Origin of the sequence: Massilia cavernae (assembly GCF_003590855.1) — a bacterium.
GTDB lineage: Bacteria > Pseudomonadota > Gammaproteobacteria > Burkholderiales > Burkholderiaceae_D > Telluria_A > Telluria_A cavernae.
The window spans coordinates 1-57,029 of record NZ_QYUP01000113.1 but is presented as its reverse complement, the minus strand read 5'-3'; the positions used below and the strand labels follow the sequence as shown (position 1 = coordinate 57,029).

Genomic DNA, 57,029 nt, shown 5'->3' with positions numbered 1-57,029 from the left:
TGCAACGACCTTTGGTACGGCGTGGAATCGGCTCGCGCGCGCGCATCGGCCACGTGCAGCAGCAGGGTCGCCAGCGGCAAGGGCATCAGGATGACCAGTGCCAGGAGGTGGCCCTTCAGGCTCACCATCGCGGCAGGCAGGATGCGGAGCAGCGCGTCGAAACTCGTTGTACTGTTGGTGGCGTGGGTCCCGTAGAAGTTACCGAGGAAGTTCAGGCCCGCCGTGCCTGCGAACAGGTAGCCGAGCGCCATTTTCACGCCCACCATCGCCGCGCAGGCCGCCGCTGCCATCAGCAGGGCCCTGCGAAGCCATCCATCGTGGCGGTACCGGGTCACGCACAGGTACCCGATGAAGGCAATATGCGCAGGCAGCAGGAACAGCGCATGCACCTTGACCGCGCTCATCACGCCAAGCAGCGCGCCGGTCGCCAGCCCGTACTGCAGCGGCTTCGCGTGCGGGAAGTTAAGCGCAGTCCAGGCGAACACGAAGAACGACAGGAAGTACATCGTCTCGGGCATGAAGTAGGCGACGTAGGAGCTGATCGGCGCCAGGATGCTCGCCAGCGCCAGCACGATGGACACAGGCTTGCTGCACACCTTGCGCGCGACCATGTAGATGAAGGGCGCGGCTGCCGCCATCATCAGCACGTTCAGCCCGCGCGCGCAGTCCAGGAAGCCTGCCCCGCATGCGTTCGTGGTGCGGAACAACCCGAGGAAGAGCCAGGAAGGCAGGATCGATTTCTCGAACGGCTGCAGGCGCGCGGCGCTGCTGTACAGCCATTCGTCGGCGAACACCATCGGGTACAGGCCCGTCATGCGTCCCGACAGGTAGACCGCAAACAGGATCAGCGCCACCGGCAGCACCAGCTGCCGGGCAAACGTCGTGGATTTTGTCAGCCCTGGGTGCGGCCTGCTATTTGTCATGCGTGCTCCTTCAATCGAGCGTGGATTCTATACCAACGGGCAATATATGCGCTCGAAATACCCACCCTGTATGGCTATGCACAAATGCTATGAAGTACACTTTCATATTTGAAACTTTGTTAAGAACTTAATGAATTTATTTTCCCGCGCCTGGCACTTTCCCCTGACGCTGGCGCTGCTGCTGGCCGCGCTGTTCGTGACGGCGCCGCCGGAGATGCAAGGCGACCTGGCCGAATATGCGGTGACGACCGTCGCGATTGCGACGCACGGCAGCGCGGATATCCGGCTGGAGGACATCGCGCGGGCGCGCGAGCTGGTTCCGGTACTGAAGGAGCCTTACGCCCTGCTGGAGGCGGGCATGCGCCAGGGCAGCGATCAGTTGTATGCGGCGTTCACGCGCGGCCGCGAAGCCAAGGTATATGCGATCCACTTCTGGGGCTACCCCGCGCTCGCCGCCGGCCCGTTCAAGCTGCTCGATGCGCTGGGACAGGACCCGTTCAAGGCCTTCCAGGCAGTGAACCTGGCGGCCGTTTTCATTCTCGGCCTGGCGCTGAACCGCCTGTTCCGCTCCGCGCCCAAGGCCCTGCTGGGCGTCGGCCTGTTCATGCTGTGCGGCGGCGCGCTGTACATGAACTGGAGCAGCCCGGAATGCCTGAGCGCCGCCGCGCTGCTGGCCGGCCTCGCCTTCTACGCCAGCGGCGCCCCGCTCGCAGGGGCCATGCTGGCCGGCCTGGCGGGACAGCAGAATCCGACCATCCTGTTCTTCTTCGGCTTCGCCCCGCTGCTGCACCTGATCCTCGACTACGACGCGCGCCGCAGCTTCGGCGCCAACCTGGCACACGTGCTGCAGCGGCGCTACGTGCTCGGGCTTGCGGCCGGCATGGCGGTGTTCGCGCTGCCGCCGCTGTTCAACCTGTACCAGTTCGGCGTGCCGAACATCATCGCCAAGCTGTTCTCCGATCCGTCCATGATTGGCCGGGCGCGCCTGCATTCCTTCTTCTTCGACCTGAGCCAGGGAATGATCCTTGGAATTCCCGGTCTGGTGCTGGCGCTTGCGTTGTGGGGCTGGCGCAAGCATCCGGCCGGCGCGGCGCGCGAGTTGCTGGTGCTGGGGTGGGCCGTGGCGTTCATGCTGGCGCTGGCGGTGCCCGCGCTGGCCGTCCTGAACTGGAACTCTGGCGCCGCCGGCGTGATGCGCTACGCGTTCTGGGCTGCGATGCCGCTGCTGTTCGTGCTGTTCCTGCGACTGTCGCGCAGCGCGCAATGGCCGGCGTGGCTGATGCTGGCAGTGGTGATGATCCAATCCAGCGCGATGCTGAGCGCGGCCAGCTACCTGTATGTCGAATTCAGCCCGCTCGCGAAGTGGGTGATGACGAATGCACCGCGCCTGTACCATCCCGAGCCGGAGATTTTTGCCGAGCGCCTGGGCCGCAACGACGACTACATCCAGAACGACAAGATCTACGTGCGTGCAGTTAACGGCGTCGTGGTTCAAACGCTGTACAACTCGGCGCGCCCCGATGCGGAACGGCGCCTGTGCGGCGCCGAAGGGACGCTCACCGCAGCCAACCACGTTACCGCAAGCGCGCGCCTGTGGCGCTATATCGACGGCCCGGTAACGTGCACCGCGAACGGGACGCAGCAGCAGCAGACCTGGCAGTACGAACAGTTTGCGGCCAGGGCCGGCGTGACGCTCGCTTCCGGCTGGGGGAACCCTGAGAACGGCGGCGGCGCGTGGAACGGCGTGTGGTCGCACGGCGCACGCTCGCGCGTGACCGTCAAGTTGGCGGGTGGCGCAAGGCCGTCGACGCTGCTGATCGTCGGCCACTACTTCGACGGCAACGCACGCACGCGGATACGTATCGATGGCGCAGATTTCGGCTGGCACGTACTGACGCAGGACTTGCGGCTCCCGCTTCCCGCAGGGACGAAGGGCAAGGTCGAGATCGCGCTCGAACACGAGGCGCCACGCAAGCCCGATCCCGCAGATCCGCGCGAAATGGCATTCTTCCTTCGCGAAATAACACTGCGCTGATCTCATGAAAAGCCTCACTCGCACATTGAACGACCGTCGCTGGGAAGCCGTCTTCGCCTTTGTCCTCGCCCTCGTATTCGCTTATGTCTGGCAGCGCCACGCGGGATCCAATCCATCGGTGTTCGCGGACGAACAGATCTACAGCCACTTCGCACGGCTGGTGCCGCTCAACGAAGTCACCATTCCGTCATACCTGTACCTGTCGGCGTTTGGACTGACGACCGCATGCGGCGACGGCTTCCTCGGCTGCGCGCGTTTCCTCAACCTGTTGTTCTTTGTCGGCTCCGCGCCGTTCATTTACCTTGCCACGCGCCTCGTTGCACCGAAGCCCGCCGCGATGCTCGCGGCAGTGCTGTGCGTCGCCGCACCTACCAGTACGTTCACGGCCTACTTCATGCCGGAGTCGATGTACTTCTTCGGCTTTGCGGTACTGACCTGGCTGTGCCTGGCGCGCCCGTTCGGCAAGTGGTCCGCGAATGCGATGGCGCCCGGCGTCGTCCTGGGCCTGATGACGCTCGTGAAAGTGCACGCACTGTTCCTGGTGCCGGCGCTGGCGCTGTTCGCCATGTACATGGAATGGGCCCAGCGGCGCGGCACGGCCGGCCTGGTATACGGGGTGGCCGCTGCAATCATTGCGGTAACGGCAGTCCTCGGTACCAGGCTCTCGGTCGGCTACCTTTTGGTCGGCCACGAAGCCCTGCAGATACTCGGCAGCTTCTACGGCAACCAGGCAAAGGATGGCATGAGTGCCGGCTTGTCCCTCCTCACGCTGTGGCCCGCGGCCTGGTTCAGCCTGAAGGGCCACCTGATGATGCTGGCGATGATCTACGCCCTGCCGATCGCCATGTTCGTCCACGATGCCCTGAGCCGCAAGGCGCGCCAGGAAATGACGCCGCAGGCCAGCGGGTTGATGCTCTACACCTTCCTGATGCTTGGCGCCGCGCTCGGGCTGACCGTGTTCTACACCGCGTCGACCGCCGGCTTCGGCCCGCTCGATGGCAAGCGCCTGCATGCGCGCTACTACACGTTTGCGTTGATCCTGCCGGTGATGATCGTCGCCGCACGCGCGGGCTACGGCTGGCGTTCCGCCAGGTCGGTGCTGGCATGGCTGCTGGCGGCCCTGCTGGCAATGGTCATCGCCTATGCGAGCGTGGCGCTGCCGGCCGATTACCTGTTCCTGTTGGCCGACGGCCCCGAAATCGTCGCGCTGGGGCTGGACAAACCGTATAGCTGGGTCACCATCGTGCTCGCGGTGCAGGCCGCGGTACTGGCTGTCTGGGCACTGAACCGCAAGGCGGGCGCAATCGCCTGGCTGCTGGTATTCGTGCCGCTGTACCTGCTGAACGGCGAGCGCATGTTCGTCGAATCCATGGAGCGGGCAAGGAATCCGACGGTATGGGACAGCGCAGGACGCTACGCGCACGACAATCTGACGCCGGCGCAGCGCAACCAGGTGCGCATCGTCGGCGACAACCACGGTGAACTGCTGCGCGCGCGCTTCCATGTCGATGCCCGCGAAGTCGACACGATGGTGCTGCCGGCTGGCTGGGAGATCGGGAAGTACTCGCTGCCGGGCCGCAAAAACTGGCTGCTGGTGATCGGCGACTACAAGCTGCCCGAGGGCGTGACGCCGTCGTACAAGAGCGCGCACTTCTCGCTGGTGCCGCTGGCGACGGACAACCGTTATGTGGGCGAGGCGAAGTTCAACGCGCCGCTGGATAACGGCGTGCTGGCCGATGCCGAGGGGCTGGCAGGACCGGAAGGATGGGGGCGCTGGTCGAAGGCCGACCGGGTGAAGCTGCATTTCAAGGAGGCGCTGCCCGAGCGCTTCAACCTGTTCCTGACGATGCAGGCGTTCGGGCCGAATGCGGGCAAGGAGTTTGTCGTGCGCGTTGGTGGTTCCGAGCAGCGCGTGAAGCTGGCGCCGCTGCCGCATGAGGTGTTCCTGATGTTCGAGACGGACGGGATGCAGAAGACCGTGGAGATCGACGTGCCGCAGGCGGTGTCGCCGAAGGAGCTGGGATGGTCGGGGATATTCGCCGGCTGGGGCTGGGGATTATGCGGGTGGAGATTGGAGTACCTGGGAAATGAGCCCCCGTTAGCTCATTTGCTTGCTCAGGATGGGTGCCCGCTTTCGCGGGCACGACGAATCATGAGCCGGCGATTACTTCGGCACGCCGCCCAGCAGGAATGCGAGCTTTTGCTTGGCCGGCTTGATCGACGACGCAGGCGTTTCGCGGCGGACCGGTGGCGCCGACGCGTTTGGCTCGTACGGCTTGAGGAACCATGGATCGACTTTCTCGCGGCGCGGCGACGGGCCGCTTGGACGGCTGTAACGCTCGGCCGAACGGGACGACGAGTCGGAATCGCCACGGCTGCGCGATGGGCGCTCCGAGTCGCTGCGGCGCGAGCCGCGTTCCGGTGCGCCTTCGCGCGAGCCACGCGACGACGACGGCACGAAGCCCTGCAGTTCGCCACGGGTGATGGTCTGCTTGATCAGCTTTTCGATATCGGCCAGCAGGCGCTCGTCCTTGTCCGAGTACACCGACAGCGCATCGCCCGATGCGCCGGCGCGGCCGGTGCGGCCGATGCGGTGCACGTAGTCTTCGGCGTTGTACGGCAGGTCGAAGTTGATCACGCACGGCAGGTCGGTGATGTCGAGGCCGCGCGCGGCGACGTCGGTTGCGACCAGCACTTCGATCTCGCCCTTCTTGAACGATTCGAGCGCCGCCATGCGTTCCTGCTGCGTCTTGTCGCCGTGGATCGCAACGGCGTTGATGCCGCTCTGCTCGAGGTGGCGCGACAGGCGCGACGCGCCGATCTTGGTGTTCGAGAAGACGATGACCTGCTTCAGTTCGCGCTGGCGGATCAGGTGCTGCACCACGTCGCGCTTGGCGTCTTCGTCGACCTTGTACACCACCTGGGTCACCTTGTCGGCGGTGGCATTGCTGCGCGCGACTTCGATGGTGACCGGGTCGGTCAGGAAGCTGTTGGCCAGCTTCTTGATCTCCTGCGAGAACGTGGCCGAGAACATCAGGTTCTGGCGCTGCTTCGGCAGCATGTTGATGATGCGCTGCAGGTCGGGCAGGAAGCCCATGTCGAGCATGCGGTCGGCTTCGTCCATGACCAGTATCTGCACCTGGCCGAGGCTGACGTTCTTCTGTTCGACGTGGTCGAGCAGGCGGCCCGGCGTGGCGATGACAATTTCGACGCCGCCGCGCAGGATGACGGTTTGCGGCTTCATGTCCATGCCGCCGAAGACGACGGTCGAACGCAGCGGCGTGTGGCGCGCGTAGGCCTTGACGTTTTCGGCCACCTGCACCGCCAGTTCGCGGGTCGGGGTCAGGATCAGCGCGCGTACCGGATGACGCGCGGGCGACATGCTCGGATTGGCGTGCTGCAGCAGCAGCTGGATGATGGGCAGCGAGAAGCCGGCGGTCTTGCCGGTGCCGGTTTGCGCGGCGCCCATGACGTCACGGCCTTGCAGCACGATCGGGATGGCTTGCGCCTGGATCGGCGTCGGGTGTACGTAGCCCTGGTCGGACAGCGCGCGCAGGATTTCCGGCGCCAGGCCGAAGTCGGCGAAGCGCACGCTAGGCGCGCTATCAGGTTCAATGATGATCGGTGTTTCTGACATAGTTTTCGTGTGCGATTGATCGATGTGCCCTGCGTCCATACAGCAGGCACTGCCCAGGATGAAGGCCAACGCGGGGAACTCCAGGGTGGACGGGATCTGGCCGCCGTCATGGCTGGCCGTTGCCGGATTGCGTAGTGCCACGATCGCGCCAACTGGGCCGGCGCATGGACGTAGATACAATAGCAGTGCCCTAAACGATACCCTAAATCCCTTCAACTGTATATGGAATCATGTATCTTGAAAGATCTATTGCTTTGGAGATAACTTGGTTTACACTGCCACTTTGCTGTCCAGGCCGCCTCTAAAAACATGTCTTTCAAGCTCAAGGTTCCGCGTACGCTCGGCACCGCCATCGATTCTCACGACAACGGTTTCAACCTGGTCCGGCTGGCGTGCGCGCTGCTGGTGGTGGTCTACCACGCCTTCCAGCTGAACCGGGTGGCGCCGCGGCCCGACCCGCTGACCGCGCTGGTGGGGCCAAGCGCCGACCTGGGCAGTATCGCGGTCGGTATCTTTTTCATCATCAGCGGCATGTTCATCACCCAGAGCTGGATGCGCGACCCGCACGTGCTGCGCTTTGCCTTGCGCCGCGTGGCCCGCATCGTGCCGGGCCTGTTCGTGTGCATGCTGGCGACGGTGATCCCGGCCGTCGTCTTCTTTTCCGAGCCAGGCGTGGCCGGGCTGCTGACGTCGGCGCCGTGGCGCTACATCTTCGGCAATACCGTGCTGCACGGGCTGGTCTATAACATTCCGGCGTCGGAACTGAGCATCCCGGGCGTGCTGGGCGGGCAGTATCCGAACGGGCCGCTGTGGACGCTGTATTGGGAAGGCCGCATGTACGTGATGGTGGCGCTGATCGGCCTGTCGGCGGCGCTGCCGATGCGGACCTGGGTGCGGAGCGTGGCGATTTTCCTGCTGCTGGCGGCGAACCTGTGGCCGGAAGTGTTGTCGGGATATATCTGGGAAGTGCGAATGTGGTCGCTGTTCCTGGTCGGGATGCTGTTGCAGACCCTGGCGCCCAGCTTGCGGATCGGGTTGCGCCACGTCGCTTGCGCGTTCATCCTGATCGGGTTGAACTGGACCCGCTCGCAGGCGATGACGCCGAGTGCGCTGACCTGGTTCGGGATCGCGCTGGCCATGGGTGCGGTGGCGCTGTGGCTGGGGACGGCGCGGGTGGAGCGGCTGGCACACCTGCGCAGGAATGATTATTCGTATGGGGTTTATATCTATCACTGGCCGGTGCTGCTGATGCTGCGCGAGGTACTGCCGCCGGTGGATGCGCCGGTGCTGCTGACGGTGTCGCTGCTCGTCATAGTGCCGGTGGCGATGGCGAGCTGGCATTTGGTGGAGGAGCCGGCAATGGCGGCGGTGAGGCGCAGGCTGAGGCGCTGAGCGTCGAGCTTGTTGGCGGATCATGGTGGATGCGCTCCGCTTATCCGCCCTACCCGGTCGAACGCGAAAAGTTCAGCGCTTCCAGCCGCGCGAACGTGCGGCTTCCTCCGCCTTTGCGTCCAAGGTCCGGCCACTGATGCGCGCGTCGATGGCGTCGAGTACCGTCGCCGGCATCTCGACGCCGGCCTGGCGGTACTCGCCGCCGGCAACCGCAGTACTCTCGGTCACCAGCGACACTTTCCATTCGCCGCCGTTGCGGCAGGCCAGGCCAGCCGCGCTGCCCATGATGAAGCTGCGGCAGTAGCCGCCGTCCTTCGACTCGAAGCTCACCCCAATGCGCACCCCCGACGGCGACACCGGCGCACCGGCAAGCTGGTGCGTCAGCGCATCGGCAAGTTTGGCTTGCGCCAGCATCGCGCCGCCGGCATAGCCGCGCACCGCCACCTGGTCGTCCTGCTGCAATCCAATGATCCCGGCGCCGCCCGCCAATATGCCGACCATCAGCGTGGCCGCGATGGCGCCCCATTCCGGCCACGACCAGCGGCGCTTTTCATGCGCGACCGCATCGGCCCGTGCGGCGCGCGCGGTGTTCAGCTGGATGACCTTGCCGGGCCTGGCGGCCTTCACCAGGCGCTGCGGCACCGGCTCGTCCATGACGGATGAGAATGCGGCGAACACGTTGGAACGCAAGGCGGCATGCTGCCGCACCTTGGCCGCGAGCGCAGGGTCGCTGCGGATGGCACGCTCGACAGCGCTGCGGGTCAACTCGTCGAGCTCGCCGTCGGCATAAGCCATCAGGGTTTCATCGGAAAACTTCAAGATACGTTCCTCGCTTGATCGGATAACAGGCCCTGCAAGACTTCGCGGGCACGCGCCAGCCGGCTGGTCAGGGTTCCCATCGGTATTTCCAGTACTTCCACCGCTTCCTTGTACGGCAGGCCGTCGACCAGCACCAGGCCGATGACGATACGGTGGTCGTCGGTCAGCATGCTGATCGCCTTCTGGATCGCGATGCGCTGCTGGTGCGCTTCGGCAAAATCGTCGCCGACGTGCTCGCCCGCCTCTTCCGGGGCGAACAGCGCGTCGCGCCGCATGCGCGAGCGCACTTCGTCGATCCAGGCATTCTTGATGATGCGAAAGATCCAGCTGTCCAGGCGGGTACCCGCCTCCCATTGTTCGCTTCGGTTGAGGGCGCGCTCGACGGCGATCTGCACCAGGTCGTCCGCATCCTCGCGGTTGAAGGCGACCGTACGGGCAAAGCGGCGCAGGCGCGGCAGCAGTGCGGCGATCTGGGTATGGAGCGGTACGGCTGTAGCAGTCATGGATAGGAGGTAAACGTTTGACGGTGGGACTTTATTCCCTGCTCCAAACGTTTACTCGTAAGGATTTCCGATTTTCTCTATATTATCATCCGACCATGAAGCTGATTCGCCCCTTCCGTGCGGCCCCTGTAGCGTTAGCACTTACTATCGCGGCAAGCACCTCCACCGCTCACGCGCAGTTGCGCTTGCCCTCCCTTAACCTGCCCTTGCCGGATCGACTCGGGCCGTTCGACGCCGGCCGGCTGCGCGACCGCGGCGAACGCCTGCTCGACACAAGCGACGCGCTGAAGCTGCGCGAGTTGCGCCTCGCCCAGGTCGACCAGCTGTTGCGCCGCCACCGCGACGTGCTGGAGCCCGATCCGCGCGGCGAGCCGGTGGTGCGGCGCGAGATACTGGCCTGGTCGCCCAGTGCGGCGATGATGGCGGCGGCCCTTGCGGCAGGCTTTGCGGTGGTACGCGAGCAGGCGCTGGAGGGCATTGGCGAGACGATGGTGGTGCTGCGCGTGCCCGATGGCATGGGCACCGCGGCGGCGCTGGAACAATTGCGGACGCTCGATCCGGCAGGGACTTACGACTTCAATCATCTGTATACGGGCAGCGGCTCGGAGCCGGCAGCGTCCGCTCACGGTGCGCCCGGCGCCGCCGCCGATCCCCCCGCGCGCGGCCAGGCGGTGAAGATCGGCCTGGTCGACAGCGGCATCGACGCCGCCCATGCGGTATTTCGCGACGCCCAAGTGCGCCGCTGGGGCTGCAACAATGCCGCGCACCCCAGCGCGCACGGCACCGCCGTGGCCGCGCTGATGGTCGGGCAGGCGCCGCCGTTCCGTGGCGTGGCCCCTGGCGCGCAGCTGTATGCCGCCGACGTCTACTGCGCCGCCCCTACCGGCGGTTCGGCCGACAAGATCGCGGGCGCGCTGTCGTGGCTGGCCAGGGAGCAGGTGGGCGTGATCAACCTGAGCCTGGTCGGGCCGCCCAACGCCACCCTGGAACGCGTAGTGGGCGCGATGGTGAAGCGCGGCCACCTTGTGGTGGCCGCGGTCGGCAACGACGGGCCGGCGGCGCCGCCGCTTTATCCGGCCAGTTATCAAGGCGTGGTGGGCGTTACCGGCGTCGACAAACGCGGACGTCCGCTTCCGGAAGCGGCGCGCGGGCCGCAGGTGATGTTTGCCGCGCCGGGCAAGGACATGGTCAGCGCGTCGCCTGGCGCCCCACCCTATCGCATCGTGCGCGGCACCTCGTTTGCCGCGCCGGTCGTGGCGGCGATGCTGGCGCCGTCGCTGCGGCGGCCGGAACCCGCGGCGGCAAAGGCCGCCTTGTCGGCGCTTGCGAAAGCGGCGGCGCGCGAGGACGCCAACACGGTCAGCAACGAGACCGGGCACGGCGTGGTCGGCGCCACCTACCGCAACGACCCGGCGCGCTTCCGCTGAACTTTTTCAAAAATATTTTCAAATGGATGGAATAAACGGCTGAGCTGGTTCGTTTTCCTTACAACAGCTGCAGATTGTCTGCGGCGCACTCAAGGAGAAACAAACATGAAAACCGTCACCATCATCAAGCACGCAGTCATCGCCCTTTCCATCAGCGCCGCGTTCTCGGCACACGCACAGCTTCTCGGCGGCGGCGGCGGGTTGGGTGGCTCCATCGGCGGCTCGCTCGGCGGCTCCGGCAGCATCGGCGGACAGTTGTCCGGCATGGGCTCGATGGGCAGCCGCGCTTCGATGATCGGCTCCGCGCGCGGCGTGGCCGAACCGGTACGTTCCGGCGCCCAGGAACAGGCAGCCAATACACGCAACTATGCTGGGGCGAGCGCGGCGACGGCACGCGGCACCGCGCAAGGCAGCACGCAAGCTGCAGCGAGTGCAGCGAAGTCGGTTGAAGTCCAGCCGGCGCTGAACGTCAGCGGTTCATTGAGCGGCAGCGGCTCGGCCGGTGGAAACGGATCGGCCACCGGCAGCCGTGCCGACGGCGCGGGCGAATCGAACTAAGCGGATTGCGAAGCGGAGGGTCCGGGCTGCCGGGCCCTCGCGGCTGCAAGCGCCGTCGATCAGGACGTGATCAGGCCATGCTCGTCGAGCATGTCATGCAGGAGTTCGAGCCGGATCACGGGATTGTCTAGCATCAGCAGCATCTGCTTCTGCGGCGGTGGCAACGGCAACAGGTCGCACCACCGGTTTGCCACCCAGCCGCAGTCGTCAAGCTGGAACGGCGGCAGCAGCGGCCAGCGTTCTTCGGGAATGTCGCCGAGCGATTCGAGTACGCGGTCGAGTGCATCGGACGCGCCCTGCAGCTCGGACGGTATCGGAACTGCGTGATCGTTCTCACACAGTTCGACTTCGGCGGTCCACAAGCCGTTCGGCTGGCGCGCGCTGGAAATGATGCGGAAGCGCGAGGCGCCGCGGCACATCACCTTGAGCAGGCCGGGAGAAGCTTCGATGGTTTCCTGCACCGTGGCGAGCGTACCTGCCTGCTCGAACTGCTCGTCGCCTTGCGGCGTGCGCACTTCGCTGCCATGGGTGAGGAGGACGACGCCGAAGGGACTGCCGTCAGCAATGCACTTGCCGATCATATCGAGGTAGCGTACCTCGAAGATCTGGAGCGGCAGGACGCCATCGGGAAACAGCACCGTGGCGAGGGGGAACAAGGGTATGGAAAGTGTAGCCATGCCCCATCATGACAGAATCGCGCCGCCGGTCAGCGCACGATTCCGGAGCAGGCTTCAGGGATCGATGACTGCAGCGCAGGCGTCGGTAGGCAGTGCCGCGGCGTGGCCGACGACCGGGACCATCTTGATGACGGCGGAACCTATGCGGCATGGCGCGGCAAGCACGCCGCAACCGCCGAGTACGGCGGGCAGCAGGAGCACTGCCGCCAATTTCAACACTGACCTTGATTTCATGACGCCCTCGAGCCTTACTGTAAAGCTCGATTGTATGAGGGCGCTATCTCTGCCGACAAGTATTTCGAGGTAACAATACGTTAATCTGCAACACGCGCATGGCTTGGGACGGCAGGCCGGATCGGATGGCGCCAGCACGTCGCACGATATTGCATGCGCCCGGTCCGCGGGCCTGCGCTCGGCACAGTTGTCCAAGGATCAATATCCGGTCGCCCTGATTCTGGATCAAAGCGCGAATCGATGAGAACGCGGATGACCGACAATGATACGATTCGCGCTGAGAAAGGGCCTGTGGGCAATTTCGAGCCAAGAAGCGATCGAAAAGAGCAGATGAAGACCGTATTGAATATCATTGGCGCCATTGCGGTGGTGCTGGGCATCCTGGGCATTTTCTTGCCGCTGCTGCCGACGACGCCATTCCTCCTGCTGGCGTCGGCCTGCTTTGCCCGCGGATCGACGCGGCTGCACGGGTGGCTGCTGGGGAACCGGGTCTGCGGGGAATATCTGAGGAACTACGAAGCGGGCCGCGGCATTCCCGCGCGCGCAAAAGTGACGGTGTTGGTTCTGCTTTGGGCGTCGATCGGCTACTCGGCCACGGCTGTCGGCCATGTCGCGCTAAAGGCGATGCTGGTGTGCGTCGCGCTTTGGGTGACGATCTACCTGGTGCGCTTCGTCCCCACGTGCCAGCGCAGCAATGACAACGCCGGCTGACGGGGGCGCTTTTACCTCTACCATCCAAATGATCTCAAAGCATCCGAACTTGACGTTTGCTTGAGCCAGCATGGGGTGCCATGTCCATCCGTTGCGTATCTGGCCTTGTAAATACGTCCGGTGACTTCTACGCTTATGCGAGTGCCCATCAGATCGTGCTTCACGCATGATTCACCCGCGACTCCTGCGCGCTCTCCAACTAACACCAAAAAACCAAGGAGTCCGTCATGTCCACGCCACGTACGCGCACGACGCTCTGTGCGGCATTTTCCTTGTATCCCTCATACCGGGCTGCGGCGGCGGCGGAGACTCCACGCCGCACCCGGTCCTGCTTGCCCCGGCGAGTACGAATGTGGTGGCCTACTGGACCGACGTGGGCGCCGCCACCGTCAATGCCACGGTCGCCACGGCAACGACTCCTGAAGAGCGGCGCCCGACCTTCCACGCTGACCTGGCCACTATGCACCTGGCGATCTACGATGCGGTCAGCGCCATCGACGGGCGCTACAAACCCTATCTCGTCACACCGGTCACTGTCGCCGCCGGCGCATCGACGGAAGCAGCTGCCAGTGCCGCAGCCTACAGCGTGCTGCGCGCGCTGTTCCCGAACCGCGGCGCCCACTACCAGGCGGCATACGACAGCTACCTTGCAGGAATTCCGGCGGGCGATGCCAAGACCCGCGGCCTGGCGCTTGGAGCGGAGGTCGGCGCCGCCATCGTTGCCAACCGCGCCAATGACGGCCGAGCGATTGTGCTCCAGCCCTATGTTCCCGGAACGGCTCCCGGAAAGTTCCGCGGAATGAATCCTGTCAGCCGGTTTTCCCCGGCGATCCGTCCATTCATAATGACGAGCGCGTCACAGTTCCGCCCGGGGCCGCCACCCGCCCTCGACAGCGCCGTCTATGCCGCCGATTTCAACGAAGTAAAGGAACTGGGCGGGACCGTGAGCACACGGCGCACAGCCGAGCAACTGGACACTGCCCGCTTTCATACCGAAATGCCGCCAATTTTTCTCACGCGGAATTTCGGACGATTCGCACGGACAACGAGCGACGTCGCCGACGCTGCGCGGCTGATGGCGGCTATCTACACCGGCTTTGCGGATGCGAACAATGCCTGTTTCGAGGCCAAATATTTTTATGAAACGTGGCGCCCGCTAAGCGCGATTCCATTGGCCGATACGGACAATAATCCCGCGACGGTACCAGACCCGGGCTGGACTCCGGTCGTTCCAACGCCGAACCATCCCGAATATCCGGCCGCGCACTCATGCACCGCAGGGTTCCTTGGCGAGCTGCTGCGCATTTATTACGGAACGGAGAATGTCACCTATACCCTCAACAGCAATGTGACGGGGACTACGCGCACTTACACGAACACCGGCGCGTTTACCGAGGAATGCACGGCGGCACGGATCCACGGCGGCATGCATTTCCGGTATTCGACGGCTGCTGGCGCCGAACTCGGCAAGCAGGTGGCGCATGGACGATGCAGCGCGCGTTTGGCGTGCGTTAAGAATTCACTGGCGGAACCGCGTTGCGGCGCAGGCGGCGGCGCTCATCCGACTTTCAATTGATCGAACGAGAACCCGATCTGCTCGATGGCCTCCACAGCGCGGTCGAGGGAATTGAAGACATGCGGCCCCAGCGTTTTTACCTCAAGCAGCATGCCTGCATCGCCTTTGGCGCCGCTAAGGCGAACCGTCCATGCATTCCTGCTCATGGGAACTCGGATGATCGCCGCTCCACTCAGGCGCCCGGATGAGAAATCGCGCCTGGCCTGGTCCAAGGTTCGATTGCATTCGATCATGCGTGCCACCTTCCCTTCCGAAAGAAAAAAGCCCCGACGATCTTCCGTAAGGAATTGATTTCGCTGTGAGTTGCTTGGCACTTCCGGCGTCACCGTTCCGGACACCCCCGCAAGCTAAGTAGCGAGAGGATATTACTTTTAGCGCCGGCTAGACAAGGCTTCCATGCAGTGCGTTACGGCGGCGCCGTTTCAACAATTGCGCCGTCGGACATGGATGGCAAGACCGAAAAAGCCAGACCTTACTCGATATCCACAGGCTTGTGCGACGCCCCGGTTTTCTTCGTGGTCGTGCCAGGCGAGGATTTGCGTGTGGCGATTTTCTTTGCAGGAGGTGCCTTTGCCGCGACATTACGGGCTGCTTTGGCAAGGGGTGGTGTCGTTATCGAGGCGAATGCTTCCGGCTCACTCGCGGCCACCTCGGCATCATTCCAAGGGAGGAAATTCGGCAGGTCGATCCGGACTCCGTTTTTGGCGACGACCGAAAGTTCAAGAGTCATTCCAAGCGATTTCAAGAATCGGCGCAGCGTGGAGACATAGGTGTCCGAGCGCTTTTCGAGTTGGGAAACGGCGTTCTGATTGATGCCTAGCACTTTCGCCACCTCAGCCTGGGTCTTACCTACGGCCTTGCGGAAATCGGTAAGCGTAGCAGCGTGCGCGATCATCTCCTCAACTTTTTTCTGAGAAAGAGCTGCAATTTTCGCCTGGCGATCAGCGGGCAGGCTTTTGATCACTTCGTCCAAATTTCTTCCCATGTCGATCTCCTATCTCTTATCCCGGGTGCTTGTAGTCTCCGGTTTCATAGGCCTCGCTGCCTCGGCGTCCTTTGTTCGCTTAGCAGCCTTTATGCCTTCCAAGTGCTGATCGAACCGCTTGTTAGCCTTCTTTAAGATATCTTTGTAGAACTTACCTTCATCGATACCTTGCTTATCTGCAGCAACCAAAATGATCGCTTTCCGCTCAGGGTCGAAGGCGAAGGCCGCCCTCCAAATCTCCGCACCGTTATTTGCCTTGAAAATGAGTTCTTTCATATTCGGATGCATTGGATTTTTCAACGTTCCGACGTGCGGACGATCGGCAGCGGGTCCCAAGGTCCTCACGGCATCGGCAGCAGCAAGTAATTCATCTTGAACCTCGGGAGAAAAGGAGTCGAATTCGGCCTCGAAGTCGTCGTGGAAGGACACATCCCATACCTTTGGTCGATTCAATTATCATCTCCTTGTGATATCACGTCAAGCTGATTGATTTGATGCCGCCCTGTTGATTCGTATGTTGATGGTCTACCAGAAACCGAAAAAGGACTTAGGCTTTCACCTAAGTCCTTGCTTTTTTTGGTGGGCCTCCCGTGAGTCGAACATGACACCAACCATCGCTCGACGCCGCCAGTCAGGCCATACTTGCGACTTCCTCCAGATAGGCCCTGACGATACTTTCGAAATCGGCGTCCGCGGCGAGGCCAAGCGCCTTCGCACGCGTCATATCCCAGGCCGCCGGCCAGCCGTTGACGATACGTTCGACCGCAGGGTCAGGTGCGAAAATGATGCGGGAGACGGCTTCCGGACCAGCCACCTTCCCGAGTACAGCCACCATCTCGCCCACGCTGACCGATAGGCCCGGAAGGTTGACGGTGCGGCTGTTGCCGAGCGATTCAGCAGCAAGCTCGTGTCCTGCGATCAGCGACTCGATGGCACGCTGCGGCGACAACAGCCACAGCCCTGCTTCCGGCAACACCGGACATATCAATGATTCGCCATTCAAGGGCTTGCGGATAATCCCGCTGGCGAACGAGGATGCCGCCTTGTTCGGCTTGCCGGGACGCACGCTGATGGTCGGCAGGCGCAGCACGCGGCCGTCGACAAAGCCGCGGCGGCTGAAGTCGTTCAGCAGCAATTCGCCGATCGCTTTCTGGGTGCCGTACGATGACTGCGGGTTCAGCGCCGTCGCGTCCTGCACGATGTCCGCAACTTGCCGCCATACACAGCCACCGAGCTGGTGAACACGACCTTGGGCTTGTGCCCAAGCTCGCGGCAGATGTCCAGCAACAGGCGCGAGGCGCTGCCCGAGGAATCCGGCGCCGCCGGTAATCAGAACTTTCATTTTTGAACTCCTTGTGTCGTTGCCGCGGCCAACCAGCCGAGGCCATCCAGCGTGGCGCCGCGCGGGCGGTATTCGCAACCGATCCAGCCTTCGTAGCCGAACTCGTCGAGCAGGCGGAACAGGTAGGGATAATTGACTTCGCCGTCATCCGGCTCGTTGCGGGCGGGAACGCTGGCGATCTGCACATGCCCGATTCCATCCAGGTTCTTCCTGAATGTCTGCGCCAGGTCGCCCTCGACGATCTGGGCGTGATAGAAATCCATTTGCACCTTGACGTTCGGCGCGCCGGACTCTTCGCGCAGCGCATGCGCCTGGGCTTGCGTATGGAGGAAATAGCCGGGCATGTCGCGGCCGTTGATCGGTTCGATCAGCAGGCTGATGCCATGCGTGGCCAGCTCGCGCGCCGCGTGGCGCAGGTTGCCGAGGTACACCTCGCGGTGAATCCGCAGGTCCGCGCCGGCGGGAATCAGTCCGGCCATCACGTGCAGCCGTTTGGTGCCCAGCGCCAGCGCGTATTCGATACCGCGCGCGACGCCGGCACGGAACTCCTCTTCGCGTCCGGGCAGCGCTGCGATGCCGCGCTCGCCTGCTGCCCAGTCGCCCGGCGGCAGGTTGAACAGGACGTTTTCCAGCTTGTTCTCCTGAAGCCATGACGCCACTTCGTGTGCCGTGTAGTCGTAAGGGAACAGGAACTCGACAGCCTTGAAGCCGGCGGCCGCAGCGGCGGCGAAGCGTTGGGGGAAGGCGACCTCGTTGAACATCATGGTCAGGTTGGCGGCAAATTTTGGCAAGGCAGGGCTCCGGATTAAAGGTCGAGCCCGAAGGCCGACTTGAGTTCATCGATCTGCGCGGCGTCGAGCGGCCGGGTCGGCACGTCGCGCAACAGCAGGAATAATTTGGCGGTTTCTTCGAGTTCCTCGGCCGCATAGACTGCCGCCTCGAGCGTGGTGCCGGACACGACCGGGCCATGGTTGGCCAGCAGCACCGCCGAGTGCTTGCGCGCGAGCGCGCCGATGGCGCCGGCCAGTGCCGGATCGCCAGGGCGGTGGTAGGGCACCAGCGGCAGCCTGCCTGTTTTCATCACGAAATACGGCGTCAGCGGAGGAATGCAATCCTCATGATTCAAGCCGCACATGCACGACACTGCCGCCGAATGGGTCGAATGAAGATGCACGATCGCGCCGGCGGCGCCGCGTTGCTGGTACATGGCGCGGTGCAGGAAAGCTTCCTTCGAAGGCGCCTCGCCGCTGACCAGCCGGCCTTCCCAGTCGAGCTTGGACAGGCGCGCCGGGTCGAGCCGGCCCAGGCTGGCGTTGGTCGGCGTGAGCAGCCAGCCATCGTCGAGCCGCACGCTGAGGTTGCCGCTGCTGCCGGCCGTCAGGCCCCGTTCGAACAGCGAGCGGCCGAACTCGACGATCTGTTCGCGCTGGCGCGTTTCTTCCGGCTTACTGTGAACGGCGGCGCTCATGACAGGCTGCTCCAGGCTTTCAGGAAGAAATCCTCGCTGCCAAAATTGCCGGACTTGAGCGCCAGCGCCAGCGGCTGGCCTTCCCGCTCGCCCTGCAGCGCGGTGGTCCACGGCACGCCGGGATCGATTTCCGGGCCGATCCGCAGGCCCGACACGCCCAGCGCCTTGACCACTGCGCCCGAGGTCTCGCCGCCTGCCACAATCAGTTACCCCACGCCCAGTGCGACCAGGCCCTGCGCGATCGCGGCAAGCGCATCTTCCACCAGGCTGCCGGCGTGTTCCACCCCCAATTCGGCCTGCACCGCCTTCACCGTTTCCGGTGTTGCGGTTGCAAAAACCAGCAGCGGGGTTTGGCCGACATGGCCCGCCGCCCACGCCAGCGCGGCAGACACCACGTCGGCGCCGCGCGCCAGCGCCAGGGGATCGACGTGAAACGCCGGCGCCTGTTCGCGCATCAGCGCTACCTGGCGCTGGGTGGCTTGGGAGCAGCTGCCCGCGATCACCGCGCGCGCACCGCCGGTGGCCGGCAGCGTGTCGGCCGCGACATGCTGTGACAGCAGCCCGCGGCGGCGGAAGTTCTCGGGCAAGCCCAGCGCAATGCCGGATCCGCCCGTCACCAGCGGCAGGTCGGCGCAGGCCGCGCCGATCGACTCCAGGTCGCGGTTCGACACCGCGTCGACGACGGCGAACCGGCACTGGCGCGCGCCGCTGCCACCGAGCATATGGTGCGTGCGGCCGAGCGGGTGCGCCAGGCCGATCGCGAATTCTGGCGCGCCGACGGAGGCGAACTGGCTCGCAATCTGGCGCGTGATCCGATCTTGAATAAAGTGGCAGTTGAAAATGTGAGCTAGCCCTGGCGCCAGGCTCGCATGCGTAAATGGCGGAGGTCCCCCGCCACGTTCGGCCGGAATGGCCGATCACGTTGCGCAGGAATACCCATTCATCGTTCCAGGAGACCACTGGTCTGCCCGATTTGCCCGCTCGTCGCACCACTCTGGCATGGCAATTTGGCCAGGCCGAAAATGCGCTCTTGCGCATCAAGCGCTGGCCAACTTCCCTCGACATGGAATCCTATGAAAAACCGACTGCTTCTCACAATGCTGCTGCTGGGCTTCCTTCCCCAACTGCACGCGCAAGGCGCAAAACCCGGCGACAATGCGGCCGCCCCCTTGTTCAAGGAAATCGCGGCAATGGACAAAACCTTGTTCGATGCCTTCAATCGCCAGGATGTGGACGGCGTGATGGCCGTGTTCGCGCCTGACCTAGAGTTCTTTCATGACATGGGCGGTGTCAAAAATTACGAACAAAACCTGGACGCCACGCGCAAGCTGTTTGCACAGAACATGAACCTGCAGCGTCAACTGGTCCCTGACAGCATGCAGGTTTACCCAGTGCACGATTACGGTGCGATCCAGACTGGCGAGCACACGTTCTGCCACCTCGTCAATGGCAAGAATGACTGTGGCACATTCAAGTTCCTGCACATCTGGAAGCGAAATGGAACTGGCTGGAACCTGGCCCGGGTTGTGAGCTTCGGCCACTGAGGCGAGCCGTGTCGTGCCGCAGGGCCACAATGGACCCGCGAATAGGACGAACGGCTAAATTCATCCCACTGGCGGACGCACGTGGATACGGCATGCGCCGCTTACCATCTCGGGCGTCGGCCACAAACGTGCGCGTTTGGGCGTCCCTAGAGAAAGGACCACTTCGACCGGTCCGAATTAACCGGCGGCTGGCAGATTGGCCCGTTGATGGAATACGACGCTTACTCCGTAGCGACTGAACGGCCAACAATTCAGAGCAACAAAAAAGCCCGCACTCGGCGGGCCCGATGTTCAGCGGTGAATGGCTAAGCTAGGGCGAGCTCTTGGTCTTCGACTTTAGAAGTCCACTTATGGTGAGCCTCGGAAATAATAATCCGGGAATGGCTGATTCGATCAATGGTGTTCAGCATTTCAACGGTCGCGCCCACGCCTTCTTTACCATCGTGTGATTGCTTGTAGATCATACGCACAACGAGATCCGAAGTCTTCGGAACCTTCCCCGTTTTCTCCCATTTAGCAACAGCCTGCTCGGTACATCCCAGCAACTTCCCTAGCGACTTTTGCGAAAGGAGAAGTCCACTGCGGATGTAGCGAAACTCCGCGCCAGTCAACTTGCCCGGCTTATTCGATAGCGCCATGCAAATAGCCTTCGTTAGGCCATCAAGATCATGAAAGGAGACTGCCTTCCCATATGGCGTGTCCTTCTCGACGTAGCCGTTCTTGAGCCATACATTGCGCAAGCCTCCGTCGGTATAGTGATACATCCTTTTCCCCTAAATATACATTGCCGTCACAAGGACCAAATCCGGCACGTCATCGCTAATGGCAACTACGACGCCGACATTGTGTCCAGTGCAATAATGCTCCATCCGACACTCCAAAGTACCCAACATCGTGTTGGGCTCGGGCGTACGCTTAATTCTCCCTTCGCGCAAAGTCGAAATCACGCAAGCAACCGAGATGTGACGCTTCCGCATCTGCTGCTTGACGTGGTTGGTGAAAAAAACGTTTTGCGAGTCGAGAGACTCGGCCCGTATGTATGCCTCAAGTTGCTGCTTCGAGAGCTGCGTGCGCTTTCTTGCTTGTTTAGTTGTCACTTGAGACTGCCTATACAAAATATAGGTGCAATTGGCGCGTCGCACAAGAGCTAAATCAAATTGCGCGCAGCTTTAACGATAAATTTGTAACCAAAAAACCAACAATGAAATACTACGCTAATTTTTCCCGCCGATAACAGATCTGTTGGGCATTGCGCCAGAACACCAAATGGCCGCTTGGCTTGGAGGGTTAAGAGATTGCGCACCTGCCTCGCGGCATGTGCTGGGCGGAAAATCCTACACCGCCCATACACGCACTCTTCAGACTTCCGTGATGACCGGCCTGCACGGGCCAAGTCATTGATTTAATTGGTGGGCCTCCCGTGAGTCGAACACGGCACCAACGGATTATGAGTCCGCTGCTCTAACCAGGCATGAGCTAGAGGCCCAAAATCGGTATTACTGGGAAGCGAAATCCCGCCACTTCCCGCGATGCCCCAGATGGGCTCCGCAAGCAAAGTGGCGAGAGGATATTGCTTTTAACGCCGGCCCGTCAAGGCTTAATTACCCTCGAGGAAGCTCTTCAGTTTGTCCGAACGCGATGGATGACGCAGCTTGCGCAGCGCCTTCGCCTCGATCTGGCGAATCCGCTCGCGCGTCACGTCGAACTGCTTGCCCACTTCTTCCAGCGTATGGTCGGTCGACATCTCGATGCCGAAGCGCATGCGCAGCACCTTGGCTTCGCGCGGCGTCAGCGAGTCGAGCACGTCCTTGACCACGCCGCGCATCGACGCGTGCAGCGCAGCGTCCGATGGCGCCAGCGTGTTGTTGTCTTCGATGAAGTCGCCCAGGTGGGAGTCGTCATCGTCGCCAATCGGCGTTTCCATCGAGATCGGCTCTTTCGCGATCTTCATGATCTTCCGGATTTTATCTTCCGGCATTTCCATCTTGATCGCGAGGGTTGCAGGATCCGGCTCGGCGCCGGTCTCTTGCAGAATCTGGCGCGAGATGCGGTTCATCTTGTTGATGGTCTCGATCATGTGCACCGGAATACGGATGGTGCGCGCCTGGTCGGCGATCGAACGCGTGATCGCCTGGCGGATCCACCACGTCGCATAGGTCGAGAACTTGTAACCGCGGCGGTATTCAAACTTGTCCACCGCCTTCATCAGGCCGATATTGCCTTCCTGGATCAGGTCGAGGAACTGCAGGCCGCGGTTGGTGTATTTCTTGGCGATCGAAATCACCAGGCGCAAGTTGGCCTCGGTCATTTCGCGCTTGGCCTTGCGCGCCTTCATTTCGCCGGCCGCCATCTGGCGGTTGATGTTGCGCAGGTCCGGCAGCGGCAACACCACGCGCGCCTGCAGGTCGATCAGGCGCTGCTGGAGTTCCTTGATGGTCGGGATGTTGCGGCCGAGGATCGCGGAGTACGCGTGGCCCGCATTGACTTCGCCGTCCACCCATTCCAGGTTGGTCTCGTTGCCCGGGAATACCTTGATGAAGTGGGCGCGCGGCATGCCGCACTTGTTCACCGCAACGTCCAGGATCTGCTTTTCGATGTGGCGCACTTCGTCGACCTGGCCGCGCAGCGTGTCGCACAGCTTTTCGACGACCTTGGCGGTGAAGCGGATGCCCAGCAGTTCGTTGGAGATCGACTCCTGCGCCTTGACGTAGGCTTTCGAGTTGTAGCCATCCTTTTCGAAGGCCTTGCGCATCTTGTCGAACTGCACCGAGATCACTTCGAACTTCTCGAGCGCTTCTGCCTTCAGCGCTTCCAGCTGCTCGGCGGAATAGCCGGCCGCGCCCGAGGCGGCGGTGGCTTCTTCTTCCTCTTCAGCCTCTTCCTCTTCGGCTTCCTCGTCTTCTTCGTCCTCGTCCGACGCGGCCGCCGCAACTTGCGGCGTGGTCGCTTCGCCTTCGGCGTCGACCATGCCGTCGACGATTTCGTCGATCTTGGTCTCGTCGTTCTGGATGCGGATAGCGGCGGAAATAATTTCGGCGATCGTGACCGGGCAGGCGGAAATCGCCTGGATCATGTCCTTCAGGCCGTCTTCGATGCGCTTGGCGATCTCGATTTCGCCTTCGCGCGTCAGCAGTTCGACCGAGCCCATCTCGCGCATGTACATGCGCACAGGGTCGGTGGTGCGGCCGAAGTCGGAGTCGACCGTCGACAGCGCCGCTTCGGCGGCGGCCTCGGCTTCGTCGTCGCTGGTGACGGTGGCGACGTTATCGGACAGCAGCAGCGTTTCGGCATCGGGCGCGTGCTCGTAGACGGCAATGCCCATGTCGTTGAAGGTGCCGATGATGCCTTCGATCGCTTCCGGATCGACGATGTTTTCGGGCAGGTGGTCGTTGATCTCGGCGTAGGTCAGGAAACCGCGTTCCTTGCCGAACTTGATCAGCGTCTTGAGCTTGGTGCGGCGGCGCTCGAGTTCTTCCTCGGTCGCTTCGGTGTCCGACGAGAACGCGTCTTTCAGCAGCGCTTTTTCTTTCGCCTTGCGGTCCTTGGCCTTGGCCTTGTCCACGGCTTTCAGTTCGGCGCGCTCGACCGCATTCAGCGCGGCGACTTCGTCGTTCTCGGGCTGGAATTCTTTCGGCTTGCGCCCGCGCCGCCCGGGTACCTTCACGGAGGGCAGGACGTAGCCGGACGTATCGATGGCTGCCAGCGCGGCGGCATCGGTGGTCTGGCTGACGACGGGAGGCGCGCTCGGGGCGCGAACATCCGCCTTGTCTGCTTTATCCGCCTTGGCGGACGCTTTGGTAGGCTTCGCAGCCACTTTGGGTTCGGGTTTCTTGATTGGCACAGGCGCTTTCGATGTCACAACGACTAGCTTTACGATGGTTTAAGTAAAATTTGTTGCTGGCCCTACGTTCCGGACCCGCCTGATAGGCCTGTCCGGCATTGCTGCACTCATTACACCTTTACATCACCTTGCAGGCGGATCCGCACATGCCGCACGCCTTATGCCGCATCCCGGCTGCCGCCATGGGCGCAACCAAGGAAACAGAACGGCGAACGGGGGCAAGGGCCGTATGTGGTTGGGAGGCAAACGATGTTTGCCGCGACGCGCCTAACGCTGTCTCAACCAAAGCTGGCCCTGGCCGCCGGCGCCACCATCTCGCGCCGATCAAGAGCCTAACTTAAGGAAGAAGCTGCACTTCCTGTTTAAAAATAAGATTTCTAAGATTACAACACTTAGCGTTTTATTATAGCACGCACCCCGGCTTTTTCCAGTGACAAACGCCCGTTGCCAAAGCCCCCGTTCCCGACTCAGCGCGTGGTCAATTCCGCCTGCGCTTCACGCAGCAATTGATCCTGCAGCGCGGTGATTTCCCGGTATCGGATTCCCACCTGATCTGAGGTCAAACCAGAAGAAAACAACTGATTGAGCTCTTGTTTCAGTGCATCCATCTTGATTTGCCTCACGGCACCTGCGAGCCACAGCTTGACGCTGTCGAAATCGGATTCCGGTTCGGAGGCGATTTCGGCAATGATGTCGTCGTAGTCGGGGCCCTGCAGCTTCAGGTGCTGCGACAGCGCCGCGAAGCCGCCGTTCTGGCCCAGCGCCTGTGCTGCGGCGACCAGCTGCACCAGCCGCTCGGCGGATTCCTGGCCGAAATGGCTGAACGACAGCAGCGCGGATTCATCCAGCTCCAGCGCCAGCGGCGGATGCGCCACCACGTGGCGCAGGATCTGCAACTCCAGCCCCACCGGCTGCGGCCTGCCCTGGCGCGGCGGCGCCTTGCGCGCCACGGCAACCGGCTTGGCCAGCTCGAACAGGCCTTCGATTTCGGCCGGGCTCGATTCGGTCAGCGAAGCCAGCCCGCGCACGATCTGCAGGCGCAGCGCCGACGGCGCCATCGACTGCAGCAGCGGCTTGGCGTCGAACTGCACGCGCGCGCGCCCTTCCGGCTCGGACAGGTCGTGCTCTGCGGATACTTCGCGCAGCAGGAACTGCGACAGCGGCATCGCTTCGTGGATTTCCTGCGCGAAGGCGTCGGCGCCCCGTTCGCGCACGAAGCTGTCCGGGTCGTGCTCTTGCGGCAGGAACAGGAACTTGATGATCTTGTCGTCGGTCACCTGCGGCAGGCAGGCTTCCAGCGCGCGGCGGGCGGCGCGGCGGCCGGCCTTGTCGCCGTCGAAACTGAAGATCACGGTATCGGTCTGGCGCAGCAGCTTTTGCACGTGGGTCGTGGTGCAGGCGGTGCCGAGCGTGGCCACGGCCTGCGGGAAGCCGAGCTGGGCCAGCGCCACCACGTCCATGTAGCCTTCCGTCACCAGCACGTAGCCGGCGTCGCGGATCGCCTGGCGCGCCTCGAACAGGCCATACAACTCCAGGCCTTTCTGGAATAGCGGCGTTTCGGGCGAGTTCAGGTATTTCGGCTCGCCCTGGTCCAGGATGCGTCCGCCGAAGCCGATCACCTGGCCCTTGACGTTGCGGATCGGGAACATGATGCGTTCGCGGAAGCGGTCATAGCGCTTGACCTTGTTGCCTTCCTCGTCGACCTTGTCGATCACCAGGCCGGATTCGACCAGCGCCAGCGCGTCGTAGTCGGGGAACACCGAGCGCAGGTTGTCCCAGCCGCTGGGCGAATAGCCCATGCCGTAGCGGGCGGCGATTTCGCCGGTCAGGCCGCGCCGCTTCAGGTATTCGATGGCGTTCGGGGCCGTGCGCAGCTGGGCCTTGTAATAGTCGCAGGCGCGTGTCATGGCGTCCGACAGGGCCAGCGCCTGGGCCTGGTTCTGGGCGCGCTGCAGGGGCGGGATCTTGTCGTCGGCGTCGGGCACGACCATGCCGACGTTCTGGGCCAGGTCTTTTACCGCGTCGACAAAGCCCATGCCCGAGTATTCGATCAGGAAGCCGATCGAGGTGCCGTGCGCGCCGCAGCCGAAGCAGTGGTAGAACTGCTTGGTCGGACTCACCGTGAAGCTGGGCGATTTTTCGTTATGGAACGGGCACAGGCCCATGAAATTGGCGCCGCCCTTTTTCAGCTGCACGTAGCGGCCGACCACGTCGACGATGTCGACCCGGTTGAGCAAATCGGTAATGAACGATTGAGGAATCACGTTTGATGAACAGTCTTTGTCGTAGGTCAGACTATACCGCCGCGTGAGTCAAGGGTTTGACCCTTAACAATACGCGGCGTTCATTTTTTGGGCGATCGTCGCACCCGGGGTGCATCAACCGCCAGTCAGCGCCTTCTTCACCAGGCCCGAAACAACCGTCATATCGGCCATGCCAGCCAGCTTCGGCTTCAGGATCGCCATCACCTTGCCCATATCCTGCGGCCCGGCGGCGCCCGACGCAGCAACAGCCGCCGCAACTTCCGCAGCCACCGCCTCATCCGACAACCCGGCCGGCTTGTACGCCGCCAGAATTTCCAGCTCGGCCTTCTCGATATCGGCCAGGTCCTGGCGGCCACCCGCCTCGAACTGCGAAATCGAATCCTTGCGCTGCTTGATCATCTTGTCGACGATGGCCAGGGTCTGGGCGTCGTCCAGCTCGATGCGCTCGTCGACTTCCTTGCGCTTGATCTCGGCGATCAGGAGGCGGATCGTCTGCAGGCGGCCCGCTTCCTTCGCGCGCATGGCGGTTTTCATGTCTTCGGTGATTTGTTCTTTTAAGGTCATGGCGTCCTCGCGATAGGTATAAATAGCAAAACCCGCTGCGGATAAACCGGAGCGGGTCTGTAACTCATTGAAACTGTGCGACCCGGCGCGGCATCAAGCCAACCACCGGATCAGTCTCAAGGGAATTTCTTAGTACAATTTCTTCGGCAGTTGCTGGCTGCGGATGCGCTTGTAGTGACGCTTCACTGCAGCTGCCAGCTTGCGCTTACGCTCAGCCGTTGGCTTCTCGTAGAACTCGCGTGCACGCAGTTCGGTCAGCAGACCGGTTTTTTCGATGGTGCGCTTGAAGCGGCGCATGGCTACTTCGAACGGCTCGTTTTCTTTAAGGCGAATAGTGGTCATGTAAAAATCAAACCGTTAGATTTAGGGAAGAACGAGATTCTAGCAGAATTTCAATTCGATGGGAAGCTTTTCGCTTTCTTGTTTCGCAAGCGCCACATCAAAACTGCCTACTCTCCGATAGCCTGGCCGGCTGCGACGCCGGACGCCCAGGCCCATTGGAAATTATACCCTCCCAGCCACCCGGTCACATCAACTGCTTCGCCGATGAAGTACAAACCGGGCACTTTGGTGGCCATCATCGACTGCTGCGACAGCTCGCGGGTGTCGATCCCGCCCAGCGTCACCTCGGCCTTGCGGTAGCCTTCCGAGCCGGTCGGCACGATGGCCCAGCGGTTGATGGCGTCGCCCAGCTTGCGCAGCTTGGCGTCGGCCATGTCGGCCAGGCGCGCGTCCGGCGCGAAGCCGTTGGCCACCAGCAGGCCTTCGGCCAGGCGCGCCGGCAACCATTGCGACAGCACGTTGCCAAGCTGCTTCTTGATCGTGCCCTTGCCTTCGATCAGCGTCTGCGCGACGTCGATGTCCGGCAGCAGGTTCAACACGATCGGCGTGCCCGGCTGCCAGTAGCTGGAAATCTGCAGGATCGCCGGCCCCGACAGGCCGCGGTGGGTGAACAGCAGGTCTTCGCGGAAAAAGCCGCGCTTGGCGCCCCTCTCCTTGCCGGACCCGGTCTCGACTTCGACTTCCAGCGCGATGCCCGACAGCGGCGCGAACGCCTCCCAGCTGGGGCCGTCGAAGGTCAGCGGCACCAGTCCCGGGCGCGGCTCCACCATCTTCAGCCCGTACTGGGCCGCGATGCGGTAGCCGAAGTCGGTTGCGCCGATCTTGGGGATCGACAGGCCGCCGGTGGCGATGACCACGCTGTCGGCCAGGATGTCGCCGGTGTCTGTCTCCAGCAGGAAACCTTCCGAGGTGTTCTCGACCGAGGCCACCGAGCACGGCATGCGCCAGGTGACGTTGCCGTCCGCGCATTCGGTCTTGAGCATCTGGATGACCTGCTCGGCCGAATCGTCGCAGAACAGCTGGCCGCGGTGCTTCTCGTGGTAGCCGATGCGGTGTTTCTTGACCAGCGCCAGGAAATCCTGCGGCGTGTAGCGCGACAGCGCGCTCTTGCAGAAGTGCGGGTTTTCGGACAGGAAATTGGCCGGGCCGGCGTTGATATTCGTGAAATTACAGCGGCCGCCGCCCGAGATGCGAATTTTTTCAGCCAGCTTGGCCGCGTGATCGATCAGGACAACGCGCTTGCCACGCTGGGCGGCCACGGCCGCGCACATCATGCCGGCCGCGCCCGCGCCGATCACTGCTACATCATATTGTTTTGCCATCTGGTGCTGCTTTCCGCGATTTACAAAAGGGGGGATTGTAAACCGCCCGGCGGTGCACCCCTCAAAGCTTTTGCCACCGCGACGCATTGCGCCACCTGCTGCAGGATCGGGCCAGGCACCGGCACTTCGCCCCGCAGCGCCTGCGCGATCCAGGCGGCGGTGCTCTCGGCGTCGCGCGCGGACGGCGCTTCGGCCAGTTCGTCGGTGGGCGCGTCGCGCGGCACCAGCAACGTGCGCTCGCCGCCGTGGAACCAGTCGATCTGCTGGCCGCGGTTGGCGTTGGCCACGGTTTCGCCCTCGGTGCCGCGCATCAGGAAGGCGTGGCCCCGTTCGGCGGGCGCCGCCGTGCTGAAGTATTCGCCCAGCATTTCCAGATATTCGGGATGGGTGTAGGACACCAGCCGCAGCGCCGGACCTTCGAAGGGCTGCAGGATCTTGACCAGGGTATGGGTCGAATTGCGCACCCCGAGGATGCGGCGCAGCCCCAGCAGCCGCGCCATCTGCGGCGCCAGCGCCTCGATCGGCATGAAGCTCGGCTCGCGGCGGGCGGCGGCGTCGACCAGGTCGGCGCTCGATGCCGCTGGGGCATAGCCCATCGCCGCCAGGATCTCGGCGGTCGTCACCCGGCCCGGGTCGGTGGTGACGCCGTGGATCAGCACCGGCACGCCCTCGCGCGCCAGCAGCAGCGCCAGCAGCGGCGTCAGGTTGGCCATCTTGCGCGCGCCGTTGTAGCTGGGGATGACCACCGGGGCGTAGCCGCCCGGCGGCAGCGGCAGCTGTGCGAACGATTCCTCGGCGGCGTCCAGGAAGCCGGCGATCTCGTCCACGGACTCGCCCTTGAAGCGCAGCGCCAATACCACCGCGCCCATCTCCAGGTCGGATACCCTGCCCTCGAGCATGGCCCCATACAGCGCACGCGCGTCCTGGCGCGACATGCTGCGCGCCCCTTTCTTGCCCCGGCCGATTTCCTTGATGAAGCTGGCTGCCGGGAATGGTTCGTGAAGTGTCGTCATGGCTCAAGCTTACACCGGCTGTGCAAAAAAGAAATCCGAAGGCCCGGGCATTTTGGGCTGTTGCGATGCAGCAGCCGGAAATTCGTACTAAACTGGCAGATCCTCCCGGTAACTTCCCACAAAAGCTGACCCATGATCACGCCAGATATTGAAAATAGCAACGTCAGCTCGTTCGCGCTGATGCCCACGCCCGAACAGCTGCACGCCTTGCTGCCGCTTTCCGACGCCGCCTTCGAAACCGTCATGCGCGGCCGCGAAGCCCTGCGCAACATCCTCGACCGCAAGGACAAGCGCATGTTCGTGGTGGTCGGCCCGTGCTCGATCCACGACCCGGCGGCCGGCCTCGATTACGCGCGCCGCCTGAAGAAGCTGCAGGAAGAAGTGAAGGACACGATGCTGCTGGTGATGCGCGTGTACTTCGAAAAGCCGCGCACCACCACCGGCTGGAAAGGTTATATCAACGATCCGGACATGGACGACTCGTTCCGCGTCGACGTCGGCATGCAGAACGCGCGCCGCTTCCTGCTGGACGTGTGCGAACTGGGCCTGCCCACCGCCACCGAAGCGCTCGACCCGATCTCGCCGCAGTACCTGGGCGACCTGATCGCATGGACCGCGATCGGCGCGCGCACCACCGAATCTCAGACCCACCGCGAAATGTCGTCGGGCCTGTCGACGCCGGTCGGCTTCAAGAACGGCACCGACGGCGACATCAGCATCGCCATCAACGCCATCCTGTCCGCAGCCAACCCGCATGCCTTCCTGGGCATCAGCGGCCAGGGCACCGTGTCGATCGTGCGCACCAGCGGCAACGCTTATGGCCACGTGGTGCTGCGCGGCGGCGACGGGCGTCCGAACTACGACTCGGTATCGGTGGCGATCGCGGAGCAGGCGCTGGCCAAGGCCGGCCTGCCGGCCAACCTGGTGGTGGACTGCTCGCACGCGAACAGCTACAAGAAGCCTGAGCTGCAGCCGCTGGTGATGTCGGACGTGATCCAGCAGATCAAGCACGGCAACAAGTCGCTGGTGGGCGTGATGATCGAATCGAACATCGTCGCCGGCAACCAGAAGATCCCGGCCGATCTGTCGCAGCTGAAGTACGGCTGCTCGGTGACCGATGGCTGCATCGACTGGGAGACCACGGAGTCGATGCTGCGTGCCGCGCATAAAGAGCTCCTCCAGCGGCCTGACTAAAAACCCGTAGGGCGGATAAGCGACGCGCATCCGCCGTTTTTGGCGCCAACGTCACCCCGGCACGCGGATGCGCTCCGCTTATCCGCCCTACGTGTATCGGTCGTGCGTCCGCTACAATGTCACCCTTCCCGCAATAATTTACCCCCATGATCGTTCTCGGCGTCGAATCCTCCTGCGATGAAACCGGCCTTGCGTTGTACGACACACAACGCGGCCTGCTCTCGCACGCACTCCACTCGCAGGTAGCCATGCACGAGGAGTACGGTGGCGTCGTGCCCGAGCTGGCTTCGCGCGACCATATCCGCCGCGCCATCCCCCTGCTCGAACAAACCCTGTCAAGCGCCGGCATCCAGGCCGCCGACATCGACGCCATCGCCTACACCCAAGGCCCCGGCCTCGCGGGCGCGCTGCTGGTCGGCTCCTCGATCGCCTGCAGCCTCGGACTCGCGCTCGACAAACCCGTGCTCGGCGTGCACCACCTCGAAGGCCACCTGCTGTCGCCGCTGCTGGCCAGCGAGCCGCCGCAGTTCCCCTTCATCGCGCTGCTGGTCTCGGGCGGCCACACCCAGCTGATGCGGGTCGACGGCGTCGGCCGCTACACCCTGCTCGGCGAAACCCTGGACGACGCGGCCGGCGAAGCCTTCGACAAATCGGCCAAGCTGCTCGGCCTCGGCTACCCCGGCGGCCCCGCCATCTCGCGCCTGGCCGAATTCGGCAACCCGGACGCCTACAAGCTGCCGCGCCCGATGCTGCACACGAAGGACTTCAACTTCAGCTTCTCCGGCCTGAAAACCGCGGTGCTGACGGTGGTGAAGAACCACGAAGAAAAGGTCATCGCCAACATCTGCGAACAGGACAAGGCCGACATCGCGCGCGGCTTCGTGGACGCGATCGTCGACGTGCTGACCGCCAAGTGCATGAACGCGCTGCGCCACACCGGCCTGAAACGCCTGGTGATCGCCGGCGGCGTCGGCGCCAACTCGCAGCTGCGCGCCTCGCTGAACGCGGCGGCGGCAAAGAAGAATTTCAAGGTGTACTATCCTGAACTGGAGTTCTGCACCGATAACGGCGCCATGATCGCCTTCGCCGGCGCGATGCGCCTGCAGATCAACCCGAATGCCGCCCAGCGCGACTACTCCTTCAACGTACGTCCACGCTGGCCGCTGAACGAGATCGAGGCGCCCGAACAGCCGGAAACTGAACTCGCGCCTGCCTGACTGATCCTACCGTGTACCGCCATTTTGCTAAAAATGGCAAAATCGGCCGGTTGTGTTTTCCCGGAGGAACTGTATGCGCGTTGTTAGTTGGAATATTCACTGGGGCTGTGGCAAGGACAGCCGGATTCGTATCCATGCAATCATCGATGTGCTGCGCAAGCTGAATCCCGATATTATTTGCTTGCAAGAAGTAGCAGCCAATCACCCTGAACTGGAAGGCAATGCCAACGCCAACCAGTTCCGCCAGCTTGCCGGCGCATTCGGCGGCTACCGCTCGGTGCTTGAGCCAACCAGTGAAATCTACCAGAACAACATGCCGCGCCAGTTCGGCAACCTGCTGCTTTCCAAATACCGCATCACCCAGGTCCACCGCCATTCTCTGCCCTGGCCGCCCGATGAAACCAGCCCCGCCGGCATGCCGCGCGGGATGATCGAAGTGGTGGTCGAAGCGCCCGGCGGCAAGCTGCGCGTGCTGACCACCCATCTCGAATACTATTCGGCCGTCCAGCGCATGGCGCAGGTAAAGCAGATCAAGTACCTGCACTGGGAAGCGTGCGAACGCGCCCGCCTGTACCAGCCCGACCTCAGCCTCGATGCGCCGTTCCAGCTGGGCTTCCGTCCCGGCAGCGCGATCTACTGCGGCGACTTCAACTTCACGCCCGACATGCCGGAGCGTGCCGAGATGCTGGCCACCGACGGCAGCATCGCGCTGCAGCTGGTCGATGCGTGGTCGCACACCCACCCTGGCAGCGCGCGCGCGCCAACGGCCGGCCTGCATGGCTTCAAATGGCCCGAGCGGCCGGACTGCTACGACTACTTCTTCGTCACCGAAGACCTGCTGCCGCGCGTGATCGACGTGACGGTGCAGTCCGAGACCGCGGCCTCGGACCACCAGCCCATCGTGCTGGACATCGCCTAGGTCAAGCGGCCTGGCGTACGCCCGGCGCCTGGCGGTGGTACAGGAACTCCAGCACGCTGGTACGGTATTCCATGTACAACGAGTCGTTGGCCAGCTGCACCCGGTCGCGCGGGCGGGGCAGGCGCACATCGACGATCTCGCCGATGGTGGCGGCCGGCCCGTTGGTCATCATCACGATGCGATCGGACAGCAGCACGGCCTCGTCCACGTCGTGGGTCACCATCACCACGGTCGATCCGGTCTGCGCGACGATGCGCAGCAGCTCGTCCTGCAGGTGGGCGCGGGTGAGCGCGTCCAGCGCGCCGAAAGGCTCGTCCATCAGCAGCACCTTCGGCTCCATCGACAGGGCGCGCGCGATGCCGACGCGCTGCTTCATGCCGCCCGAGATTTCGTTGGGGCGCTTCGACGCCGCCGCCGTCAGGCCGACCATCGCCAGCGCATTGGCGGTGCGCTCGCGCATCCGCGCCTTGCCTTCGCGCGCGCCGAACACGCGTTCGACGGCAAGGTAGACGTTCTCGAAGCAGCTAAGCCAGGGCAGCAGTGAATGGTTCTGGAACACCACCGCGCGCTCGGGCGACGGCCCGGCGATCTCGCGCCCGGCGCAAATCAGGGCGCCGCCGGTTGCCGTGGTCAGGCCCGCGATGAGGTTCAGCAGCGTCGACTTGCCGCAGCCCGAGTGGCCGATCAGGGTGACGAATTCGCCCTGCGCCACGTTCAGGTCGATGTTCCTGAGCGCGTGGAAGCTTCCCTTGCGGGTGTCGAACACCATCTCCGCACCCAGCACCTCGATGAATTTTTTCGTGCTCATGTCAGTTCCCCGCTTCTTCGTAGGTGAATGATTTCGCGATCGCGACCAGTATCTGCTCCAGCACCAGCCCCACCACGCCGATGACGACGATGGCGATGATGATGTGCGGGACGTTCAGGTTGTTCCACTCGTCCCAGACCCAGAAGCCGATGCCCACGCCGCCGGTCAGCATTTCGGCGGCCACGATCACCAGCCACGCGGTGCCGATGGCGAGGCGCACGCCGGTCAGCATGTAAGGCAGCACGGAAGGCAGCAGGATCCTGGTGAACACCTTCCACTCCGACAGGTTCAGCACGCGCGCGACGTTCATGTAGTCCTGCGGCACGCGCTGCACGCCGACGGCGGTGTTGACGATCATCGGCCAGATCGAGCAGATGAAGATGGCCCAGATCGCGGCCGGATCGGCCGCCTTGAACACCAGCAGCCCGATCGGCAGCCAGGCCAGTGGCGACACGGGCTTCAGCAGGCTGATGACCGGGTTGAACATCCCGGCCATGAACTTGAAACGCCCGATCATGAAGCCGAGCGGGATACCGACAGCGGCAGCGAGGCCGAAGCCGAGCGCCACGCGCTTGAGCGAGGCGAGGATGTTCCAGCCGATGCCCTGGTCGTTCGGGCCGTTGCGGTAGAAGGGATCGGCAAACAGCTTCAGGGCGGCGTCCCAGGTCACCGCCGGCGACGGGAAGGCGCTGTTTTTCGCCGACAGCAGCTGCCACAGCAGCACCAGCACGGCCAGGCCGAGCGCCGGCGCCACGGCGGCGCGCAGCAGCCCTCCCATGCGCGACTTCGCGCCAGGCAGCGTGTAGCCCTGGCTGGCGATACGCGCGCTGCGCAAGGGTTTGGCGGGAACGGCGTCGGACATCGCTTTCATCATTGGTTCCAGCACGGCACTCATCATCAGCTCCTTAGGGTCAGGCTTTGATCTTGAAAGAATTCGCGTAGGCCGCCGGGTTCTTGCCATCCCAGACGACGCCGTCGATCATCTTCGCGCTGCGCATCGGGGACTTCGGCACGCTGGCCTTGGCCATCGTCGCGGCTTCCTTGTACAGCGCCACCTGGTTGACGCTGGTGGCCACCCCGAGGTAATCGGGATCGGCCTTGAGCAGGCCCCAGCGCTTGTGCTGGGTGAGGAACCACATGCCGTCCGACAGGTAGGGGAAGTTCGCATTGCCATCGCTGTAGAACTTCATGTGGTTCGGGTCGTCCCAGGTCTTGCCAAGGCCATTCTGGTAGCGGCCGAGGATGCGCTGGTTGATCACGTCGACCGACGTATTCACGTACGACTTTTCGGCGATGGTGCCGGCCATCTTGATCTTGTTCGACAGTGACGCGTCGATCCACTTGCCCGCTTCAAGCACCGCCGCCACCAGCGCGCGCGCCGTGTTCGGATGCTTCTTGACCCATTCCAGCGTTGTGCCGAGGGTCTTTTCCGGGTGGTCGCGCCAGATGTCCTGGGTGGTCGCGGCGGTGATGCCGACGCCGTCGACAATGGCGCGGTGGTTCCAGGGCTCGCCCACGCAGAAGCCGTCCATGTTCCCGACCCGCATATTGGCCACCATCTGCGGCGGCGGCACCGTGATCACCTTCGCATCCTTCATCGGGTTGATGCCGTAGCTGGCCAGCCAGTAGTACAGCCACATCGCGTGGGTGCCAGTCGGAAAGGTATGCGCGAACGAGTATTCGCGCGGATCGGTTTTCATCAGCTTGGCGAGCGATGCGCCGTCGACGGCGCCCTTGTCGGAGACCTTCTTCGACAAGGTGATGGCCTGGCCGTTCTGGTTCAGGTTCATCAGGATCGCCATGTCCTTCTTCGGCCCTCCCACGCCCATCTGCACGCCGTAGATGAGGCCATACAGCACGTGGGCGGCATCGAGCTCGCCGTTGACCAGCTTGTCGCGCACGCTGGCCCAGGACGACTCCTTGGAAGGAATGATCTTGATGCCGTACTTCTTGTCGAAGCCCAGCACCGACGCCATCACCACCGAAGCGCAGTCCGTCAGCGGAATGAAGCCGACCTTGACCTCCTCCAGTTCGGGCTTGTCGGAGCCGGCTGCAAAGACACCGCCGGAATATAGGCCGGTCAGCGAAGCGGCGGCGCCGGCCTTGATGATGTTGCGGCGGATCAGGTTGGTTGTGCTATCGGTCGTCATCGTTCCCTCGTTGGCAGTTTGCATGCGGTTGCAAGCGGCGCAGGCGCGCGCTGGCAGATACACACCATTGAGCAAGGGGCGTGCCAGCAGTACGTACGAGGGAAGGAGGATGAATGTGGCGGCAAACCGCCACATTATGTGATTATTTCGGCACCGCCGTTGTGCGGCGCACCAAAACAGGAAGAAGTGGCGTCAGGATTGGGCGGCGACCTGGCGCAGCGCCTGTTCGAACACCTCGGGCGGCTGGCCGCCGGAGATCAAGTGGCGTTCGTTGATGATGATGGCCGGGACCGAGTTGATGCCGGCGCGCTGGTAATACTGTTCGCGCTCGCGCACGTCGGCGGCATAGGCGTCGGTGGACAGGATGCGCGCGGCTTCGGCGCTGTCGAGGCCCACTTCGAGGGCGGTGCGCTCCAGCACATTGTGGTCGCCCGGGCTCTCGCCCTTGGTGAAATAGGCTTCGAACAGGGCCATCTGCAGCGCGGGGCCCTTGCCCTGCAGCCCGGCCCAGTGCAGCAGGCGGTGCGCGTCGAAGGTGTTGTAGATGCGGCTGCGCGCTTCCATGTTGAAGGTAAAGCCCAGTTCGGCGCCGCGCGCGCGGATCATCTCGCGCGTCGTGGCGCCCTGCTCTTCGGAGGCGCCGTACTTTTCGGCGAGGTGCTCGCCGATGTCCTGGCCGCCGGGGGCCATGTTCGGGTTCAGTTCGAAGGGCTGGAAGTGCAGCTCGGCGCCGACCGTGTCCTTGACGCGATCCAGCGCCTGCTCGATGGATTTAAGACCGATCACGCACCACGGGCACGATATGTCGGATACGAAATCGATTCTGACCTGCTTGCTCACACTGCACCGCCTTTCTGGAAAATATCTTCCATTTTGGCATAAGGGCGGAATGCCGGCGCACGAGCAAACGTTGACCGATGGTGCAAACTCGTAGGGCGGACAGCGAAAACGGAACATCCGCTTGCAAGCGGATGTCGTTACGCAGGCGAATCGCACGCGATTCGAAACCCCTGCTCCACCGCCTCCGCCGAATTGGCCCGAATCGCGATAAGGTTCGATTGACGAAAGCGGCGGAGGCGCTTCGCTTTTCCGCCCTAACGCGTCAGGGACTTAAAGCCTGGGTTACTTCTTCCTTGCCGGCTTCGCCGTTCCGGCGGCTTTACTTCCAATCCTGCTTTCCTTGCCCGCCAGCAGGTTCCCGATGTTCTTGCTATGCCGCATCAACAGCAGAGCGCTCATGGCCACCACCGCGAACAGAATCTCGTCCACCCCAAACAGCAGCCCGTAATAAAACGGTGCAAACACCGACGCAATCAGCGCGGCCAGCGAGGAATAACGGAAGGCATACGCAACCACCAGCCAGGTCACCGCCGTCGCCACGCCCAGCCAGACGTTCAGCCCCAGCAGCACGCCCAGCGCGGTCGCCACGCCCTTGCCGCCCTTGAACTTGAAGAACACCGGATACAGGTGCCCCAGGAACACGGCAATCGCCACCAGCGCGATGCCGGCATCGGTAATGCCGTAGCGGTCGGCCAGGCGCAGCGCCAGCCACACCGCGAACCAGCCCTTGGCGGCATCGAGCACCAGCGTCGCGATCGCCGCCTTCTTGTTCCCGCTGCGCAGCACATTGGTCGCGCCCGGATTCTTCGACCCGTAGGTGCGCGGGTCGGACAGGCCGTAGACGCGGCTGACGACGACCGCAAAGGAAATCGAGCCGATCAGGTAGGCTGCGACGGCAAACAGGATAGTGTTCATCAGAATTGCTCCGAGAAACCCTGTACTTCAGGGCAGGGAGTGAAAGGAGCCGGGCGCGAAGCGCGCGCAGCCGTCCAAGTGAAAAAATGTTTTGAACTTTGGTGTTGGTCCACGGTCAAACTCCTTAAGTGCTTCAGTATGCGATTACGCGCTGGGGCATGATTTACTAGTACCGCTTTTTCCAATCCGCAGTCGCCTTAGGCGAGGTCGAGAGATATCCTGCGGATTGAATAAGAAGCTGGGCTCTTTCAGTCCGGCTTCCGTCTGGGACATCAGACGCCAGCAGTGGGAATCCCCTTTCGTTTACGAAGGGGAGGATGTCAAGTAGTCTCTCTTTTTTATGACGCGGTCATTCGGACCGCGCGTGATTATATACAGACGCGAGGACGCCACTGCCGATTATATCGGCCCCGCAACCGCCTCAGGGTTCGATCCACAGCTTTCCGCCGTCCGTGCGCACCCGCGTTCCCATCTCCGCGCAAAGGCCGGTCATGCGCTTGGCGATGTAGCCGAAGTGCGCGCCGCCCGCGAGCCTGGCCTGGCAGTCGGCAATCAGCACCGGATGCAGGCCGATCCGCCGGAGGGCAGCGCGGCCGAGCTCCAGTTCGAACAGCAGCTGGTGGTCGTTCCTGAACTCCGGGTCTATATAGTAGTCATCGACCAGGTCGCCCGCCGCATACACGATCGGGCAGCCCCGGTACAGCTCGATGCCATGGAAGACATGCGCGCTGTGCCCGAACAGTATCCTCCAGCCCATGTCGATGGCGGCGTGCGCGATGCGCCGGAACTTGCGCGAAGGCTCGGACACCATGTTCGGGCCCCAGTGCAGCGACAGGATCGGCCAGTCGGCCTTCGCTTGCTGGATGGGCTCGAGCAGCTTGCGCATCAGCGCCAGCGCGGCCGGTTCGTCGTCGAGGTCCACATAGGTGGTGCCGGGCCGGCGCACGCCGGCTGCAAAGTCCACCTGGTGGTCGCAAAGGGCGGCCATGCCGAAGCGCAAGCCGTTGCGCTCAGCGAACACCGGCGCCCGCGCCTCATCGATGGAATTGCCTGCGCCGGCCCACCCGATGCCCCTGGCGCGCAGGTACTTCATGGTGTCGAGCAGGCCTTCGACGTCGTAATCGAGGGCATGGTTATTGGCCAGGCTGACGAGGTCAACCCCGGCGTCGGTCAGCGCATGCACGGCAGCAGGCGGCGCCCCGAAGTAGAAAGCCTTCGGCGCCCCATGCCATTCGCGGGTGGAAGACGTGATCGCGCATTCCAGATTGACGATGGTGAGGTCGGCCTTGCTCATCAGCGGCGCGACGCCGCTCAGCGGATAGTGCGGGCCGAAGCGCTGGATCGCCTTGCCGACCAGCCGCCCGAGCATGACGTCGCCGCCCAGCATCAGGCGCACCCGCGGGTCGGGGCCAGGGACGGAATCGGATAACACGGCGGCGTTCAATCATAGGGACGTTGGCCCCATGATTTCAAAAATGCCCCTCCGCGTCAAGCGGAGCACGGCGAATCGGGCCTTACAAGGCGCACTGCACCGCCCTGGCGCCCAGCAGCGCCACGACCACCTGCGGGTCGATGCCGATCAGATAGCCGCGCCGCCCGCCGTTGATATAGATCTTTTCCAGCGCGAGGATGCTTTCCTCCACATAGACCGGCATCGCCTTTTTTGTGCCGAACGGGGAAGTGCCGCCCACCATGTAGCCGGTATGGCGCTGCGCCACCTCCGGCTTGCACGGTTCGACCGACTTGCACGGGATGGCGCGCGCCAGGTTCTTGGTCGAGACCTTGCAGTCGCCATGCATCAGGACGATCAGCGGGCGCGCCGCCTCGTCCTGCATGATGAGGGTCTTGACCACGTCGTGCTCCGGCACGCCAAGCTCGCGCGCCGACACCGCGGTGCCGCCATGTTCTTCGTATTCGTAGGGGTGTTCGGTGAAGCTAACCTGGTTCTTTCGCAGGAACTGGGTCGCCTGCGTCTCGGAAGTATGCTCTTTGCGGGCCATGCGTGTTACGCTAAAGGTTCATTGAGGAGTCTTATTATGCAGCAAGAGATTCGCTTTGCCACCTTCAATGTATTCAACCTCGCCCCCGCCGGCGCGAGCTGTACGACAACCTGCTGCCCTCCACGCCCGCGGAGTACGAGGCGAAGATCGCCTGGACTGCGCGCCAGATCGACATGCTGGACGCCGACGTCATCGGCTTCCAGGAGATCTTCTCGCAGGCGGCGCTGAAGGATGCGTTGTCGCGCACGACCAAATACCGCAACGCCCACCACGTCGGTTTCGATCCCGACCCGGCCGCCGAACGCCTGACGCCCAGCGTGCGCTGGTCTCGCGGTTGCCGCTGGCCGGCGAAGGCACCGCCTATGGCCTGTTCCCCAGCGGGGTCGCCCTGCCCGCCGGCATGCGCGACCCCGACCGCTTCACGCGGCCGGTGGTGCATGCGCCTGTCGTCGTGTCGCCCGACTGCACGCTGGACGTGGTGGTGGTCCACCTCAAGTCGCGCCGCCCCGACTACCGCAACGGCGACGCCGGCGACGATACGCAGGCGTACGCCATGGCCTGCCTGCGTTCGCTGGTACGGCGCGGCACCGAGGCGGTCGGCCTGCGCGTTCTGCTCAGCAGCCTGGGCAAGGCCAACAAGCGTCCGCGCGTGTGCTGGGCGACTTCAACGACGTGGCCGACTCGGTCACCACCGCCATCGTGCAGGCGTCGGCGCGCCGCTGGGCGACCGCATGTTCGACGCCTACGACCTGCAGCGGACACAGGACCGGTTGCGCCACGTGGGTTTCAGCAGCATGCACGAGGGCCGCTACAGTACCATCGACCATATCCTGCTGTCCGAGGACTTCAACACGGCGCTTCCCAACGCCATCGGCGAATGGTGGAAGTGAACTACCTGAACGACCACCTGGTGCTGGAACTGCCCGAGGCCTCCGACCACGGCCAGGTGCTGGCGCGCATCCGCCTGTTCGACGAGACGCACGGGCTCATTGATGCAGCCTGTGAGCCCGGGTTGCTTGAAAGCGTGCCTCGTCGGCGCTCATGACGAATGCGCGTTCATGTCGGGCCTGAAGAAGCGGAAGGCGTTGCGGCCGCCCTGCTTGGCGTGGTACATCGCGATGTCGGCGTGCTGCATGAGGGTGTCGACATCGGTGCCGTCGCCCGGATAGATGCTGATGCCGATCGAAACGCTCACGGAAGCCCGCACCGTGCCAGCGTCCACCGGCTGCAAAATCGAATGCATCACGCTCTCGGCAACATGGGCGGCCTGGTCCACCCCGCCGATGTCGGCCAGGATGATCACGAACTCGTCGCCCCCGTGGCGGCTGACCGTTCGATTGCCTCGCGTCCAGGTCCATCCGGCTCATGCATATCCGGCGACGATTGCTGGCTGGCACTCAAAACATTTCCTTTGATGAAGAGGAGCGCTGTGTCACGTTCTGCGCGCCGGAATGCCAATTCTCGACGGCTGCGCAAGCCCGCCGCTTGCGACAGCACAAAGTGGTGCGGCGCGACTGATTCCGCTGTTCAATAGATAAGCATCCTGCGACGTTTTGTCCCGGCTTTTTGCATTTCATCGCGCCGAAAGCGCCTCCTGTCGCATTCCGATGGCGGGCCGGCGCCGCTTTTTCTAGAGTGTCAACATGCGCTTGGGGCTCCATCCTGGTTTCCAGGGCGGAGCACATGCGCCTCCCGCCGCCGTTCAACTGAACACCGATAAGAAAATCGAAAATGAAACTCGAAAACCTGCCCCCGGCCGCCCCTTCCATCAAAACCACCACCAGGAAGCGCTGGCGCGCGCCCGCGATCGCGCTGGCCGCGGTCGCCATCGGCGCCGGTGGCTGGTATGCGATGAAGCCGCCGGCCAAGCCCGCGGCGCCGGCCGCCGCACAGGCAGCCGCCGGCAAGGATGGGCCGAAGATTGAGGTATATGAATTGTCGGCGCGCGACGTGGCCGCCATCGGCACCGGCGAACTGCGCGTCAATCTCCCGCTTTCCGGCTCGCTCATTCCGCTGTCGCAGGCGACCATCAAGTCCAAGGTGTCGGGCGTGGTCACCGGCGCCACCGTGCAGGAAGGCATGGCGGTATCCGCCGGCCAGGTGCTGGCGCGCCTCGACCAAGCCGACCAGCGCGCACGCGTGGCGCAGCAGCAGGCGGCGCTGGACGAAGCCAACGCCCGCCTCGACATGGCGGTCAAGAACAACGCCAATAGCCAGGCCCTGCTCACCCAGAACTACATTTCGCAGAACTCGCACGACACCACCTCCAACGCGGTGGCGCTGGCGCGCGCCAGCGTCAAGTCGGCCCAGGCCCAGCTCGACCTCGCACGCAACGCACTGAACGACACCGTGATCGTCGCGCCGATGTCGGGCGTGATCAGCAAGCGCCACGTGCAGGCGGGCGAGAAGGTAGCGCCCGACATGCCGGTGTTCTCCATCGTCGACCTGCGCGAGCTGACCCTCGAAGCGCAGGTGCCGGCCTCCGACATCCCGCGCGTGAAAGTTGGCCAGGAGGTGTCGTTCCGGGTCGACGGCTATGCCGGCCGCAGCTTCGCCGGCAAGGTGGCGCGCATCAACCCGACCGCGGAAGCGGGTTCGCGCTCGATGCTGGTCTATATCAGCGTGGCCAATCCCGACGCGGCGCTGCGCGGTGGCATGTTCGCCAAGGGCAGCGTCACCACCACCAGGTCGGCCCTGGCGCCGCTGCTGCCGCTGGCCGCGCTGCGCAAGGACAAGGATGCCGACGTGGTGTACACGGTCGTCGACGGCAAGGTGGTGTCGACCCCGGTCACGATCGGCCTGCGCAATGAGGACGAAGGCATGGCGGAAGTCACCTCCGGCCTGGCCGCAGGCGCGCGCGTGCTGGTCGCGAAGCTCGATGGCGTCAAGCCCGGCAGCAAGGTGAAGGTCGATGGACCGGCCGCGAAGTCGGCATCGGCTGCAGTACCTGCTGTGAAGGGCTAAGCCATGTGGATCACTAAAACGAGTATCAAGAACCCGGTGTTCGCCACCATGGTGATGGTGGCGCTGGTCGTGCTCGGCCTGTTCTCCTACCGCGGCCTCGGCGTCGAATCGATGCCGAACGTCGACCTGCCGTTCGCATGGGTTGAAGTTGCTTACCCGGGCGCCTCGCCCGAGCAGGTCGAAAACGACATCACGCGCCAGCTCGAGGACACCATCAACACCGTCAGCGGCGTCAAGACCATCCGCAGCAATTCCTGGGAAGGCCGCGCCGGCGTGTCGGTGGAGTTCCATATCTCCACCAACATGGACAAGGCCATGACCGACATGCGCGACAAGATCTCGCGCGTGCGTCCCGCCTTCCCCAAGGAGGCCAAGGAGCCGTTCATCATCCGCGCCGAAGGCGACAACCAGCAGGCCATCGTCATCCTCAGCCTGACGTCGAATGCACGCAGCCTGCGCGACCTGTCGACCCTCACCGAGCAGGTCATCTCCAAGCGCCTGCAGGGCGTGGCCGGCGTCGGCCAGGTGCGCGTCAACGGCCGCACCAACCGCCAGGTGCTGGTCAACCTCAAGCCCGATGCGCTGGCAGCCCAGCACGTGGGCGTGGACGAGGTACTGCGCGCGATCCAGACCACCAACGCCAACCTCCCGGCAGGTAACATCAGCTTCGGCGCCACCGAGCGCCTGGTGCGCATCGAAGGCCAGATCAAGGATGCGCGCGGGTTCAACAAGATCATCGTGGCGCGCCGCGCCAGCGGCCCGGTCTACCTCGAGCAGGTAGCCGAGATCATCGACGGCGAGCAGGAAGAGCAGTCGATCTCGCGCATCAATGGCGTGCGCGCCATCACCCTGGACGTGACCAAGATGCAGGACGCCAATGTGGTCGAAGTCGGCACCGGCATCAAGAAGGCGATCGAGCACATGCAGGCCACCATGCCTGCCGATATCAAGTTCAGCATCATCGAAGACCAGTCGGCGCGCGTGCAGAGCCAGCTCGACAACGTCAAGCGCACCATCATGGAAGGCGCGCTGCTGACCATGCTGATCGTGTTCCTGTTCCTGCACTCCTGGCGCAGCACCGTCATCACCGGCCTGACCCTGCCGATCTCGGTGATGGCCAGCTTCATCGCGATGAAGTACTTCGGCTTTACGCTGAACTTCCTGACCCTGATGGCGCTGTCGCTGTGCATCGGCCTCCTGATCGACGACGCCATCGTGGTGCGCGAAAACATCGTGCGCCACCTCGGCATGGGCAAGAGCCACGTACAAGCGGCCAACGACGGCACCAATGAAATCGGCCTGGCCGTGATGGCCACCACCTTCGCGATCGTGGCGGTGTTCGTGCCGGTCGCCTTCATGGATGGCCTGATCGGGCGCTTCTTCCTCCAGTTCGGCATCACGGTGGCGGTGGCGGTGATGGTGTCGCTGTTCGTCAGCTTCACGCTCGACCCGATGCTGTCGTCGGTATGGCGCGACCCGGTCAAGGACCGCTTCAAGTATGTGCCATGGCTGGGCCGCATCATGGAAAAGGTGGAGCATGGGATCGACCGCGTGCACGTCTGGTACGGCAAGATCCTCGAAGTGGCGCTGCGCTGGCGCAAGGCCACGCTGACGCTGGCGTTGGCGCTGTTCGTCGGCAGCCTGGCCTTGATGCCGATGGTAGGCGGCGAGATGTTCCCCGAAACCGACAACGGCTTCATCCAGCTGCGCTTCAAGACCCCGATCGGGTCCAGCCTGGAGTACACCAACAGCAAGGTGCAGCAGGTCGAAGCGGCGCTGAAGGAGTTCAAGGAAATCGACAGCATCATCACCAATGTCGGCACCTGGGACGGCCGCAACACCTCGGAAGTGAACCTGAAGCTGACCGACGTGAAGAAGACCAAGCGCCGCTCGCAGAAGGAGATGGAAAAGATCATCCGTGCGCGCCTGGCGCCGATCGCGGGCATCACGATGTCGGTGGGCAACAAGCCGATCTTCATCGCGATCCTGGGGCAGGACGAAGCCAAGCTGGATGACGCCGCGCGCCGCCTGATGGACAAGATGCGCAACATCAAAGGCGTGGTCGACATGGAATATAGCCAGGAAGGCGCCAACCCTGCCACCATCGTCAAGATCAACAACGAACTGGCGAGCGACCTTGGCCTGTCGACCCAGCAGATCGGCGCGGCGCTGCGTCCCTTCGTGGCGGGCGACCAGATCAGCCGATGGCTGGCGCCGGACGGCCAGAACTACGACGTCAACGTGCAGCTGCCGAAGTCGGGCCGCCAGAAGGTGGCCGACCTGGCCGACCTGTCGGTCGCGTCGAGCAAGAAGGACGAACAGGGCAACCCGATCATGGTGCCGTTGCGCCAGGTGGTGGAATTCGTACCGTCCACCAGTCCGCAGGTGCTCAAGCGCCAGGCGCTGGAACGCCGGGTGGCCGTGTATGCGGCGATCGAAGGCCGTCCGAACGGCGACGTCAACTCCGAAATCGACAAGGCGATGAAGAGCATCGAACTGCCTGAAGGCGTGCGCTTCGACGTCGCAGGCGAGGCGCAGCAGATGCAGGAGACGCTGGCCGGCGCCGCTACCGCGCTGGGCATCGCGATCATCTTCATCTACCTGGTGCTGGCGTCGCAGTTCGGCAGCTTCCTGCAGCCGATCGCGATCATGGTGTCGCTGCCGCTGTCGATGATCGGCGTGCTGGTGGCGCTGCTGGTGACGGGCAGCACGCTGAACATCTTCTCGGTGATCGGCATCGTGATGCTGATGGGGCTTGTGACCAAGAACGCGATCCTGCTGGTGGACTTCACCAACCACGGGCAGCGCAACGGCAAGAACCAGCATGACGCGATCCTCGACGCGGGCCAGGTGCGCTTGCGGCCGATCCTGATGACGACGCTGGCCATGATCTTCGGCATGCTGCCGATGGCGATCGGCATGGGCGACGGCGGCGAATCGCAGGCGCCGATGGGCCGCGCGGTGATTGGCGGGGTGATCACCTCGACCCTGCTGACCTTGGTGGTGGTGCCGGTGGCATATACCTACCTGGACAACCTGGGCAAGCGGGCGTCGCGCTGGTTCAAGGGCAAGCCGGATGAGGAAGTAGGCGAAGCCGAACTGGCGGAAGCCGCGTAAAACGAAAAGGCCGTCACGATGTGACGGCCTTTTAGCTTTGGTACCGTTTCACGCGTAGGGCGGATAACGCGGCTGCCGCCGAGGCCGCGCATCCGCCGAATTCGCCCGCATCGCGTTGACGTTTGCAAAAAACGGCGGATGCTATCGCTGTGGGAGCATCCGCTTGCAAGCGGATGCCGTTTCGCAGGCGAATCGCATGCGATTCGAAACCCCTGCTGCACCGCTTTCGCTTATCCGCCCTACGTATTTCGAATCGTGTTTCCGATGTTACGTTATTGCTGTGCTTGTTCTTCCGGCGCATCTTCGGGCGCATCGCCTTCCGACTGTTCCTCCGGCTCGCCCCGGGCTTTCGCCTCGGCTTTCTTCCGTGCTTTCTCTTCCGCCTTCTTCTTCTTCTCTAATTCCCGCTGCCGCTTTTCGTACTGGAAATTAGTCTTAGCCATGCGTCACCTCTCAGGTTATGTGGGATACAAAAGGCTGCCCTTCCCCCATTATGACGCAGTTATGCGAAAGGCATTTGAATTAACCACGTGGATGGTGCTCCGCATGCAGGTGTTTCAGCCTTTCTCTCGCGACGTGGGTATAGATTTGCGTTGTGGATATATCGGAATGACCCAGCAGCAACTGCACGACGCGCAGGTCGGCGCCGTGGTTCAGCAGGTGGGTGGCGAAGGCGTGGCGCAGGGTGTGCGGCGACAGCGGCGCGGTAATGCCGGCCCTCGCCGCATGCTTCTTGATCAGGATCCAGAACATCTGCCGCGTCATCGGCCCGCCGCGCCCGGTGACGAACAGCGCGTCGTCCACCTGGCCGTCCAGGATGACGCCGCGCGCCTCGCTGACGTAACGCTCGATCCAGCGGCGCGCTTGCTGCCCGAACGGCACCAGCCGGGTCTTGCTGCCCTTGCCGGTGATGCGCAGCACGCCGTCGTTCAGGCTCAGTTCCACGATCTTCAGGGCCACCAGCTCGGACACGCGCAGGCCGCTGGCGTACATCAGTTCCAGCATCGTGCGTTCGCGCAGCCCCAGCGGCGTGTTCACGTCAGGCGCCGCCAGCAGGGCTTCGACCTGGGCTTCCGACAGCGTGTGCACGAAGCGCACCGGCTGTTTGGCCGACGCCATGTGCAGGCACGGGTCCACACTGACCTGCTTGTTGCGCAGCGCCAGCTGGTAAAAGCGCTTGAGGACCGACAGGCGCCGGTTGGCCGACGACGGCTTGGTCTCGGCGTGGCGCTCGGCGAAGTAGGCCGCAAGGTCGTGCGGTTCGACCGCGTGCAGGGTCTCGCGCTCCGGCCGCTTCACTTCCAGCCAGCGCGCGAACAGGCGCATGTCGCGGCGGTAGGCGTCGAGCGAGTTTTTCGCGAGCCCCTGTTCAAGCCAGAGGTTGTCGCAAAACTCGTCGATCAGGGCCAGATTGCCTGCTGTTGCCATGGGGATACATTGACGCCTTCGTGGCGCAGCAGCCAGCGCTTGACGCTGAGGTGGAAGCCGTTTTCTTCGTCGTGGTTGGAAAAGCCGCCCAGTCCTCCGGCCGCCGTCACGCGGTGGCAGGGAATCACCAGAGGGAACCAGTTGGCGCCGCAGGCCTGTCCCACCGCGCGCGGCGCCGAGCCGATATGCTTGGCGATCTGGCCGTAGGTGTGCACCGTGCCGCGCGGGATCGACGAGATCGCGCCCCACACCTTTTGCTGGAAGGCGCTGCCCGCCTGCACCAGCGGAAGGCTGAACGTGAAGTCGGGGTCGGCCAGGTATGCCTGCACCTGGCGCGCCGCTTCGGCGGCCATTTCGTCGGTCGGGTCTTTCTCGTCGAATTGCGGCGGGAGGTAGACCAGTTCGCGCACGGCGCCGGCCTCGGTACGGATACCGATCGCGCCGAAAGGAGCGGCGACGATGGCGCTGAAAATTTCACTGCCTTGCTGTGGGTTCATGTCGCGCAGTTTACCGCAGCGGCGCGCGCACGCGAAAAAAAACGCACCACGAAGGGTGCGTTTTGAAGCTGGTCACGTTCCCGGCTGTCGGTCATGCCGACGGCATTCTTTGAAACGCGTGTCTCCTCGATATATCTCCGGTATGGACTACCGTTGCTTTTATCTACTACCCCCCAAACTTTGAATCCTGTGTTGCGCCGGGGGAAGAACCGCTCAGCAGCATCGGGGGCAATCATAGCCTATCTGGATTCCAATGACTGTGGCTTTTTGGACACTTGCGCCAAAACCGTTTTAGTCGTACACGCGGTTCGCCGGCCCCGCCGATCGGCCTTATTTCCCCGCCGCCCTGGTGATCGCATCGATCAGCTCCTTGCCGATCCTGCCTTCCATCTGCCTGTGCACCGGCAGCAGCGCCTTGCGCCACGCCGCCTGTTCCTGCGGGGTCAGCTTGTAGATGGTGGTCTTGCCGGTCTTGCGGATCGCTTCCATGGCCAGGTCGTTGTCGCGCTGCGCAATCGCCTTCTCGTAGGTGGTCGCGTCGCGCATCGCCCGTTCCAGCTGGCCGCGCACGTCGGCCGGCAGTCCGTCCCAGAACTTCTTGTTGACGATGACCGCATAGCCCAGGTAGCCGTGGTTCGACATCGTCACGTGCTTCTGCACCTCGTGCATCTTCTGGGTGTACATGTTCGACGGCGGGTTCTCGGTGCCGTCCACCACCCCGGCCTGCAGCGCCTGGTACACCTCGGAGAACGCCAGTACCTGCGGGATTGCGCCCAGCGCGCGCATCTGCGCGTCCAGCACTTTGGAAGCCTGGATGCGCATCTTCTGGCCGCGGAAGTCGGCCGGCGTGTGCAGCGGCTTGTTGGCCGACATGACCTTGAAGCCGTTGTCCCAGTACGCCAGGCCGGTGATGCCTTTCGGCGACAGCTTCCTCAAGAGCTCCTTGCCGATCGGCCCCTCGGTGACGCGGTACAGCGCCGCCTTGGACGGAAAGATGTAGGGCAGGTCGAAGGCTTCGAACTCCTTCACGCCCAGCGGGCCGAACTTGGCCAGCGAAGGCGCCAGCATCTGCACCGCGCCGAGCTGCAGCGCTTCGAGTTCTTCCTTGTCCTTGTACAGCTGGCTGTTCGGGTACACCTCGACCTTGACCCGGCCGCGGGTGCTCTTTTCCGCCAGCACCTTGAAGCGTTCCGCCGCCTGGCCTTTCGGCGTATCGGTCGCCACCACGTGGCTGAACTTGATGACGATCGGTCCCTGCGCCCAGGCATTGATGCCTGCGGTTGCAGCCAGCGCGACCAGGATCGCTTTCAATTGCATGTTCTCTCCTCGGGGGTGGGAATCTATTATCATTGATCACCCCATTCTGCACCGCACTTGCGGAAATCCACAATAGCGCGGCGCTTATATTGATCGCATCCTACGCCATGACGACAACCCTTCCTCGCGCTCCGCGCTTCCGTCTTGTCGGGACGATGCGCTGGTTGCTGCCGGTGCTGCTGGTGCTGCTGTTCCTCGCGGTGCTGATCTGGCTGCCGTGGCAGGCGCGCCAGATGGAGAGCAACGAGCGCCAGGAGCAGCTGATCGCCGACACCCTGTGGGTCGAGCAGGCGATCCGCTTCACGCTCGACCGCAATGCCGAGATCCTGCAGAACCTCGGCGCCGACATCGCATCCGGCGCCCTGCCACCGGCTGCCGTCCAGGCCCGCATCGACCATTTGCGCAAGACGGCGCCAGAACTGAAACGCGTCGCATGGATCGGCCAGGACGGCGAGGTGCGCGCGTTCGCGGGCGCCGAGACCGGCAGCGACGCGGGCGCTTCGGCCAACGCGGCCATGCTGGCGCGCGAGACCGGCGCCGGCCGCTACAGCGATCCCGCCGCGCAGCAGGCCGGCGCGCCCGCGCTGATGGACTACCACCTGCCGCTGTTCCCTAACCGCGCCTACGCGGGCAGCCTGGTCGCCACCTACGACCTGAAGTCGCTGCTCGATGAAACCGTGCCGTGGTGGTTCGCCAAGGACAATGCCGTGTCCCTGATCGACTCCGGCGACGGCGTGCTGGCGCAGCGCGCGGCGGGTGGACCGGGGCGCGGCGTGTACACCCACAACCGCCCGCTCGACCTGCACGGCGCCAACCTGCTGCTGGCCACCAACAGCGTCAAGGGTGCGCCCGAGCTGCTGCCAAACCTGCTGGTCGGCTCGGTGATCCTGCTGTCGCTTGGCCTGCTGGCCAGCCTGGCCGCGCTATGGCGCCACATCACACGCCGCCTGGCGGCCGAAGGCGCGCTGCGCCAGCAGATGGCGTTCCGCACCGCGATGGAAAACTCGATGGTCACCGGCCTGCGCGCGCGCGACCTCGAAGGCCGCACCACCTACGTCAACCCGGCCTTCTGCCGCATGGTCGGGTTTAGCGCCGAGGAGCTGGTTGGGCACGCGCCGCCGATGCCTTACTGGGCGCCTGAGGCGATGGACGAATACCAGCAGCGCCTCGCCGACGTACTGTCCGGGAACGTGGCGCCGCAGTTCGAATCCGTGTTCCAGCGCTCGGACGGCAAGCGCATCCCGGTGCTGATCTTCGAAGCGCCCCTGATCGGCAAGGACGGCACCCAGACCGGCTGGATGGGATCGATCCTGGACATCTCCGAGCGCAAGATCGCGGAAGACCTGCACCGCCAGCAGCAGGAAAAGCTGCAGGCCGGTTCGCGCCTGGCGACCATGGGCGAGATTTCGTCGATGCTGGCGCACGAACTGAACCAGCCGCTGGCGGCGATTTCAAGCTACACATCGGGCGCGCTGAACATGCTATCCAACGGGGCCGGCGAGCCGGTCGACGCCGACACGCTCAGGCCCGCGCTGGAACAGGCCAACCTGCAGGCCCAGCGCGCCGGGCAGATCATCCGCAGCGTGCACGAATTCGTGAAGAAGCGCGAGCCGGAGCGGCAGCTCATCGACATCAGGAGCGTGGTCGAAGGCGTGCGCGCGCTGGTGGAACTGCAGGCGCGCAAATACTTCGTGGCGCTGCAGGTACACATCGATCCTGCCTTGCCGGCGGTGCGCGCCGACCGCATGATGCTCGAACAGGTGCTGCTTAACCTGACCCGCAACGGCGTCGAGGCGATGCAGGACATCCCGCCCGAACGCCGCATCCTGCGCATCGACGCGACGGCGGCCAATGGGCGCGTCGAAGTGTCGGTGACCGACAATGGCCACGGCATCACGGACGACGTCAACAGCCGCCTGTTCTCGCCCTTTTTCTCGACCAAGGCGGAAGGCATGGGCATGGGCCTGTCGATCTGCCGCAGCGCCATCGAATTCCACGGCGGTACGCTGAACCACCGGCCCAACCCCGGCGGCGGCACCGTGTTCACGTTTGCACTGCCGGCCGAGCCGCGCGCATCCTGAGCCACTAACAAGAAACCGGAGACCACACCATGCTGCACATCGTCGACGACGAAGACGTGATCCGCGACTCGCTGGCCTGGCTGGCCCGCTCGCGCGGCATCGAAGCCTGCACCTACGCCAGCGCGCAGGCCTTCCTCGACAGCGCCGGCGAGCGCTTCGCGCAGGACGGCGACTGCGTGCTGCTCGATGTGCGCATGCCCGACCTGAACGGCGTGGCCGTGTTCGACCAGCTGGCCGCGCGCGGGCTCACGGCGCGCATCCCGGTGATCTTCCTGACCGGCCATGGCGACGTACCGATGGCGGTCGATACGCTCAAGCGCGGCGCCTTCGACTTCGTCGAAAAGCCGTTCAACGACAACCAGCTGATGGACCGCGTGCAGGAGGCGCTGGCGGCCTCGCGCACGGCCGGCAATGCGGCGCAGGTGCATGCGCGGCTGGCCACCCTGTCGGCGCGCGAGCGTGAAGTGCTCGACCGTATTTTGGCCGGCAAGATGAACAAGGTGGTTGCCGACGAGCTGGGCATCAGCATGCGCACCGTCGAGGTACACAGGTCGAACATCCTGGAAAAAATGCAGGTGAAGACCGTGGTCGAACTGGCCGGCCTGCTGAAGTAGCCGCATGTTTACCGTCCCGTTAAGTCCCGTTCAATTCGCCGAATCGTGCGCGCCGCGAATGCTGATAACATCGCCACAAGTGTTCGGAACAAACAGGACGGCATGCAGATGAGCGAGAAAACGATAGCGGACAAGATGTACCTGAAGAACGCCAAATCCATGGCGATCCTCAACGGCGAGGCCCATCCGCGGATAGTGGAACAGCTGCCCAGGGAGCTGGTGGCCGGGGGCGACACGCCTGCCGACGTGGTACTGGTGTTCGCACTGAACCGCAAGCAGCTGGAGGAGCTGCTGCCGCCGGCGCTGGCGCGCCTGGGCGAAAAAGGATCGTTGTGGATCGCCTACCTGAAGCAGACCGCGTCGAAGGCCACCGACATCAACCGCGACACCATCAACGCCTACTGCAAGGAGAACGGCGTCACCGGCGTGGCGATGATTTCCATCGACAGCGACTGGTCGGCGCTGCGCCTCAAGCGCCTTTAATCCGAGGTATGGCGCGCCAGCGCCCACGCCACATGCTCGCGCACCATCTCCGACGGATGATCGGCGCGCGCGCGCAAGGCCGCCACAATCCCGGCGTCGCCCTTCACGCTGCCGGCGGCATTGCCCAGACCGACGGCGATATTGCGCAGCCAGCGTTCATGGCCGATGCGGCGGATCGGGCTGCCTTCGAGGCGGCGGTTGAATTCTTCCTCGGTCCAGGCAAACAGCTCCACCATGCTGGCGCTGCCGAGGCCATTGCGCTCATCGAAGTCAGGCACTGAAGCGCGCTGCGCGAACTTGTTCCACGGGCAGGCGGTCTGGCAGTCGTCGCAGCCGTAAACGCGGTTGCCGATCAGCGGGCGCAGGTCTTCCGGGATGCTGCTTTTCAATTCGATGGTCAGGTAGGAGATGCAGCGGCGCGCGTCGAGCCGGCCCGGCCCCAGGATCGCCTGCGTCGGGCAGACGTCGATGCAGGCCTGGCACTGGCCGCAATGGGCGCTGGCCGGCTCGTCGACCGGCAGCGGCAGGTCGACCAGGATCTCGCCCAGGAAGTACATCGAGCCCGCTTCGCGGTTCAGCATCAGCGTGTGCTTGCCGCGCCAGCCCAGGCCCGCCTTTTCCGCCAGCGGCAATTCCATCACCGGCGCCGAGTCGGTAAACACCCGGTAGCCGTACTCGCCGATGGCCTGCGTCACGCGCTCGGCCAGCTGCTGCAGGCGGCTGCGCAGCACCTTGTGATAGTCGCGGCCACGCGCGTAGACCGACACCACGGCGGCCTGCGGATCGGACAGGCGCGCGACCTCGGTCTCGCGCCAGTCGGGCCGGGTGCTCATGGGCAGGTAGTCCATGCGCGCGCAGATCGCGCGCACCGTGCCGGGAACCAGTTCGGCCGGCCGCGCGCGCTTCATGCCGTGGCTTGCCATATAATCCATTTCGCCATGGCGGCCCGCATCCAGCCAGGCCTGCAGGCCCGCTTCGGCGTGCGACAGGTCGACGTCGGCGATACGGACATCGGCAAATCCAAGCTCGGCGCCCCATTGCTTGATGGCGCGCGCGAGTTGTTGCAGGTCGGGTTCTGAGTGAAGCATGCTCGGCAGGATTAAAATAGCGCCTGCCGTAGGGCAGGACTTAACTCACATTCTATTCGATGCAGCACTTGAAGACCCATCTGAACGACGAAACCGCCACCGCGGCACTGGGCGCCGCGCTGGCGCGCGCCCTGGTTCCCGGCCTGGCGATCCACCTGCACGGCGACCTCGGCGCCGGCAAGACCGCGCTCACGCGCGCGCTGCTGCACGCGGCCGGCCACGTGGGCACGGTCAAGAGCCCCACCTACACGCTGTCGGAGCCGTACCGCATCGTGCTGGGTGGCGAAACGGTCAACGTGATCCATTTCGACCTGTACCGCATGTCCAGCGCGGAGGAATTCCTCGACGCCGGATTCCGCGAGGACTTCAACGGCCACAACATCTGCATCGTCGAATGGCCGGAAAAGGCCGATCCGGTGTTGCCGCCACCCGACTTGAATGTTTCCCTGAGTGTTGCTGGACAGGGCCGTGATGTAGAATTGCAAGCGTTGTCCCACTTGGGCTCGCTATGCCTCGACCGCCTCACATTCCCCTTCCCTTGACCGCCACGCCGCTCAAGCGACGCACCATCCTGAAAGCCGGCGGCACGCTGCTGCTGTCGGTGCTGTCGCCGCTGCCGGCACAGGCCGCGCAGATCCTCGCGGTGCGCGTCTGGCCGGCCGATGACTACACCCGCGTCACGCTCGAAAACGACACCAACCTGAAGGCCACGCACTTCATCGTGCCGGACCCGCAGCGCCTGGTGGTCGACATCGAAGGGCTGGAGCTGAACCCGACCCTGAAAAGCCTGGTCGCGAAAATCGAATCGGAAGACCCGTACATCAAGCAGGTGCGCGTGGGCCAGAACCGGCCCAACGTGGTGCGGCTGGTGTTCGACCTGAAGGAAGAAGTGCGGCCGCAGGTATTTACGCTGGCGCCGGTGGGCAGCTACAAGCACCGCCTGATCTTCGACCTGTACCCGGTGGCACCTAGCGACCCGATCGCCCAGATGATCGAAAAAGGCGAGTGGATGCGCGACGACCTCGCGCCAGGCGGCAGGCCGGAGCTGCCAGCGCCGGCGGTGGCCGATCCGCTTGCCAGGCTGCCCGCGATGGCGGTGGTGACGCCGGAAACCGTGGCGCCCACCAAAGCCGCAGCACCGGGGCCCGCGCCCGCGAAGCCGAGCGTGGTGCGCATGGTGACCATCGCGCTCGACCCCGGCCATGGCGGCGAAGACCCGGGCGCGATCGGCGCGGCCGGCACGCGCGAGAAGGACATCGTGCTGTCCATTGCGAAGCGCCTCAAGTTCAAGCTGGAAGAGCTGCCCAATGTGCGCGTGATGCTCACGCGCGACGGCGACTACTTCGTCCCGCTCGGCACCCGCGTCGCGAAGGCGCGCAAGGTGCAGGCAGACCTGTTCGTATCGATCCACGCGGACGCGTTCATGAAACCGAGCGCGCGCGGCTCGTCGGTGTTCGTGCTGTCCGAACGTGGCGCCAGCTCCAGCGCCGCGCGCTGGCTCGCGACCAAGGAAAACCTGGCCGATGCCATCGGCGGCGTCAACATGGGCGGCCACGACCTCCAGCTCGCCAGCGTGCTGCTGGACCTGTCGACGACCGCGCAGATCAACGACAGCCTGAAGCTTGGCAAGGCGGTGCTGACCGAAATCGGCGGCTTCGCGCGCCTGCACAAGGCCTCGGTGGAGCAGGCCGGGTTTGCGGTGCTGAAGGCGCCGGACATTCCATCGATCCTGATCGAAACCGCGTTCATCTCGAACCCGGAAGAAGAAGCCAAACTGCGCGACAATGGCTACCAGGACCAGATCGCGGCGGCAGTCACCAAAGGCATCAAGAGTTATTTCGCGAAGAATCCGCCGATGGCCAAGAGCCGGATTACCTAAGGACACAGCGTGATGGAAAATTCGACGGTCAAGTACGGCAAGCTGCCGACGGTACGCGTGACGGCGCCAAGCGGCGCGCAGGCGGTGGTATCGCTGTATGGCGGGCACCTGCTCTCGTGGAAGACAGCGGACGGGCAGGAACGCCTGTTTTTCAGCGAGAAATCGGCGCTGGACGGCAGCCGCGCGATCCGCGGCGGCGTGCCCGTGATCTTCCCCCAGTTCGCCGCACGCGGCACCGGCATGCGGCATGGTTTCGCGCGCGTGAGCAACTGGCACCTGACCGAAACCGGGACGCACGCCGACGCCGCGTTCGCGCGTTTCGTGCTGACCGACGAATGGCTGGAACCGGAAGTGGCGGCCGCGTGGCCGCACAAGTTCAAGCTGGTGTTAGACGTGGTGGTGAGGGCCGACGACATCCGGCTGTCGCTCACGGTACACAATACAGGCGAAGCGCCTTTCGAGTTCTCGGGCGCGCTGCACACCTACTTCCTGGTCGACGAGCTGGGCAAGGTGCGCATCGACGGCGTGCAGGAAGGCGAGTTTGCCATCACCGACAAGTACGACCACATCTACTTCGGCGTCGAGGGCCCGCTGGCGCTGCGTTCGGGGCACGGCACGCTGAAGCTGGAGCAGGAAGGGTTCCCGGACGCCGTGATCTGGAACCCGGGCGCGGCCGATGCGGCAGCGCTGGTGGACATGGGCGACGAGGAATACGACCGGTTCGTGTGTATAGAACCGGCGACGATCGCGCCGCGGACGCTGGCGCCGGAAGAATCGTGGCGCGGGTGGCACATCATTACCGCCGTTCCGGCGGAATAAAGATCAAATCACGTTAAGCCCGTAGGGCGGGTAAGCGTAGCGCACCCGCCATTAGATGCGCCACGTTGACGCGTACAATGGCGGATGCTTCGCTAAGGAGCATCCGCTTGCAAGCGGATGCCGTTTCGCAGGCGAATCGCATGCGATTCGAAACCCCTGCTACACCGCTTCGCTTATCCGCCCTACGATCCTTCTTAATTCGACTCTTTGATCACGCGGCCCGAGCTGGCCTGCACCGGACGTGCATTCATCGGATACAGCCGGCTAAACAGCGCCATCTGCTGCGGCGACGCTTGCATCGGCTGCTTCATCACCATCCACAGCACGCCTTCGGTGCACGGCGGCGTAGTCAGCGATCCCATGTACATGAAGTAGTCGCGTTTTTCCGGCAGCAGCTCGGCCACGTCCAGCACCACCGACGGCGTCACCGTGTCGTGCTTTTCCAGCGGCAGGTTGTTCCACACGGTCTGGATCGTGCCCTGCGCGGCGCCGCGCTCGAGCAGCACCGCCAGCACCGCCAGCTTGCCCTCGGCATCCTTGTGCACCAGGTGCACCACCATCTCGAAACTCTTGCCGTTGATGCGTTCTTCCGATGGACGGTGGAAGTGGAACTGCTGCAGCTCGTACGAACGGTTCTGCACCGTCAGGAAATTACCACCGGCAACAGTCACCTGCACGGTGTGGCCGTTGTCGATCACGCTGAAGGTCGACGGCTTGTAGTCGAAGGCGATCTTCTCCAGCTCGACCTTCATGCCGTCGCGGATGTCGATCGGCGACTGGCGGTTGCCGGTCCCGCATGACGCCCACTTCGAATTGATCTTGCTCCAGTTGGCCGGGCCGAACTCGCCCTCGTACGACCAGTGGGTGCCGTTGGCCGGCATCGGCTTGGCGACGACCTCGGCCTGCTTGCGCTTCTTCGCTTCCGTCGCCTTGCGCGCGCGGGCGGCGGCGGCAATGCGCTCGGCCTGGTTGGCGCGCATTTCGGCGATGCGGGCGGCGATCTTGGCTTGCAGGTCGAGCTCGGCCTGCTCTTCGATGGCGCGCTGCTCGGCGGCCGACGGCGCCTTCGGCTTGGCGATGGCAGGCACAATCGAAGGAATCGACGCGGCGGCCTTGCCGGCGGCCGGCGTGGATGCGGCGGCCGCCGCGGCGGCGCGGGCGGACGGCGCGACGGCGGGGCTAGTCGCTGGTTCTTTCGCACTTGCCGCCGCGATGGCGAAGCTGCAAGCAGAGAGGACGAACAGGTTACGCATGGGAATCCAGAAAGTAGGCTTACAGTCTGGTTTATCGGCGCGAACCCGGGTAACTTGAGTCCGCGCGGAAACTACCGCGCGATAAAGATCGCGCGTATCAAGCAGTCAATCAGCGGCTGAGCAACTTGCGGCCGAACTTGTACAGGCCGCCGAGGGCGAGCGGTATGATGGCCGCGCCCACGCCGACCAGCACGATGGCGGTCAGGTTGTCGCGGATGATGGGGATGTTGCCGAACAGGTAGCCGCCCGTGACCAGGCTGATCACCCAC

Annotated in this window: 53 protein-coding genes, 1 tRNA gene and 4 pseudogenes (1 of these 58 running past the window's edge); 21 read left to right on the top strand and 37 right to left on the bottom strand. The window is 63.8% G+C overall.

All coding sequences use genetic code 11. The annotated features are described in order from the left end of the window. Positions 1-923, bottom strand: the beginning of a protein-coding gene (locus D3872_RS12500; RefSeq protein ID WP_147373869.1) for a DUF7024 domain-containing protein. 1,171 nt of this gene lie to the left of the window's left edge; only the first 923 of its 2,094 coding nucleotides appear in the window; the start codon lies at positions 921-923; its stop codon lies beyond the left edge, outside the window. Between the two features lie 130 nt (positions 924-1,053). Between D3872_RS12500 and D3872_RS12495 the strand changes: the two genes are divergently transcribed. Both D3872_RS12495 and D3872_RS27630 read left to right on the top strand, forming a co-directional pair. Further along, entirely contained in the window at positions 1,054-2,958 is a 1,905-nt protein-coding gene (locus tag D3872_RS12495; protein ID WP_119811072.1) for a hypothetical protein, read from the top strand. Positions 2,959-2,962: 4 nt separating this feature from the next. Beyond that, positions 2,963-4,978, top strand: a pseudogene (locus D3872_RS27630) (ArnT family glycosyltransferase); the annotation flags it as partial. A 144-nt stretch (positions 4,979-5,122) separates the two neighbouring features. On the opposite strand, the gene D3872_RS12485 reads toward D3872_RS27630, so the two are convergent. Continuing rightward, positions 5,123-6,595, bottom strand: a complete 1,473-nt coding sequence (locus D3872_RS12485; protein WP_229459293.1) for a DEAD/DEAH box helicase — start codon at positions 6,593-6,595, stop codon at positions 5,123-5,125. A 309-nt stretch (positions 6,596-6,904) separates the two neighbouring features. Between D3872_RS12485 and D3872_RS12480 the strand changes: the two genes are divergently transcribed. Beyond that, the gene (locus D3872_RS12480; RefSeq protein ID WP_119811070.1) at positions 6,905-7,987 is read left to right on the top strand and encodes an acyltransferase family protein; all 1,083 of its coding nucleotides are present in this window, start codon (positions 6,905-6,907) and stop codon (positions 7,985-7,987) included. Positions 7,988-8,059: 72 nt separating this feature from the next. Here the strand turns inward: D3872_RS12480 and D3872_RS12475 are convergent, their stop codons facing one another. After that, complete coding sequence (locus D3872_RS12475; RefSeq protein ID WP_119811069.1) at positions 8,060-8,806, bottom strand: anti-sigma factor; 747 nt, start codon at positions 8,804-8,806, stop codon at positions 8,060-8,062. Next, the gene (locus D3872_RS12470; RefSeq protein WP_119811068.1) at positions 8,803-9,309 is read right to left on the bottom strand and encodes an RNA polymerase sigma factor; all 507 of its coding nucleotides are present in this window, start codon (positions 9,307-9,309) and stop codon (positions 8,803-8,805) included. Before D3872_RS12470 ends, D3872_RS12475 begins: the two co-directional genes overlap by 4 nt. Positions 9,310-9,494: 185 nt before the next feature. Between D3872_RS12470 and D3872_RS12465 the strand changes: the two genes are divergently transcribed. Then, complete coding sequence (locus tag D3872_RS12465) at positions 9,495-10,736, top strand: S8 family serine peptidase (protein ID WP_229459292.1); 1,242 nt, start codon at positions 9,495-9,497, stop codon at positions 10,734-10,736. A 105-nt stretch (positions 10,737-10,841) separates the two neighbouring features. Then, complete coding sequence (locus D3872_RS12460; RefSeq protein WP_119811066.1) at positions 10,842-11,294, top strand: hypothetical protein; 453 nt, start codon at positions 10,842-10,844, stop codon at positions 11,292-11,294. Positions 11,295-11,353: 59 nt separating this feature from the next. On the opposite strand, the gene D3872_RS12455 is transcribed toward D3872_RS12460, so the two are convergent. Both D3872_RS12455 and D3872_RS12450 read right to left on the bottom strand, forming a co-directional pair. Next, complete coding sequence (locus tag D3872_RS12455) at positions 11,354-11,971, bottom strand: LON peptidase substrate-binding domain-containing protein (protein WP_119811065.1); 618 nt, start codon at positions 11,969-11,971, stop codon at positions 11,354-11,356. A gap of 54 nt (positions 11,972-12,025) precedes the next feature. After that, complete coding sequence (locus D3872_RS12450; RefSeq protein WP_119811064.1) at positions 12,026-12,205, bottom strand: DUF6726 family protein; 180 nt, start codon at positions 12,203-12,205, stop codon at positions 12,026-12,028. A 252-nt stretch (positions 12,206-12,457) separates the two neighbouring features. On the opposite strand from D3872_RS12450, the gene D3872_RS12445 reads away from it, so the two are divergent. Together D3872_RS12445 and D3872_RS12440 are read left to right on the top strand one after the other, a co-directional pair. Next, positions 12,458-12,916 (top strand): YbaN family protein, encoded by a 459-nt coding sequence (locus D3872_RS12445; protein ID WP_307719429.1) that lies wholly within the window; start codon positions 12,458-12,460, stop codon positions 12,914-12,916. Between the two features lie 355 nt (positions 12,917-13,271). Further along, on the top strand, positions 13,272-14,492 hold the full coding sequence (locus tag D3872_RS12440) for a vanadium-dependent haloperoxidase (RefSeq protein WP_182915790.1): 1,221 nt from the start codon (positions 13,272-13,274) through the stop codon (positions 14,490-14,492). Here the strand turns inward: D3872_RS12440 and D3872_RS12435 are convergent. The 7 genes and pseudogenes from D3872_RS12435 to D3872_RS12405 all read right to left on the bottom strand — a co-directional run. Then, positions 14,474-14,734 (bottom strand): hypothetical protein, encoded by a 261-nt coding sequence (locus D3872_RS12435; protein ID WP_147373868.1) that lies wholly within the window; start codon positions 14,732-14,734, stop codon positions 14,474-14,476. The genes D3872_RS12440 and D3872_RS12435 overlap by 19 nt on opposite strands. Positions 14,735-14,964: 230 nt before the next feature. Continuing rightward, complete coding sequence (locus D3872_RS12430) at positions 14,965-15,477, bottom strand: XRE family transcriptional regulator (RefSeq protein WP_119811060.1); 513 nt, start codon at positions 15,475-15,477, stop codon at positions 14,965-14,967. Positions 15,478-15,486: 9 nt separating this feature from the next. After that, the gene (locus D3872_RS12425; protein WP_119811059.1) at positions 15,487-15,930 is read right to left on the bottom strand and encodes a type II toxin-antitoxin system RelE/ParE family toxin; all 444 of its coding nucleotides are present in this window, start codon (positions 15,928-15,930) and stop codon (positions 15,487-15,489) included. A 178-nt stretch (positions 15,931-16,108) separates the two neighbouring features. Next, positions 16,109-16,776, bottom strand: a pseudogene (gene denD, locus D3872_RS12420) (D-erythronate dehydrogenase); the annotation flags it as partial. A gap of 39 nt (positions 16,777-16,815) precedes the next feature. Next, positions 16,816-17,610, bottom strand: coding sequence for a 2-oxo-tetronate isomerase (otnI, locus tag D3872_RS12415; RefSeq protein ID WP_119811058.1), 795 nt, complete (start codon positions 17,608-17,610; stop codon positions 16,816-16,818). Positions 17,611-17,624: 14 nt separating this feature from the next. Next, positions 17,625-18,287, bottom strand: a complete 663-nt coding sequence (otnC, locus tag D3872_RS12410; protein WP_119811057.1) for a 3-oxo-tetronate 4-phosphate decarboxylase — start codon at positions 18,285-18,287, stop codon at positions 17,625-17,627. After that, positions 18,284-19,045: pseudogene (locus D3872_RS12405) on the bottom strand (four-carbon acid sugar kinase family protein); the annotation flags it as partial. The pseudogene D3872_RS12405 and the gene otnC, both read right to left, overlap by 4 nt. Positions 19,046-19,360: 315 nt before the next feature. Between D3872_RS12405 and D3872_RS12400 the strand changes: the two are divergent. Beyond that, complete coding sequence (locus D3872_RS12400) at positions 19,361-19,831, top strand: nuclear transport factor 2 family protein (RefSeq protein ID WP_182915789.1); 471 nt, start codon at positions 19,361-19,363, stop codon at positions 19,829-19,831. A 305-nt stretch (positions 19,832-20,136) separates the two neighbouring features. Here D3872_RS12400 and D3872_RS12395 read toward each other — a convergent pair whose 3' ends face one another. The 9 genes from D3872_RS12395 to ybiB form a co-directional block, all read right to left on the bottom strand. Continuing rightward, entirely contained in the window at positions 20,137-20,595 is a 459-nt protein-coding gene (locus D3872_RS12395) for a hypothetical protein (RefSeq protein WP_119811055.1), read from the bottom strand. A gap of 9 nt (positions 20,596-20,604) precedes the next feature. Next, positions 20,605-20,928, bottom strand: a complete 324-nt coding sequence (locus tag D3872_RS27485; RefSeq protein WP_119811054.1) for a DUF4258 domain-containing protein — start codon at positions 20,926-20,928, stop codon at positions 20,605-20,607. Between the two features lie 310 nt (positions 20,929-21,238). Further along, positions 21,239-21,317, bottom strand: a tRNA-Ile gene (locus tag D3872_RS12385). Between the two features lie 111 nt (positions 21,318-21,428). Continuing rightward, positions 21,429-23,672: an RNA polymerase sigma factor RpoD gene (gene rpoD, locus D3872_RS12380; protein ID WP_119811092.1), complete on the bottom strand. Its 2,244-nt coding sequence runs from the start codon at positions 23,670-23,672 to the stop codon at positions 21,429-21,431. Positions 23,673-24,139: 467 nt separating this feature from the next. Further along, positions 24,140-25,936 (bottom strand): DNA primase, encoded by a 1,797-nt coding sequence (gene dnaG / locus D3872_RS12375; RefSeq protein WP_119811053.1) that lies wholly within the window; start codon positions 25,934-25,936, stop codon positions 24,140-24,142. 114 nt (positions 25,937-26,050) lie between these two features. Beyond that, positions 26,051-26,500, bottom strand: coding sequence for a GatB/YqeY domain-containing protein (locus D3872_RS12370; RefSeq protein WP_119811052.1), 450 nt, complete (start codon positions 26,498-26,500; stop codon positions 26,051-26,053). Positions 26,501-26,629: 129 nt separating this feature from the next. Further along, complete coding sequence (gene rpsU / locus D3872_RS12365; protein ID WP_005665410.1) at positions 26,630-26,842, bottom strand: 30S ribosomal protein S21; 213 nt, start codon at positions 26,840-26,842, stop codon at positions 26,630-26,632. Between the two features lie 107 nt (positions 26,843-26,949). Further along, on the bottom strand, positions 26,950-28,164 hold the full coding sequence (locus tag D3872_RS12360) for a BaiN/RdsA family NAD(P)/FAD-dependent oxidoreductase (RefSeq protein ID WP_119811051.1): 1,215 nt from the start codon (positions 28,162-28,164) through the stop codon (positions 26,950-26,952). Positions 28,165-28,184: 20 nt separating this feature from the next. After that, positions 28,185-29,177 (bottom strand): DNA-binding protein YbiB, encoded by a 993-nt coding sequence (ybiB, locus tag D3872_RS12355; RefSeq protein ID WP_119811050.1) that lies wholly within the window; start codon positions 29,175-29,177, stop codon positions 28,185-28,187. Between the two features lie 132 nt (positions 29,178-29,309). On the opposite strand from ybiB, the gene D3872_RS12350 reads away from it, so the two are divergent. From D3872_RS12350 to D3872_RS12340, 3 genes are all read left to right on the top strand, one after another. Beyond that, the gene (locus tag D3872_RS12350) at positions 29,310-30,371 is read left to right on the top strand and encodes a 3-deoxy-7-phosphoheptulonate synthase (RefSeq protein ID WP_119811049.1); all 1,062 of its coding nucleotides are present in this window, start codon (positions 29,310-29,312) and stop codon (positions 30,369-30,371) included. 146 nt (positions 30,372-30,517) lie between these two features. Further along, positions 30,518-31,588: a tRNA (adenosine(37)-N6)-threonylcarbamoyltransferase complex transferase subunit TsaD gene (gene tsaD / locus D3872_RS12345; protein WP_119811048.1), complete on the top strand. Its 1,071-nt coding sequence runs from the start codon at positions 30,518-30,520 to the stop codon at positions 31,586-31,588. Between the two features lie 73 nt (positions 31,589-31,661). Next, positions 31,662-32,507, top strand: coding sequence for an endonuclease/exonuclease/phosphatase family protein (locus tag D3872_RS12340; protein WP_119811047.1), 846 nt, complete (start codon positions 31,662-31,664; stop codon positions 32,505-32,507). Position 32,508: 1 nt separating this feature from the next. On the opposite strand, the gene D3872_RS12335 is transcribed toward D3872_RS12340, so the two are convergent. From D3872_RS12335 to D3872_RS27280, 8 genes are all read right to left on the bottom strand, one after another. After that, positions 32,509-33,315, bottom strand: coding sequence for an ABC transporter ATP-binding protein (locus D3872_RS12335; protein WP_119811046.1), 807 nt, complete (start codon positions 33,313-33,315; stop codon positions 32,509-32,511). Position 33,316: 1 nt separating this feature from the next. Next, the gene (ntrB, locus tag D3872_RS12330; RefSeq protein WP_370660964.1) at positions 33,317-34,210 is read right to left on the bottom strand and encodes a nitrate ABC transporter permease; all 894 of its coding nucleotides are present in this window, start codon (positions 34,208-34,210) and stop codon (positions 33,317-33,319) included. 16 nt (positions 34,211-34,226) lie between these two features. Continuing rightward, positions 34,227-35,465: a CmpA/NrtA family ABC transporter substrate-binding protein gene (locus tag D3872_RS12325; protein WP_119811090.1), complete on the bottom strand. Its 1,239-nt coding sequence runs from the start codon at positions 35,463-35,465 to the stop codon at positions 34,227-34,229. Between the two features lie 192 nt (positions 35,466-35,657). Further along, on the bottom strand, positions 35,658-36,305 hold the full coding sequence (locus tag D3872_RS12320; RefSeq protein WP_119811045.1) for a DsbA family oxidoreductase: 648 nt from the start codon (positions 36,303-36,305) through the stop codon (positions 35,658-35,660). Between the two features lie 282 nt (positions 36,306-36,587). Further along, positions 36,588-37,220: a glycerol-3-phosphate 1-O-acyltransferase PlsY gene (gene plsY, locus D3872_RS12315; protein WP_119811044.1), complete on the bottom strand. Its 633-nt coding sequence runs from the start codon at positions 37,218-37,220 to the stop codon at positions 36,588-36,590. Positions 37,221-37,641: 421 nt separating this feature from the next. Beyond that, the gene (locus D3872_RS12310) at positions 37,642-38,652 is read right to left on the bottom strand and encodes a CapA family protein (protein ID WP_147373867.1); all 1,011 of its coding nucleotides are present in this window, start codon (positions 38,650-38,652) and stop codon (positions 37,642-37,644) included. 82 nt (positions 38,653-38,734) lie between these two features. Next, positions 38,735-39,220: a Cys-tRNA(Pro) deacylase gene (gene ybaK / locus D3872_RS12305; RefSeq protein ID WP_119810293.1), complete on the bottom strand. Its 486-nt coding sequence runs from the start codon at positions 39,218-39,220 to the stop codon at positions 38,735-38,737. A 73-nt stretch (positions 39,221-39,293) separates the two neighbouring features. Beyond that, positions 39,294-39,467, bottom strand: a complete 174-nt coding sequence (locus tag D3872_RS27280; protein WP_307719427.1) for a hypothetical protein — start codon at positions 39,465-39,467, stop codon at positions 39,294-39,296. A gap of 484 nt (positions 39,468-39,951) precedes the next feature. Between D3872_RS27280 and D3872_RS27275 the strand changes: the two genes are divergently transcribed. Together D3872_RS27275 and D3872_RS27270 are read left to right on the top strand one after the other, a co-directional pair. Further along, positions 39,952-40,110 carry a hypothetical protein gene (locus D3872_RS27275; RefSeq protein WP_307719426.1) on the top strand — a complete coding sequence of 53 codons (159 nt, stop codon included), beginning with the start codon at positions 39,952-39,954 and terminating at the stop codon, positions 40,108-40,110. Then, on the top strand, positions 40,107-40,265 hold the full coding sequence (locus tag D3872_RS27270; RefSeq protein WP_307719425.1) for a hypothetical protein: 159 nt from the start codon (positions 40,107-40,109) through the stop codon (positions 40,263-40,265). Before D3872_RS27275 ends, D3872_RS27270 begins: the two co-directional genes overlap by 4 nt. Here D3872_RS27270 and D3872_RS12295 read toward each other — a convergent pair. Next, a pseudogene (locus D3872_RS12295) lies at positions 40,260-40,559 on the bottom strand (diguanylate cyclase domain-containing protein); the annotation flags it as partial. The gene D3872_RS27270 and the pseudogene D3872_RS12295 sit on opposite strands and share 6 nt — an antisense overlap. A gap of 392 nt (positions 40,560-40,951) precedes the next feature. Here D3872_RS12295 and D3872_RS12290 point away from each other — a divergent pair. Continuing rightward, a complete protein-coding gene (locus D3872_RS12290) occupies positions 40,952-42,184 on the top strand; it encodes an efflux RND transporter periplasmic adaptor subunit (protein ID WP_119811042.1) in 1,233 nt (410 codons plus the stop codon). Positions 42,185-42,187: 3 nt separating this feature from the next. Further along, a complete protein-coding gene (locus D3872_RS12285) occupies positions 42,188-45,301 on the top strand; it encodes an efflux RND transporter permease subunit (protein ID WP_119811041.1) in 3,114 nt (1,037 codons plus the stop codon). Positions 45,302-45,573: 272 nt separating this feature from the next. On the opposite strand, the gene D3872_RS25670 is transcribed toward D3872_RS12285, so the two are convergent. The 4 genes from D3872_RS25670 to D3872_RS12270 all read right to left on the bottom strand — a co-directional run bounded on the left by D3872_RS25670 (position 45,574) and on the right by D3872_RS12270 (position 48,543). Then, positions 45,574-45,744, bottom strand: a complete 171-nt coding sequence (locus D3872_RS25670) for a hypothetical protein (protein ID WP_182915788.1) — start codon at positions 45,742-45,744, stop codon at positions 45,574-45,576. A gap of 79 nt (positions 45,745-45,823) precedes the next feature. After that, positions 45,824-46,729, bottom strand: coding sequence for a site-specific tyrosine recombinase XerD (xerD, locus tag D3872_RS12280; protein ID WP_119811040.1), 906 nt, complete (start codon positions 46,727-46,729; stop codon positions 45,824-45,826). Continuing rightward, positions 46,702-47,226 carry a methylated-DNA--[protein]-cysteine S-methyltransferase gene (locus D3872_RS12275; RefSeq protein ID WP_119811039.1) on the bottom strand — a complete coding sequence of 175 codons (525 nt, stop codon included), beginning with the start codon at positions 47,224-47,226 and terminating at the stop codon, positions 46,702-46,704. Before D3872_RS12275 ends, xerD begins: the two co-directional genes overlap by 28 nt. 330 nt (positions 47,227-47,556) lie before the next feature. Further along, the gene (locus tag D3872_RS12270) at positions 47,557-48,543 is read right to left on the bottom strand and encodes a TRAP transporter substrate-binding protein (protein ID WP_119811038.1); all 987 of its coding nucleotides are present in this window, start codon (positions 48,541-48,543) and stop codon (positions 47,557-47,559) included. Positions 48,544-48,650: 107 nt separating this feature from the next. On the opposite strand from D3872_RS12270, the gene D3872_RS12265 reads away from it, so the two are divergent. The 3 genes from D3872_RS12265 (at position 48,651) to D3872_RS12255 (ending at position 51,721) form a co-directional block, all read left to right on the top strand. Next, the gene (locus tag D3872_RS12265) at positions 48,651-50,624 is read left to right on the top strand and encodes a sensor histidine kinase (RefSeq protein ID WP_119811089.1); all 1,974 of its coding nucleotides are present in this window, start codon (positions 48,651-48,653) and stop codon (positions 50,622-50,624) included. A gap of 29 nt (positions 50,625-50,653) precedes the next feature. Next, positions 50,654-51,238 (top strand): response regulator transcription factor, encoded by a 585-nt coding sequence (locus D3872_RS12260; RefSeq protein WP_119811037.1) that lies wholly within the window; start codon positions 50,654-50,656, stop codon positions 51,236-51,238. Positions 51,239-51,346: 108 nt separating this feature from the next. Then, a complete protein-coding gene (locus D3872_RS12255; RefSeq protein WP_119811088.1) occupies positions 51,347-51,721 on the top strand; it encodes a DUF3052 family protein in 375 nt (124 codons plus the stop codon). Here D3872_RS12255 and queG read toward each other — a convergent pair. After that, on the bottom strand, positions 51,718-52,809 hold the full coding sequence (queG, locus tag D3872_RS12250; RefSeq protein WP_119811036.1) for a tRNA epoxyqueuosine(34) reductase QueG: 1,092 nt from the start codon (positions 52,807-52,809) through the stop codon (positions 51,718-51,720). The two genes, D3872_RS12255 and queG, sit on opposite strands and share 4 nt — an antisense overlap. A 59-nt stretch (positions 52,810-52,868) precedes the next feature. On the opposite strand from queG, the gene tsaE reads away from it, so the two are divergent. From tsaE to D3872_RS12235, 3 genes are read left to right on the top strand one after another with little or no spacing between them, the layout of a single operon-like run. Then, complete coding sequence (gene tsaE, locus D3872_RS12245) at positions 52,869-53,351, top strand: tRNA (adenosine(37)-N6)-threonylcarbamoyltransferase complex ATPase subunit type 1 TsaE (RefSeq protein ID WP_119811035.1); 483 nt, start codon at positions 52,869-52,871, stop codon at positions 53,349-53,351. Further along, positions 53,318-54,688, top strand: a complete 1,371-nt coding sequence (locus D3872_RS12240) for an N-acetylmuramoyl-L-alanine amidase (protein WP_119811034.1) — start codon at positions 53,318-53,320, stop codon at positions 54,686-54,688. Before tsaE ends, D3872_RS12240 begins: the two co-directional genes overlap by 34 nt. Positions 54,689-54,700: 12 nt before the next feature. Beyond that, on the top strand, positions 54,701-55,507 hold the full coding sequence (locus D3872_RS12235) for a D-hexose-6-phosphate mutarotase (protein WP_119811033.1): 807 nt from the start codon (positions 54,701-54,703) through the stop codon (positions 55,505-55,507). A gap of 194 nt (positions 55,508-55,701) precedes the next feature. Here the strand turns inward: D3872_RS12235 and D3872_RS12230 are convergent, their stop codons facing one another. Beyond that, on the bottom strand, positions 55,702-56,760 hold the full coding sequence (locus tag D3872_RS12230) for a carbonic anhydrase (protein WP_119811032.1): 1,059 nt from the start codon (positions 56,758-56,760) through the stop codon (positions 55,702-55,704). Positions 56,761-57,029 lie beyond the last annotated feature (269 nt).

Coding starts and splice junctions, on each gene's coding strand:
- D3872_RS12460 (WP_119811066.1), top strand. CDS start 10,842: ATGAAAACCGTCACCATCATCAAGCACGCAGTCATCGCCCTTTCCATC.
- otnC (WP_119811057.1), bottom strand. CDS start 18,287: ATGAGCGCCGCCGTTCACAGTAAGCCGGAAGAAACGCGCCAGCGCGAA.
- tsaE (WP_119811035.1), top strand. CDS start 52,869: ATGCAGCACTTGAAGACCCATCTGAACGACGAAACCGCCACCGCGGCA.
- D3872_RS12455 (WP_119811065.1), bottom strand. CDS start 11,971: ATGGCTACACTTTCCATACCCTTGTTCCCCCTCGCCACGGTGCTGTTT.
- D3872_RS12480 (WP_119811070.1), top strand. CDS start 6,905: ATGTCTTTCAAGCTCAAGGTTCCGCGTACGCTCGGCACCGCCATCGAT.
- xerD (WP_119811040.1), bottom strand. CDS start 46,729: ATGGCAACAGCAGGCAATCTGGCCCTGATCGACGAGTTTTGCGACAAC.
- D3872_RS12270 (WP_119811038.1), bottom strand. CDS start 48,543: ATGCAATTGAAAGCGATCCTGGTCGCGCTGGCTGCAACCGCAGGCATC.
- D3872_RS12290 (WP_119811042.1), top strand. CDS start 40,952: ATGAAACTCGAAAACCTGCCCCCGGCCGCCCCTTCCATCAAAACCACC.
- ybaK (WP_119810293.1), bottom strand. CDS start 39,220: ATGGCCCGCAAAGAGCATACTTCCGAGACGCAGGCGACCCAGTTCCTG.
- D3872_RS12340 (WP_119811047.1), top strand. CDS start 31,662: ATGCGCGTTGTTAGTTGGAATATTCACTGGGGCTGTGGCAAGGACAGC.
- D3872_RS12275 (WP_119811039.1), bottom strand. CDS start 47,226: ATGAACCCACAGCAAGGCAGTGAAATTTTCAGCGCCATCGTCGCCGCT.
- D3872_RS12240 (WP_119811034.1), top strand. CDS start 53,318: ATGCCTCGACCGCCTCACATTCCCCTTCCCTTGACCGCCACGCCGCTC.
- tsaD (WP_119811048.1), top strand. CDS start 30,518: ATGATCGTTCTCGGCGTCGAATCCTCCTGCGATGAAACCGGCCTTGCG.
- ybiB (WP_119811050.1), bottom strand. CDS start 29,177: ATGACGACACTTCACGAACCATTCCCGGCAGCCAGCTTCATCAAGGAA.
- plsY (WP_119811044.1), bottom strand. CDS start 37,220: ATGAACACTATCCTGTTTGCCGTCGCAGCCTACCTGATCGGCTCGATT.
- D3872_RS25670 (WP_182915788.1), bottom strand. CDS start 45,744: ATGGCTAAGACTAATTTCCAGTACGAAAAGCGGCAGCGGGAATTAGAG.
- D3872_RS12325 (WP_119811090.1), bottom strand. CDS start 35,465: ATGACGACCGATAGCACAACCAACCTGATCCGCCGCAACATCATCAAG.
- D3872_RS12255 (WP_119811088.1), top strand. CDS start 51,347: ATGAGCGAGAAAACGATAGCGGACAAGATGTACCTGAAGAACGCCAAA.
- D3872_RS27275 (WP_307719426.1), top strand. CDS start 39,952: ATGTTCGACGCCTACGACCTGCAGCGGACACAGGACCGGTTGCGCCAC.
- D3872_RS12485 (WP_229459293.1), bottom strand. CDS start 6,595: ATGTCAGAAACACCGATCATCATTGAACCTGATAGCGCGCCTAGCGTG.
- ntrB (WP_370660964.1), bottom strand. CDS start 34,210: ATGAGTGCCGTGCTGGAACCAATGATGAAAGCGATGTCCGACGCCGTT.
- D3872_RS12230 (WP_119811032.1), bottom strand. CDS start 56,760: ATGCGTAACCTGTTCGTCCTCTCTGCTTGCAGCTTCGCCATCGCGGCG.
- D3872_RS12445 (WP_307719429.1), top strand. CDS start 12,458: ATGACCGACAATGATACGATTCGCGCTGAGAAAGGGCCTGTGGGCAAT.
- D3872_RS12265 (WP_119811089.1), top strand. CDS start 48,651: ATGACGACAACCCTTCCTCGCGCTCCGCGCTTCCGTCTTGTCGGGACG.
- D3872_RS12360 (WP_119811051.1), bottom strand. CDS start 28,164: ATGGCAAAACAATATGATGTAGCAGTGATCGGCGCGGGCGCGGCCGGC.
- D3872_RS12495 (WP_119811072.1), top strand. CDS start 1,054: ATGAATTTATTTTCCCGCGCCTGGCACTTTCCCCTGACGCTGGCGCTG.
- D3872_RS12450 (WP_119811064.1), bottom strand. CDS start 12,205: ATGAAATCAAGGTCAGTGTTGAAATTGGCGGCAGTGCTCCTGCTGCCC.
- D3872_RS12285 (WP_119811041.1), top strand. CDS start 42,188: ATGTGGATCACTAAAACGAGTATCAAGAACCCGGTGTTCGCCACCATG.
- rpsU (WP_005665410.1), bottom strand. CDS start 26,842: ATGACCACTATTCGCCTTAAAGAAAACGAGCCGTTCGAAGTAGCCATG.
- D3872_RS12350 (WP_119811049.1), top strand. CDS start 29,310: ATGATCACGCCAGATATTGAAAATAGCAACGTCAGCTCGTTCGCGCTG.
- D3872_RS12430 (WP_119811060.1), bottom strand. CDS start 15,477: ATGGGAAGAAATTTGGACGAAGTGATCAAAAGCCTGCCCGCTGATCGC.
- queG (WP_119811036.1), bottom strand. CDS start 52,809: ATGCTTCACTCAGAACCCGACCTGCAACAACTCGCGCGCGCCATCAAG.
- D3872_RS12260 (WP_119811037.1), top strand. CDS start 50,654: ATGCTGCACATCGTCGACGACGAAGACGTGATCCGCGACTCGCTGGCC.
- D3872_RS12395 (WP_119811055.1), bottom strand. CDS start 20,595: ATGTATCACTATACCGACGGAGGCTTGCGCAATGTATGGCTCAAGAAC.
- D3872_RS12370 (WP_119811052.1), bottom strand. CDS start 26,500: ATGACCTTAAAAGAACAAATCACCGAAGACATGAAAACCGCCATGCGC.
- D3872_RS12400 (WP_182915789.1), top strand. CDS start 19,361: ATGAAAAACCGACTGCTTCTCACAATGCTGCTGCTGGGCTTCCTTCCC.
- D3872_RS12470 (WP_119811068.1), bottom strand. CDS start 9,309: ATGACTGCTACAGCCGTACCGCTCCATACCCAGATCGCCGCACTGCTG.
- D3872_RS12235 (WP_119811033.1), top strand. CDS start 54,701: ATGGAAAATTCGACGGTCAAGTACGGCAAGCTGCCGACGGTACGCGTG.
- D3872_RS12335 (WP_119811046.1), bottom strand. CDS start 33,315: ATGAGCACGAAAAAATTCATCGAGGTGCTGGGTGCGGAGATGGTGTTC.